We start from the raw sequence: 57,671 nt of genomic DNA on the forward strand, positions 1-57,671 counted from the left end.
CGCAGGGCGGTCATCCGCTCCTCGACGTCGTCGTCGGACACCGCGACGTCGTCGACGGTGACGGCGATGCCGGTGAGCTCGGGGAGCTCGATGGTCGGGCGCACGTCGGTCTCGACGGTGAAGGTGAAGTCCTGGCCGTCCTCGAGCGGCACGGCGGTGACGTCGACCTCGGGCTGGCCGATGGCGCGCACCTCCTCGGCCTCGGCGGCCTCGGCGAAGAACTTCGGCAGGGCCTCGTTGACGGCCTCCTGGATGACGGCGCCGCGGCCGACGCGCTGGTCGATGATCCGCGACGGGACCTTGCCCTTGCGGAAGCCGGGGACCTGGATCTGCGAGCCGATGGTCTTGTAGGCGTCGTCGAGCATGGGCTTCAGCTCGTCGAACGGGACCTCGACGGTCAGCTTGACCCGGGTCGGGCTGAGGGTCTCGACGGCACTCTTCACTTCGGGCACTCCACCTGGGGTGTCGGGTTCACGGTCTCGCGTCGTCGGGCCGGTGGGCCGGCCGCTCCGGGGTGCGCGCCGGGGCGCGGCGCCCGGGACGACGCCAAAGGCCCATGCTAGCGGCCCGGCGCGGGGGCTCCGAATCGACACCGGGTGCGGTGCCGACGCGACCGCTGCCCGCTCGGGCAGACTGGCGCGGTGCTGTCGCTGCGCGTCACCGTCCCCACCTCGCTGAGCGAGGAGGTGCTCGCCGTCCTCGAGGCCGACGACTACGTCACCGGCCTCGCCGTGCTGCGCGGCGCCTCCCTCAAGCCCCCGGGCGACGTCGTCACCGCCGACATCGCGCGCGAGGGTGCCAACCCCGTGCTCGAGGCGCTGCGCGCGCTCGGCGTGCACGAGGAGGGGACCATCCGGGTCGAGCCGGTGACGACGTGGGTCTCGCGCTCGGGCCTCGACGCCGAACGGCGGGCCCCGGGCGCCAGCGCCGACGCGGTCGTCTGGACCGAGGTCGGCAACCGCGCCTACGAGGACTCCGAGCTCAACTGGACGTACCTGTCCTTCATGGTCCTCGCGACCCTCATCGCCGGCGTCGCCATCGTCCTCGACTCCCCCATCCTCGTCATCGGCGCGATGGTCCTCGGCCCCGAGTTCGGGCCCGTGGCCGCGATCGGGCTGGCGCTCGTGCGCCGCAAGGGGCACCTGCTGGGCCTCGCGGTGCGCACGCTGCTGCTCGGCTTCGTCGTCGGGATGGCGGCGACGTTCCTCGCGGGCCTCGTCGGGCGCTGGCTCGGCTGGGTCACCTACGCCGACATCGTCGGCGACCGCCCGGCGACGGCGTTCATCTACACGCCCGACCGGTGGAGCTTCGTCGTCGCGGTCATCGCCGCGGCGGCCGGGGTGCTGTCGCTGACCTCGGCCCGCACCGGCGGGCTGTCGGGGGTGTTCATCTCGGTGACGACGGTGCCCGCGGCGGGCAACGTGGCGCTCGGGGCGGCCTTCGGGGCGTGGCACGAGGTGGCCGGGTCGCTGGCCCAGCTCGGGCTCAACCTCACGGGGATGGCCGTCGCCGGCTGGCTGACGCTGTCGCTGCAGCAGGCGGTGTGGTCGCGGGTGCCCGCCCGACGGCGGACGCTCGTGCGGGGGCGGCCGGTGCTCGGCCGGCCCGAGGACTGACCGGGCCGGCCCGGGTGTCCGAGCCGGCTCGGCCGGGTGGAGCGGGCGACGGGAATCGAACCCGCGTAGCCAGTTTGGAAGACTGGGGCTCTACCATTGAGCTACGCCCGCGCACCTCGTCGGCGTGCACCGCGAGGGCAGCGATAGCCTAGGGCCCGCGCTCGCGGGATCCGAAATCACACGACATCTGCTCGGTGGGTCCGGCGTGCCGCGGGGTATGGCGCAGGTTGGTAGCGCGTCCGCTTTGGGAGCGGAAGGCCGCCGGTTCAAATCCGGCTACCCCGACACGACGACAGGCCGATGCGCTCCGCGCTTCGGCCTGTGGCGTGTCGGGGGCCGGATGCCGGGAGCCGGAGGGGGCACCGCGACGGAGGAGCGGAGGCCCCGACGGCGGCGTCCGGCTACCCCCACGACCGGGGATCGAGCCTCCTCGCGCGGGTCGAGCCTCCTCCAGGGGGCTCGACGAGCGGGAGGCGGCTCGGATGCGACGCCGGCGGGCGTCAGCCGCGCAGCGTGCAGCGGAACTCGGAGACCGAGCGCCCGTGCCGCAGCCCCTTGGCCTCGAAGCCGTCGTCCGGGCGCCAGGCCGGCCGCTCCCCCTCGACGACGTCGAAGCCGCCGAAGGCCGCCAGCTGCTCGCGGCAGTGCTGCGCGTACGCGTCGATGTCGGTGGCGACGAGCAGCACGCCGCCGGGCGCCAGCCGCGACGCGACGAGCGAGAGCGTGTGCTGCTGGACGAACCGCCGCTTGGCGTGCTTCGTCTTGGGCCAGGGGTCGGGGAAGAAGAGGTGCACCGCCGCCAGCGACCCGGGCGCGACCCGCTCGGTGAGCAGCGGCAGCGCGTCGCCGGGGTGCACCCAGAGGTTCGCGACGCCCGCCGCGTCGGCGGCGGCGAGCATCCGCGCGATCCCCGGCACGTGGACGTCGACGGCGACGACGTCGGCCTCGGGGTGCGCCGCGGCGTAGGCGATGGCCGCGGCGCCGTGGCCGGAGCCGATCTCGACGACGACCGGGCCGCTGCGCCCGAACGCCTCGGCCGGCACGAGCGGACCCTCCGGGAGTGCCCGCCCGGGCAGGAGCGTCGCCATCCGCTCGTCGGTCAGCGGGCTGTTCCGCCAGCGCGGCGTGAAGGTGCGGACGCCCTCGCGGGGCGTGTGGTCGAGGACCGGGCCGGGTGCCACGGGTGCTGCCTTTCGGGTCGGGGTGCTCAGGCGCGCCGGACGGCGAGGGCGGCCCGGTCGTCATCCTCCCCCGAACGGGCCGACTGGCACACATCGCGCGCCACGTCGCCGTCCCGGAGCACCGACATCGCGGCGACGCCGAGCATCCGGTCGATGCCGTCGGTGAGGTCGCGGTCGCGGGCCTCGACGACGCCGTCGGAGTAGACGAGCAGCGCGTCGCCCCGCTCGAGCCGCCCGGACTGGCGCGGGAAGCTGACGCCCGGGACGACACCGAGGATGGGGCCGCGGCCGCCGTCGAGCAGGCTCCAGCGGGCCCGCCCCGAGGTGTAGACCGCCGGCGCGGGGTGGCCGGCGCTCGCCACGGAGTACAGCCCCGAGCGCAGGTCGAGCTCGACGTGGACGGCGGTCGCGAAGCCCTCGGCCCAGCCCTGGCGCACGAGGTAGTCGTTGGCCGCCCGGAGGAAGTCGACCGGTGGCACCGCCCCGAGCAGGCCGCCGAGGGCCCCGGAGAGCAGCAGCGACCGGGTGCCGGCCGCGGTGCCCTTGCCGCTGACGTCGACGAGGGCGACCTCGAGGCGCTCGCCGCCGTCCTCGAGGTGCGCGAGGACGAAGTCGCCGGAGAAGCGGTCGCCGTGCGCCGAGAGGATGCACGAGGTCGCCGTCCAGCCGGCCGGCATCGGCGGGACGCGGCCGGACTCGACGATCCGGTCGCGCAGCTCGGCGAACATCCGGTCACCGCCGAGGCCCCGCGTGCCGATCTGGGCGCGGGAGCGGGCGATGAGCACCGCCTGCCACATCACGAGGAGGACGGCGACGAACACCCCGACCACGCGCTGCGGCGAGATCATCGAGACCGGGCCCCACGCGAGGACGACGGCCGCCGTCGCCCCGAGGACGATCGCCAGCCGGCGCGGCTCGAGGACGAGGCCGGAGACGACGAGGAGCGGGAAGACGAGGGAGATCGGGACGATGTCGGACCAGATCACGACCCCCGCGCCGAGGACGACGACCCCGACGACGAGCACGACGACGAGGTAGCGGCCCTGGTCGGCACCGGCGTAGCGGCTGGGGAGCACGCGGCGGCGGGTGCCGCCGGAGCCGGCGCGGTCCGCCCCGGACCACCCGGCGCCTGATGCCATGCCCAGCCTCCTGCGACGTCGTCGGCGGTCGTCACAGTAGTGGCAACGGATCGTGCGCCGCCAGAGATCCGTCGAGCCCGCGGCCCGGCCCGGGCGGGCGCCCTCCGGGGGTCCGCCGGGCGGGTGTCAGGGAGCGGCGGGCAGGGTGCCGTCGGCCTCGTAGGCCTCGATCATCCGGAGCCGCCGGACGTGCCGCTCCTCGCCCGAGAACGGCGTCGCGAGGAAGGCCCGCACCATCGAGCGCGCGACCTCGGGGTCGGTGACCCGGCCGCCGATCGAGAGGACACGGGCGTCGTTGTGCTCGCGGGCCAACCGGGCCAGCTCGTCGGTCCAGCAGAGCGCGGCCCGCACGCCGCGGACCTTGTTCGCGGCCATCTGCTCGCCGTTGCCCGAGCCACCGAGCACGACCCCCAGCGACGCCGGGTCGGCGGCGACGGCCTCGGCCGCGCGCAGGACGAACACGGGGTAGTCGTCCTGGGCGTCGTACGCGTGCGGACCGTGGTTGGTCACGTCGTGCCCCTCGGCCTCGAGGAAGGCGACGAGGTCGGTGAGCATCTCGAAGGCGGCGTGGTCGGCGCCGACGTGCACGCGGGTCATCTCAGCCCTCGGTGTCGAAGATCGGGCCCTGGGTCCGCGAGCGCTTCAGCTCGTAGAAGCCGGGGGTGCGGGCGAGCAGGAGGCAGCCGTCCCAGAGCAGCCCCGCCGCCTCGCCCTTCGGCGCGGGCGTGACCACGGGACCGAAGAACGCGACGCCGTCGACGGCGACCACGGGCGTGCCGACGTCGTCGCCGACGAGGTCGATGGCCCGCTGGTGGCTGGCGCGCAGCTCGTCGTCGTGCTCGTCCGAGCGGGCGGCCTCGGCGAGCTCGGCCGGGAGGTCGAGGTCGGCCAGCGCACCGGCGATCGCGGTGTCGTAGTCCTCCTCGCGGTGGTGGATGTGCTTGCCGAGCGCGTCGTAGAGCGGCTTGACGATGTCGTCGCCGAGCGTGTGCCGGGCGGCGACGACGACGCGCACCGGGCCCCAGCCGGCGTCCATCAGCTCGCGGTACTTCTCCGGGAGGTCCTCGCGGCCCTCGTTGAGGACCGACAGGCTCATGACCGACCAGGTGACGTCGACGTCGCGGACCTGCTGCACGTGGCCCATCCAGCGGGAGGTCATCCAGGCCCAGGGGCAGAGGGGGTCGAACCAGAACTCGGCGGCGGCGCGGCCGGTGGCGGGGGTGGTCTCGGTGCTCACCCGCGCCATCCTGCCACCGCCCCCCGGGCCCCGGGCGCGGGGCCGCCCGCGTGACAGGATGGACCGGTGCGCCCGACCGGCGCCCACCCCTCGCACCGCACCGTCAGGAGACCCTGTGCCCGGCACGAACCTCACCCGCGACGAGGCCGCGGCGCGCGCCGCCCTCGTCACCGTCGACACCCACGACGTCGTCCTCGACGTGACGCGCGGCCCGGAGACGTTCGCGACGACGAGCACCATCCGCTTCACCTGCAGCACGCCCGGCGCCGAGACCTTCCTCGACTTCGTCGGCGCCTCGGTCGAGCAGGTCACGGTCAACGGCACCGACCTCGACGCCGCGGCGTCGTTCTCCGACAGCCGGATCCGGCTCACCGGCCTGGCGGCCGACAACGAGGTCGTCGTGCGCGCCACCGGTCGGTTCACCAACACCGGCGAGGGCCTGCACCGCTTCGTCGACCCCGTCGACGACGAGGTCTACCTCTACACGCAGTTCGAGGTGCCGGACAGCCGCCGGATGTACCCGGTCTTCGAGCAGCCCGACCTCAAGGCCGCGTTCGCGTTCACGGTCACCGCCCCCGCCCACTGGCAGGTGGTGTCGAACTCCCCCACGCCCGAGCCGTCGCCGGCCGGCGAGGGCAGCGCGACGTGGGCCTTCGAGCGCACCCCGCGCATCTCGAGCTACATCACCGCGATGGTCGCCGGGCCCTACGACGTCGTCCGCGACTCGGTGTCGACGCGCGGGGGCGAGGTCCCCCTCGGCATCTTCTGCCGGAAGTCGCTCACGCCGTACCTCGACGCCGACAACCTCTTCGCGCTGACGAAGAAGGGCTTCGCGTTCTTCGAGGAGGAGTTCGACTGCGCGTACCCCTTCGCGAAGTACGACCAGCTGTTCACGCCGGAGTACAACGCCGGCGCGATGGAGAACGCCGGCTGCGTCACCATCGCCGAGATCTACGTCTTCCGGTCCAAGGTCACCGAGGCCCTCGTCGAGCGGCGCGCGCTCACCGTGCTCCACGAGCTCGCCCACATGTGGTTCGGCGACCTCGTGACGATGCGCTGGTGGAACGACCTGTGGCTCAACGAGTCCTTCGCCGAGTGGGCCTCCACCACGTGCCAGGCCGAGGCCACCGAGTGGACCGACGCGTGGACCACGTTCGGCACCTACGAGAAGGACTGGGCCTACCGCCAGGACCAGCTCTCGACGACGCACCCGATCGTCGCCGAGATCGCCGACCTGCGCGACGTCGAGGTCAACTTCGACGGCATCACCTACGCCAAGGGCGCCTCGGTGCTCAAGCAGCTCGTCGCCTACGTCGGTCGCGACGCCTTCCGCGAGGGCCTGCGCACGTACTTCCGCAAGCACAAGTGGGGCAACACGACCCTCGACGACCTGCTCGTCGAGCTCGAGGCCACCTCCGGGCGCGACCTGCGCACCTGGTCGCAACTCTGGCTCGAGACCGCCGGCGTCAACACGCTGCGCCCGGTCGTCGAGGTCGACGACCGCGGCCTCGTCACCTCGGCGGTCATCGAGCAGACCCACGCCGAGGGGTACGCCACGCTGCGTCCGCACCGGCTCGGGGTCGGCCTCTACGAGGTCCGCGACGGCGCGCTGCACCGCACCGACCTGCTCGAGGTCGACGTCGACGGCGAGCGCACCGAGGTGCCCGCCCTCGTCGGCCGCGAGCAGCCGGACCTGCTGCTCGTCAACGACGACGACCTCGCCTACGCCAAGATCCGCCTCGACGAGCGCTCGCTCGCGACCGCGCTGGCCCACCCGCGGGGCTTCACCTCCTCGCTCCCCCGTGCCCTCGTCCTCGCCTCCGCCTGGGACATGACGCGTGACGCCGAGATGGGCGCCCGCTCGTTCGCCCACCTCGTGCTCGCCAGCCTGCCGGGCGAGTCCGACTCCACCCTGCTGCGCACGCTCATCCTCCAGCTGCGCACGGCTGTGCTCGCGTACACCGCTCCGGCACATCGCGACTCGACCCGCGCCGCCACCCGAGACCGCCTCTGGGAGATCGCCCGCGACGCCGAGCCGGGCAGCGACGCCCAGCTGCAGCTCGTCACCGCCGCCGCCGGGATGACGACCGCCGGCGACGACCCGTCGACGCTGCGCGGCCTGCTCGACGGCACCGAGGTGCTCGAGGGCCTCGACGTCGACTTCGAGATGCGCTGGACCCTGCTGACGGCGCTGGCCGCCGCGGGCGCGGCCACCGAGGACGAGATCGACGCCGAGCGGGCCCGGGAGGACACCGCCACCGGCCGCGAGCGCGCGGCGAAGGCGCTCGCCTCCGTCCCGACCGCCGAGGCCAAGGAGCGGGCGTGGCGCGAGGCGGTCGAGGAGACCGGCAAGCCGAACGCCGTCGTCGACGCCATCGGGCTCGGGTTCGCCCGTGGCGCAACGCCTCCCGAGCTGCTGCGCCCCTTCGTCGAGCGCTACGTCACGATGCTCGACACGGTCGAGGACAAGGGCTCGCACGCCCTCGTCGAGGGCATCGTCCTCGGCTTCTACCCCTTCCCCGTCGTCGATGCCGGCCTGCTCGAGGCCACCCAGGCCTGGCTCGACGCCAACCCCGACCGCCCTGCCGCGCTGCGCCGCCTCGTCGCCGAGAACCGCGACCCGGTGGCGCGCGCGCTCGCCGCCCAGGAGCGCGATGCCCGTGACTGACGCCCTCCCCGCCCTCGACCTCTCGCTGCTCGACGCCGACGTCCTCGGTGACTACTGGACGCAGGCGCAGAAGTGGCTCCTGACGAGCGGGGTCAAGGTCCTCGTCGTCCTCCTGCTCGGGGCGCTCGCCCGGTGGGCGCTGCACCGGTTCATCGGCCGGGTCGTCACGACGATGACCTCGCGCACGGCGGCCCGCATCGCGACGAGCGGCGGCGCCGGCCGGGTGCTGGCCACCGCCACGGGCCTGGCCAACGAGCGGCACCGCCAGCGGGTCGAGACGATGGGTTCGCTGCTGCGGAGCATCTCGACCTTCGTCGTCGGCCTCGTCACGGTCCTCACGGTGATGGCCGCCGTCGGGCTGCCGCTCGGGCCGCTGCTCGCCTCGGCCGGCGTCGGGGGCGTGGCCCTCGGCTTCGGCGCCCAGAGCCTCGTCAAGGACTTCCTCTCGGGCATCTTCATGATCTTCGAGGACCAGTACGGTGTCGGTGACGTCATCGACACCGGCGAGGCGATCGGCACCGTCGAGGAGGTCACCCTCCGGGTCACGCGGCTGCGTGACGCCGACGGCATCACCTGGTACGTCCGGAACGGCGAGGTGGTCCGCATCGGGAACCGGTCCCAGGGCTACTCCGCGGCCTGGGTGGACATGCCGGTCTCCTACCGCGAGCCGGTCGACCGCGTGCTGGCCGTCGTCCGCGAGACCGCCGAGGCCTTCGGCACCGACCCGGAGTGGGAGCCCAAGATCGTCGAGCCGCCGACCGTGCTCGGCGTCGACGCCATCACGGGGCAGACCGTCACCGTGCGGGTGCTCGTCAAGTGCCTGCCCGGCGAGAACTTCGGCGTCCAGCGCGAGCTGCGGCTGCGGCTCAAGGACGCCCTCGACGCGGCGGGCATCCAGGGGCCGCCGCTGCCGCCGTTCGCCGGAGGGACGCACCCGTGAGCCTGTACGAGGAGGTCGGTGGCGCACCGACGTTCGAGCGGCTCGTCGCCGCGTTCTACGAGGGCGTCGCCGCCGACGAGGCGCTGCGGGCGCTCTACCCGGAGGAGGACCTCGCGCCGGCCGAGCGCCGCCTGCGGATGTTCCTCACCCAGTACTTCGGCGGCCCGACCGACTACAGCCAGGAGCGCGGACACCCCCGGCTGCGGATGCGCCACGCGCCGTTCCCGGTGACGCTCGACATGCGCGACCGGTGGATGCGGCACATGCTCGACGCCGTCGAGCGGGCCGGCATCCCCGAGCCGCAGGCCGAGCAGATGCGCGACTACTTCCTGCGTGCCGCGCACATGCTCGTCAACACCGACGACGGGCACGGGCACCCCCCGCTCACCCCGTGAACTCGCCCCGCGTCTGATTTCGCCGCGGCCACCCGATGCGGAAGCATGGGTCGGGTGACCCAGGACACCACGCCGACCCCGACCGCACCCGGCACCACCGTCCACCCCGCCGACTCCCCCGGCGCCCCGTGGTGGCACGACGCCGTCATCTACCAGGTGTACCCCCGCTCGTGGGCCGACGCCGACGGCGACGGCATCGGCGACCTCCCGGGCATCACCGCGCGCCTGCCCTACCTGCGCGACCTCGGCGTGGATGCGTTGTGGCTCAGCCCGTTCTACGTCTCCCCGATGAACGACGCGGGCTACGACGTCGCCGACTACCGCGACGTCGACCCGCGCTTCGGCACCCTCGCGGACGCCGACACCCTCATCACGACCGCCCACGACCTCGGGCTCAAGGTCGTCGTCGACCTCGTGCCCAACCACACGAGCAGCGAGCACGCGTGGTTCCGGGCCGCCCTCGCCGCGGGCCCCGGCAGCCCCGAGCGCGACCGCTACGTCTTCCGGGACGGCAAGGGCCCGGACGGCGACGAGCCGCCGAACAACTGGCCCTCGGTCTTCGGCGGGCGCGGCTGGTCGCGGGTCACCGAGGCCGACGGCACCCCCGGCCAGTGGTACCTCCACATCTTCGACGTCACCCAGCCCGACCTGAACTGGGACAACCCCGAGGTCCGCGAGGAGCTCGAGTCGGTCCTGCGCTTCTGGTGCGACCGGGGGGTCGACGGCTTCCGCGTCGACGTCGCCCACGGCCTCGTCAAGAAGGAGGGCCTGCCCGACTGGCACGGCCGGATGGGCGTCTTCGACGAGGTCGACGCCGACGGAGGCCCGCTCGGCGTCGGTCACGACGCGCCCACGCTCGAGGGGCACGACGGCGCGCCCGTCCTCGACCACAACGCCACCGGCAACGCCCCGATGTGGGACCAGGACGGCGTCCACGAGATCTACCGGGCGTGGCGCAAGGTCCTCGACTCCTACGGCGAGCCCGACCGCATCCTCTGCGCCGAGGCGTGGGTCAAGCCCGAGACCCGGCTGGCCCGATACGTGCGCGGCGACGAGATGCACCAGGCCTTCAACTTCGACTTCCTCGACACGCACTGGGACGCCGCCGCCCTCACGGCGGTCGTCGAGTCCTCGCTGCGCTCCAACGATGCGGTCGGCGCCCCGACGACCTGGGTGCTCTCCAACCACGACGTCGTGCGGCACGCCACCCGGTTCGGGCTCGACCAGGACCAGCCGCGCACCAACGGCATCCGCGCCACCGACCCGCAGCCCGACGCCGCCCTCGGGCTGCGCCGCGCCCGCGCCGCCACCGCGCTGATGCTCGCCCTGCCCGGCGGGGCCTACCTCTACCAGGGCGAGGAGCTCGGCCTGCCCGAGCACACGACGATGCCCGACGACGTCCGCCAGGACCCCACGTACCTGCGCACCGACGGCGAGATCGCCGGGCGCGACGGCTGCCGCGTGCCGGTGCCGTGGGTCAAGGACGCGCCGAGCCTCGGCTTCGGCCCCGGCGACTCGCCGTGGCTGCCGCAGCCGGAGGCCTACGCCGACCTCGCCGTCGACCAGCAGGAGGGGGTCGAGGGCTCGACCCTCGAGCTCTACCGCACGCTGCTCTCGCTGCGCCGCTCGCTGCGCCTCGGCGCCCGGGCGCTGGCGTGGGACGCCCTCGCCGGTCCGCAGGTCGTCGCCTTCCGGGCGACCGCGGACGACGGTGACGAGCTCCTCGTCGTCACCAACACCGGCGGCGAGCCGGTCACCCTGCCCGCGGGCGAGGTGCTCGTCTCGTCGGCGCCGCTCGACGGCGGCCTGCTCCCCGGCGACACGACGGCCTGGGTGCGCCCCTCGGCGTCCTGACCGTGCGCGCCGCCGACTTCGCGTACCTCTCGGCGCCGGGCCCGCTCGCGCTCGCCCACCGCGGCGGGGCCAAGCTCGCCGAGAACGTCGGGCTCGAGAACACGCTCGTCGCCTTCGGTCGGGCCGTCGCGATGGGCTACCGGTACCTCGAGACCGACGTCCACGCGACGAGCGACGGGCAGGTCGTCGCCTTCCACGACGTCGCCCTCGACCGCGTCACCGACGGCACCGGGCACATCGCCCGGCTGCCGTGGGCGCGGGTGCGTGAGGCCCGCGTCGGCGGCGTCGAGCCCGTCCCGCTGCTCGCCGACCTGCTCGAGGCGTTCCCGACGGCCCGGGTGAACATCGACGTCAAGGCCGACGACGCGCTGGCGCCGACGCTCGAGGTGATCCGCGCGCACGGGGCCACCGGGCGCGTGTGCATCGGGTCCTTCTCGCCGCGCCGGGTGCGGGCGGCCCGCCGGGCCCTCGGACCCGGCGTCGCGACGGCGGCCGGGCAGGTGGGGACCGCCCTGCTGCGCGTCTCCCCCGCGCTCGTGTCGCGCCTGCTGCACACCCCGGCGCCGGTCCTCCAGATCCCCGCCGAGCACCGCGTCGGCGGCCGCACCGTGACGCTCGTGACGCCCGGCCTCGTCCGGCGCGCGCACGGCCTCGGCAAGCAGGTCCACGTGTGGTTCCACGACTGGTCGCGCGAGGACGCCGACGAGTTCCACCGGCTGCTCGACCTCGGGGTCGACGGCCTCGTCGCCGACCGCATCGACGTCCTGCGCGACGTGCTCGCCGAGCGGGGCCACCCCCTCACGCCCGGGTCGGAGGGCTAGGGTGGCGGCGATGCGGACCGACGCGACGGAGACGGCCGAGGGGCCCCTGAGCAGGCCGTACCTCGAGGTCACCCTCGCGGTCCTCGCGCTCGTGACGATCGTCGCCTTCGAGTCGATGGCCGTCTCCACCGCGATGCCCGCCGTGGCCCGCGAGCTCGACGCCGTCCGCTCCTACGGCTTCGCCTTCTCGGTGATGCTCACCGCCCAGCTGCTCGGCATCGTCCTCGCCGGCGTGTGGTCCGACCGCTCGGGCCCGCTGCCCGGCGCGGTCGTCGGGCAGGTCCTCCTCGCGGCCGGAGCGGCGACCTGCGGCTCGGCGACCCGCCTCGACGTCTTCCTCGTCGGGCGCGCCCTCACCGGGCTCGGCGGCGGGCTGCTCGTCGTCATGCTCTACGTCATCGCCGGCCGCGTGTACCCGGAGGGGATGCGACCCCGCCTCTTCACGTACATCTCCGCGGCGTGGGTCGTCCCCTCGCTCGCCGGGCCGCCGCTGTCGGCCTGGCTCACCGAGAACCTCTCGTGGCGCTGGGTGTTCTGGGGGGTCGTGGCGCCCGTCGTCGTCACGGTCTTCGCGCTCTCGCACGCGCAGCGGCGGGTCGACACCTCCGGGCTGCGCGAGGCGGTGTCCGGGCGTGACCACCGCGCCCACGTGCGGGCCGCCTGGGCCGGGCTCGGTGTCGCGCTCGCGGCCGGGGCGCTCCAGTACGGCACCCACGAGCTCGTCTTCGCGTGGTCGCCCAAGACGGTCGTCGCGCTCGTCGGCCTCGCCGGGGTGGTGGCGGTGGCGCCGGTGCTCCTGCCGCGGGCGACCTGGGTCATGGGGGCCGGGCTGCCGAGCGTCATCCTCTCCCGGGCGCTGCTCTGCGCGGCGTTCTACGGCGGCATCACCTACGTCCCGCTCTTCCTCGCCGGCCAGCGCGGCGCGAGCCTCCAGGTGGCCGGTCTGGCGCTGGCCGTCGGCGCCGTGGGGTGGGCGGTCGGTGCCTGGTACCAGGGCCACGACGCGCTGCACCTGCCGCGGTACCGGCTCGTCGAGGTCGGCGGGCTGGTCCTGACCTTCGGGCTCATCTGGCTCTCGGTCGTCGCCTGGGCCAACCTGCCGGCCTGGCTGAGCGTGCTCGCGCTCCTGCTCGCCGGGCTGTCGATGGGCGCGGGGGTCACGACGACGACCATCCTCGCCCTCGAGCTGAGCCCGCTCGAGGAGCACGGCGAGGCGTCCTCGTCGATCCAGCTCGCCGACGTGCTCGGCAGCGTCCTCGGCATCGCCGGCGCCACCGCGGCCTTCGCGGCCGCGCACGACCCGGGGCAGGACAACGCCCTCTTCGGGGCGATCTTCCTCGGGCTGGCCCTCGTGGCCGCCGTCGTCGTCCCGGCGGGTCAGCGCATCAGGACGTGACCGCCGGCGCAGGTGAGGCGGGTCCAGCGGTTCGCGCGGAACACCCGCACGGTGCTGCCCGGCGCGAGGAACCCGAGCGAGAACGCGGCGAAGGCCCCGCCGGCCCGGACGCCGCCGGCCGCCTCGCGGGCCCACACCCGGTCGCGGACGAACCCGGCCGCGGCACCGCGCTCGCGCACCGCCGCCCCGACCTCGACGAGGCCCGTGCGGGCCGAGTCGGCGAGCCCGTCGGCGGCGACCTCGCCGGCCGGCTCCCAGCCGGAGCGCGGCGGCGTGACCGCCGACCACGGCGCGAGCGCGCGGGTCGGCGGCAGCGAGAGGTCGCCGGTGCCGCCGTGGCGGGCGGTGCGGTCGGTGACCGCCCCGAGCGGGACGACGACGTCGCACGCGGCCGGCTCGGCGAGGGCGAAGGTCCGCAGCCCGAGGACCGTGCCCTCGGCGAGGATGCCGCTGCCCGGGAGCACGCCGACCCAGGCCGCGAGGACCTCCCCGGACGCCTGGAGGCGGATCGCCCCCTGCTCGTCGAGGGCGCGGGCGCGGGCGGCGTAGCGGCCGAGGTCGCCGAGCGCGGCGGCGTCGACGAGCCGGAGGACCTCGCTCACCGGCCGGCCCGGCGGAAGGTGACGGGCTCGCCGACGTGGGCGGCGAGCGCCTCACGGGCCGCGGGCTCGAGGCGTCGCGGTCGGGCGCCGGCGAAGTCGTAGAGGGCCAGGCCGGTCTCGGCGACGGCGTAGGTGGCGTCGCCGACCGACGCCGGGTCGCGGACGACGTAGCCGAGGTCGAACCCCGCACCGTGCACCCGCGTGACCCACATGTCGACCTCGACCGGCTCGGGCCGGTAGGTGAGCGGGGCCCGGTACTCGATGACGTGCCGCGTGACGACGATGCCCTCGTCGAGCAGGGCCGGGCGGTCGGGGAACCACTCGCGGAAGCCGATGACGCGGGCGTCCTCGAGGAGCCGGAGGTACTGCACGTTGTTGACGTGCCCGTAGGCGTCCATGTCGGACCAGCGCAGCGGGACGTCGACGACGTAGGGGTCGGCCATGGGGCCATCCTCGCAGCCGCCACAGCGGACGCGCAGCGGGCGGTCCTAGGGTGACCCGGTGACGATCGCCGACCGCACCCGCACCCTGCTCGACCACGCCCTCGCCGGCGCCCAGCGCGAGGGGCGGGTGCCGTCGGTCGCCGCCGGCCTCGTCCGCGGCGGGGAGCTCGTCTGGTCCGGGGCGGTCGGCACGCTCGACGGGCGCGCCGGCGGTCCCGCGGCCGACGACGACACGCAGTACCGGATGGGGTCGATCACGAAGACCTTCGTCGGCGTCTGCGTGCTGCGGCTGCGCGACGCCGGCCGCCTCGACCTCGCCGACCGTTTCGACGCGCACGTGCCGGGGTCCTCGCTCGGCGCCGTGACGGTCGAGCAGCTGCTGTCGCACTCCGGCGGGGTGCAGGCCGAGACCCACGGGCCGTGGTGGGAACGCACGCCGGGTGACGGCTGGGACGCGCTCGCCGGCGCCGGGGTCGCCACACCGGCCGGGCAGCGGTTCCGGGCCGGGCGCCGCTTCCACTACTCGAACGTCGGCTTCGCGGCCCTCGGGCGGCTGCTCGAGGTGGCGCACGGGACGGGATGGGCCGACGTCGTGCGCACCGAGCTGCTCGAGCCGCTGGGCATGACGCGGACGACGACGCGGCCGTCCGGGCGGGCCGCGCCGGGCCTGGCCGTCCACCCCTTCGCCGACGTGCTGCTGCCCGAGCCCGAGCACGACGGCGGGGCGATGGCGCCGGCCGGGCAGCTGTGGACCACCGTCCGCGACCTGTCGCGGTGGGCGGCCTTCCTCGGGGGTGACACGGCGGGGCTGCTGTCGACGGAGACCCTCGAGGAGATGTGCGAGCCGCACCACGTCGTCGACGAGGTCGGCCAGCCGTGGACCGGGGCGCACGGTCTCGGCTGGCAGGTGTGGAACGTCGACGGGGTCCGCTACGCCGGGCACGGCGGGTCGATGCCGGGCTTCCTCGCCGGGCTGCGGGTGCGCCTCGACGGGGGTGACGGGGTCGTCACGCTCGCCAACACGACCTCGACGACGGTGATGCGCGGGCTCGCCGACCGGCTGCTCGGGGTGCTGCACGACGAGGAGCCGGCGCCCGTCGAGCCGTGGGTGGCATCCGGGACCGCCGACCTGCTCGAGCTCGTCGGGACGTGGCACTGGGGTCCGTCGGTGACGACGGCCCGCTCGGTCGGCGAGCACCTCGTGCTCGGGGAGCCGGGGACGGCGCGCGGCTCGCGGTTCGCCCGGGTCGGGGAGGACGAGTGGGTCGGGCTCGACGGGTACAACACCGGGGAGCCGCTGCGGGTGGTGCGGCGGGCCGACGGGACGGTGTCGCACCTCGACCTCGCCTCGTTCCGGTTCACGCGCACGCCCTACGACCCCGCGGCCGACGTCCCCGGCGGCGTCGACGACCTCGGCTGGACCTGAGCCGCGCCCCTCGCCGCCCTCCCCTCCGACCGGCCGTCGCCCCAACTTTCTCTCCGGCCTGCCGGAACCTTCAGTGACCTGCCGGTTGCAACCGGCACGTGGGTGAACTTTTCGGCATCCGGAGAGAAAGCTCTGCAGCGGCAGTGGGTGCCGGCCCCGTGGACGGCGGACGACGCGGTGTCGGGCGCAGCGCCTACGGTGGAGCGACCATGACGACACCCGCCGCGGCCCCCGCCCCCGCTCCGCCGACGCCCGCCCTCACCGAGCGCGCCCGCGAGGCGCTGCGCCGGCTGGTCGGCCGGCCGGACGCCGACTTCCGCGACGGCCAGCTCGAGGCGGTCTCGGCCCTCGTCGCCGACCGCTCGCGCGTCCTCGTCGTCCAGCGCACCGGGTGGGGCAAGTCGGCCGTCTACTTCGTCGCCACCGCGCTGCGCCGCGCCGAGGGCGCCGGGCCGACGGTCATCATCAGCCCCCTCCTCGCCCTGATGCGCGACCAGATCGCCGCGGCCGGTCGGGCCGGCATCCGCGCCGTGACGATGAACTCCGCCAACGCCCAGGACTGGGACGAGGTCCGCACGGCCCTGGCCGAGGACGCCGTCGACGTCCTCCTCGTCAGCCCGGAACGGCTCAACAACCCGCGCTTCCGCGACGAGCAGCTCCCCGACCTCGCCCGCCGCTGCGGCCTGCTCGTCGTCGACGAGGCGCACTGCGTCAGCGACTGGGGCCACGACTTCCGGCCCGACTACCGCCGCATCCGCGACCTGCTCGCCACCCTGCCGCCCGACGTCCCCGTGCTCGCCACGACGGCCACCGCCAACGCCCGGGTCGTCCACGACGTCGAGGAGCAGCTGGCCGTCGGGGGCCGGCCCGTGCTCACCGTGCGCGGCGGCCTCGCCCGCGACTCGCTGCGCCTCGGGGTGCTCCGCTCGATGTCCCCGGAGCAGCGGCTCGGCTGGCTGCTCGCCCACCTCGGTGAGCTGCCCGGCAGCGGCATCGTCTACGCGCTCACCGTCTCGGCCGCCGAGGACGTCGCCACCGCCCTGCGCGAGGCCGGCCACGCGGTCGCCTCCTACACCGGCCGCACCGACCCCGCCGACCGCGAACGGCTCGAGGAGGCGTTGCGGCACAACGAGGTCAAGGCCCTGGTGGCCACGTCGGCCCTCGGGATGGGCTTCGACAAGCCCGACCTCGGGTTCGTCGTCCACCTCGGCGCGCCGAACAGCCCGGTCGCGTACTACCAGCAGGTCGGGCGTGCCGGTCGCGCCACCGAGCGGGCCGACGTGCTCCTCCTCCCGGGCCCCGAGGACAGGGACATCTGGCAGTACTTCGCGAGCGTGTCGATGCCCCGCGAGGACCAGGCCGACGCCGTGCTCCGGGCCCTCGCCGAGGCCGGGCGGCCGCTGTCGACGGCCGCCCTCGAGACCGCGGTCGACGTCCGCCGCACCCGCCTCGAGCTGCTCCTCAAGGTCCTCGACGTCGACGGCGCCGTCCAGCGGGTCTCCGGCGGATGGACCGCCACCGGCGTGCCCTGGGACTACGACGCCGAGCGCTACGAACGGGTCGCCGCGGCCCGGCGCGACGAGCAGCAGCTGATGCTCGACTACGAACGCACCGACGCCTGCCGGATGGCCTTCCTCCAGGAGACCCTCGACGACGACACCGCCGTCCCCTGCGGTCGCTGCGACGGGTGCGCCGGGCCCTGGTACGCCACCGACGTCCCGGACACCGTCGTCGGTGCCGCGCGCGAGCGGCTCACCCGCGTCGGGGTCGACCTCGACCCGCGCGCCCAGTGGCCCACCGGGATGGAGCGCATCGGGGTGCCGGTCAAGGGGAAGATCCCGCCGGAGGAGGGACTGCTGCCCGGGCGGGCCCTGGCCCGCCTCTCGGACCTCGGGTGGGGGCAGCGGCTGCGCGAGGTGCTCCGTGAGGACGCGCCCGCTTCTCCTGAGCTGCTCCGCGCCTGCGTCCCGGTCCTCGCCGAGTGGGGCTGGGCCGAGCGACCCGTGGGCGTGGTCGCGGTGCCCTCGCGCCACCGCCCGCAGCTCGTCGGCTCGCTGGCGGCCGGGCTCGCCGAGATCGGGCGGCTGCGCCTCCTCGGCAGCCTCGACCTCGCCCACGACGGCCCCACCGGCGAGATGGGCGGCAACAGCGCCTACCGGCTCGCGGGGGTCTGGGAGCGGCTCGTCGTCGGACCCGACCTCGCCGCCGCGCTCGACGGCTGCCCCGGGCCGGTGCTCCTCGTCGACGACGTCGTCTCCTCCCGCTGGACCCTCACCGTCGCCGGGCGCGCCCTGCGGCAGGCCGGCGCACCCGGGGTGCTGCCCTTCGCGCTCGCCGTCGACGGCTGAGCGGTCGTCCGGTCGGGCACCGGGCTTCCTCCCGTCACCGGTCGGTGTCGTGGGCGCGGGTCGGGCCGTGCGGCCCGAGGGGTCACCGTGGTGTGCGACCGCTCTCGGTTGCTCCGGATCGTGAAGCAGCCGAGAGTCTGCGCACCCCCTTCCACCCGCCGCCCCTCTCGGTTGCCCCCGGATACGACTCAACCGAGAGTCCCCGCAGCACCCCACCCTGAACAGCGCCGGGCCATCCCGCCCCTCCGACACCGCCCGGCCACCGCACCACCTAGCGTGGCCGGGTGAGCCAGGAGATTGAGGAACGCGCCGACACCACCCGCGACGACGCTCCCGACCCCCGGCGCTGGCGCATCCTCGGCGTCACCCTGACCGTCGGCTTCATGGTGCTGCTCGACGTGACGATCGTGAACGTCGCGATCCCCTCGATGCGCACCGGCCTCGACACGAGCGCGGGCAGCATCCAGTGGGTCGTCTCCGGGTACGCCCTGGCCCTCGGGCTGGTCCTCGTCAGCGGCGGCCGGCTCGGCGACGCGCACGGGCGGCGGAGGATGATGCTCATCGGCCTCACCGGCTTCGTGCTCGCTTCCGCTGCAGCCGGACTCGCGCCGCACGTCGCCGTCCTCGTCGGCGCCCGCCTCGTCCAGGGCGTGGCCGCGGGCCTGCTGACCCCGCAGAGCTCGGGGCTCATCCAGTCCCTGTTCCGCGGGCCGGAGCGGGGCATCGCGTTCGGGCTGTTCGGCTTCACCGTGTCCGTGTCGTCGGCGATCGGGCCGGTGCTCGGCGGGCTGCTCATCGCGGCGTTCGGCGAGGAGAGCGGCTGGCGCTGGATCTTCCTCGTCAACGTGCCCATCGGCGCGGTGCTCCTCGTCGCCATCGCCCGCCTCGTGCCCGGCCGGGTCGACGACGACACCCCGCCGGACACCCGTCTCGACGGGCGGGGCGCCGTGCTCCTCGGCGGCGCCGTGCTCGCCCTGCTCTACCCCGTCGTCAGCCTCGAGACGGGCCAGCGCTGGCCGCTGCTGCTCCTGCTGCTCGTCGCACCCCTCGGGGTCGCCTTCGTCCGGCACGAGCGGGCGGTCGTCGGTGCCGGGGGGTCGCCCCTGCTCGACCTCGGCCTGCTGCGGACCACGCCCGGCTACGCCAGCGGCATCGCCGTCGGCAGCCTCTACTTCACCGGCTTCACCGGCGTCTTCCTCGTCCTCAGCGTCTACCTCCAGGACGGCCTCGGCTACACGCCGCTGCACGCCGGCCTGTTGCTCACCCCCTTCGCGGTCGGGTCCGCCGTCGCGGCGCCGCTCGCCGGCCGGGTCGTCAGCCGGGTGGGGCGACCGCTCACCGTCATCGCGCTCAGCGTGATGATGGCCGGCCTCGTCGCCCTCGCGCTCGTCGCGCCGGGCGAGGCGCCGGTGGCCTGGCTCGTCCTCGCCCTCCCGCTCCTCGTCGCGGGGCTCGGCGGGGGGGCCGTCGTCTCGCCGAACATCACCCTCTCCCTCGCCGAGGTCCCCCCGCGGATGGGCGGAGCCGCCGGCGGCGCGCTGCAGACCGGCCAGCGCATCGGGGCCGCCATCGGGGCGGCGGTGCTCATGACCACCTACCAGGTCGCGGTGTCCCGCACCGACGACCCGGGCTCGGCGCTGCGCTGGGCGCTCGGCGCCTCGCTCGTCCTCCTCGCCTGTGCCTGGGCCGCGGCGGTGTGGTCCTGGCGGGCCGAGCCGGCAGCTCGTCCCTGACCTAGGGTGGACGCCATGGCTGACGAGTACTCCTTCGTCGAGGACCACCGTCGGCGCTGGCTCGACGCCGGCGTGGTCGGCACCGCCCTGGCCGTGCTCGCCGCGACGGTGCTCCTGAGGTCCGGTGGCGACGGCCTCGACCTGACGCCCGACGGCGGGTGGGACTGGGCGGTCACCGCGCTCGCCCTCGCCGCGGTCCCGGCCTGGCTCGTCCTCGGGGACGGCGCGTTCGACGGGTGGTCGCAGGGCCGGGGGCTCGCCGTGTCCGGCGATCGGCTCGTCGTCGACGAGGTCGTCTTCGTCTTCCACGAGCTGGCGGCGGGGACCGCGCAGCTCGTGGCCCCTCCGTCCGGCGACGGGGCGGTCTCGGTGCCCCTCGACGACGGCGGGTCGGTGCGGGTGCGTCCGCGCGACCCCGAGGCGTTCAGCGCCGCGCTGCGGGACGCGTACGTGCGGTGGGCCGTGGGGCCGGAGCCTCGAGCCGCACGGTGAGCAGCGGCAGGAAGAACTGGACGACCGGGCCGATGAGCAGGGCATAGAGCACGGTCCCCACGCCGACGATCCCGCCGAGCAGCCAGCCGAGCGTCACGACGGTGACCTCGAGGCAGGTGCGCACCAACCGGATCGAGCGGCCGGTGCGGCGAGCCAGGCCGGTCATCAGGCCGTCGCGCGGCCCGGGGCCGAGCTGGCTGCCGATGTACATCGCCCCCGCGGCGCCGTTGCCGACGACCCCGACGACCATCGCGACGACCCGCCAGCCGAGCGACTCGATCGGCGGCACGACCGAGAGCGTCGCGTCGGTCGCCAGGCCGATGACGACGGCGTTGAGCACGGTTCCGAGCCCCGGCCACTGCCGCAACGGGATCCACAGCAGCAGGACGACGAAGCTGCTCGCGATGACCATCTGACCGTAGGTCATCGGGACGTGCAGCGTCAGCCCGTAGGTGAGGACGCCCCACGGCTCGAGCCCGAGCGTCGCCCGCAGCATGAGCGCCATCGTCACGCCGAACAGCCCGAGCCCGACGAGGAGCTGGACGACACGACGCGGCAGGTGGCCGGCGCGCAGCTGCTCGAGCGGGGTCATCGGCACGAGCTCGACGCGTCGGCCGACCGAGCGGCGGGCCAGCTGGAGCGGGGTCATGGGGTCCATCGTGGGGTGAATTGGCACTGGATTCGAGGGCCAATCGTGCCACAGTGGCCTCGTGACCGCGCCCGCTCCCGCCACCCCCACCGTCAGCGCCGCCCGCACGGCCCGCCTCGTCGGTGACGTCGCGGCGAGCCGGCCGGCCTACCGGGCCCTCGCCGACGCCCTGCGCCTGGCCGTCGCCGACGGGCGCATCCCGGTGGGCACCCGCCTGCCGAGCGAGCGCGACCTCACCGGGCCGCTCGGCGTCAGCCGGACGACGGTGACCCGCGCCTACGACGTCCTCCGCGAGTCCGGGTACCTCACCTCGCGGCGCGGCTCGGGGTCGGTCGCCACCCTCCCATCGGCACCCCTGCGCCGGGGCACCGGCGGCCTGTACCCGGCCGACGTCGCCGAGGGCGTCATCGACCTCACCTGCGCGGCGACGCGGGCCCCCGCCGGCGTCGTCGAGGCCTACGAGCGGGCCGTCGAGCGCCTCCCCTCCTACCTCTCCGGCGCCGGCTACCTGACCCACGGTGTGCCCGACCTGCGCGAGGCGATCGCCCAGCGCTACCGCGACCGCGGGCTGCCGACCTCGGCCGACGACGTGCTCGTCACCTCCGGCGCGGTCGCCGGGCTGGGAGTCGTGGCCCGTGCGCTGATGCGCCCCGGCGACCGGGTCGTCGTCGAGGACCCGACCTACCCGAACACCGTCGACGCCCTCCGGGCCGCCGGCGCCCGGCTGCGCCCGCTCGTCGTCGACCCCGACGGCTGGGACCTCGACGAGGCGGAGCGGACGGTCGAGGCGGCGGCGGGCCGGGCGGCCGTCCTCATCCCCGACTTCCACAACCCGACCGGCGCCCTGATGCCCGACGAGCAGCGCGCCCGGCTGGCCCGGGCCCTGACGGCCGCCGGCACGACACCGGTCGTCGACGAGACGATCGCCGAGATCGACCTCGACGGCGGACCGCCGGTGCTCCCGTTCGCCGCCCACGCCGCGGCGGCGGTGACCATCGGCAGCGCGTCGAAGTCGCACTGGGGCGGCCTGCGCACCGGCTGGGTCCGGGCGCCGCGCGGGGCCCTGCGCCCGCTCGTCGAGGCCCGCGTCTCGGGCGACCTCGGCGCCCCGGTCCTCGAGCAGCTGGTGCTCGCCGAGCTGATGCAGCGCTCCCCCGGCCTGACCCCCGAGCGCCGTGACGACCTCGTCGCCGCCCGGGCGGCCCTCGTCGCGGCCCTGGCCGACACGCTCCCCGAGGTGCGGTGCCTCGTGCCGCGCGGTGGGCTCTCGCTCTGGTGCGAGCTGCCCGCCGACCTGTCCTCGACCGCCCTCGCGGCGGCCGCGGAGGACGAGGGGCTGCTCGTCGCGGCCGGCCCGCGGTTCGCCGTTGACGGCGGCCTCGACCGGTGGCTGCGGCTGCCGCACGTCCTGCCCCCGGCGTCGATGGTCGAGGCCGTGCACCGGCTGGCCCGCGCCGCCGGGCGGGTGCGCTCCGGCCGGACGGTCGCCCGTCGCGGCACGCGTGCCCGTCCGCGTCGCCCCCTCGTCGCCTGAGGAGGATCGGCGTTCGGCCAGCGGGCGGCCGCTGGATATCGTGGCGCGCGTGACCAGCGAGCACCCGGACCCCCTCGTCGACCTCCTCGAGACCCTCGACCTCGAGGAGCTCGGCTCGGCGCAGGTCAGCGTCCAGCCGCGCGACGCCTCGCTGCCGGAGGGCCTGACCCTGCCCGAGACCTTCGCCGAGGACATCACCCTCTTCCGTGGGCGCAGCCAAAAGCAGCCGCACGGGCGGGTGTTCGGCGGCCAGGTGCTGGCTCAGGGCGTCGTCGCCTCCGGCCGCACGGTCGTCGGGGTCGGCGACGTGCCCCGGCGCCTGCACTCCATCCACGCCTACTTCATGCGCCCCGGCGACGACACCCGGCCGATCACCTTCAGCGTCGAGCGGATGCGCGACGGCCGGTCGTTCTCGACCCGCAGGGTGCACGCCATCCAGCACGGCAAGCCGATCCTCTCGATGAGCGCGTCCTTCCAGGAGCCCGACGGCGGCCTCGACCACCAGGACCCGGCCCCGGACGTCCCCGGCCCCGAGACCCTCCCCTCGCTCGCCGACCTGTTCGCCGGCGTCGACGACCCCCGCGCCCGGCACCTGTCGCGCCGCGCCATCGAGCTGCGCCACGTCGAGGGCAACCTCTTCGCCGCTCCGGCCGCCGAGCAGGTCGCGGCCCAGCACGTGTGGATGCGCGCGGTCGGCCGGCTGCCCGACGAACCGCTCGTCCACGACGCCGTGCTCGCCTACGCCTCCGACTACAGCCTCCTCGAGCCGGTGCTCCGACGCCACGGACTGCCCTGGAGCACACCGGGACTCAAGATGGCCAGCCTCGACCACGCGATGTGGTTCCACCGCCCGGCGCGAGCCGACGAGTGGGTCCTCTACGCGCAGCAGTCGCCGTCGGCCCAGGGTGGTCGCGGCCTCGGCGTCGGCCGGATGTTCGCCGCCGACGGCACGCTCGTCGCGTCCGTCGCCCAGGAGGGGATGGTCCGCGTCCCCGACTGACCGCGTCTGGTCAGGTGGCGGTGACGAGGTGGCCGTCGGCGATCTCCAGCACCCGGTCGGCGGTCGAGAGCAGCGCCGGGTCGTGGGTGGTGACGAGGGTGGTCATCGTCCGCTCCTTGGCGAGCCGGGCGATGAGCTCCATGATCTCCCGGCCGGTCTCGGAGTCGAGCTGCCCCGTCGGCTCGTCGGCGAGGAGCAGCCCGGGTTCGGCGACGAGGGCCCGGGCCAGCCCGACCCGCTGCTGCTGGCCTCCGGACAGCTCGTCCGGCCGGTGCTCGCCGTGGCTGCCGAGCCCGACGTGCTCGAGCGCCTCGCTGACCCGGCGCTCACGCTCCGCGCCGTCGACCGCCCTGAGCCGCAAAGGGACCCCGACGTTCTCACGCGCGCTGAGGATGGGCACGAGCCCGAAGGACTGGAACACGTAGGAGACCGGTCCGCGGCGCAGCGCCAGGAGGTCGGCGTCCGACATCCCGGTGACCTCGCGGTCCCCGAGGTGCACCGTGCCCGCGTCCGGCCGGTCGAGGCCGCCGATGACGTTGAGCAGGCTCGTCTTCCCCGACCCCGACCGTCCGCGCACGGCGACCAGTTCGCCCGGCGCGACCTCGAGCGAGACCCCGCGCAGGGCGTGCACCGCGGTCGGGCCGGAGCCGAAGGTCCGGCGCACGTCGTGCACGCGCAGCAGGTCCCCGCTCACCGCTGCTCCTGCCCGTCCTCGTCGGGACGTCCGGTCGGCCACACCCCGATGTGGTCGGGCTCGAGCCCGAGACGCACCCGGTCGCGCATGGCGAGCGAGGTCGTGAACGCCTTCGGCAGCTGGAGGCGACCGGCGCGGTCGAGGACGGCGTACTCCTCGGCCACCCGCCCGACGGCGCCGTCGGCCCCGACCTCGTCCCGGCGCAGCACCTCGGTCGAGGTGCGCCCGTCGCGGATGCCGACCGTCCGGGCCACCTGCTCGCTGACGAGCACGTCGTGCGTGACGACGAGGACGGTGGTGCCGAACTCGGTGTTGGCGCGGCGGATGGCCTCGAAGACCTCGTCGCTGCTGCGGCTGTCGAGCTCGCCGGTCGGCTCGTCGGCGAGGAGCACGCGCGGGCGGTTGGCCACCGCCACGCCGAGCGCCACCCGCTGCTGCTGCCCGCCCGAGAGCTGGCCCGGCCGCCGGTCGGCGCAGTCGGCGATGCCGAGCACCTCGAGGGTCTGCCGCGCGCGCGAGGCCCGCTCGCGCCGCCGCACCCCACCGAGGAGCATCGGCAGCTCGACGTTCTCGGCGGCCGTCAGGTAGGGCAGGAGGTTCGCCGCGGCCTGCTGGAAGAGGAAGCCCACGGTGCGCCGTCGGTACTCGAGGCGCTCGCGGCCGGCCATCGACCCGAGGTCGTGACCGGCCACCGTGGCCAGGCCCGCGCTCGGGGTGTCGAGCCCCGAGAGGATGCCGAGCAGCGTCGACTTGCCCGACCCGGACGCCCCGACGAGGGCGACGAGCTCCCCGCGCCGCACCTCGAGGTCGAGGCCCTGCAGCGCCACGACCTCGAGCCCCTCGGCCCGGAAGATGCGAACGAGGTTGTCGCAGAGGATGTCCGGGCCGTCGGGCCGATCCGTGTCACGGCGGCGCCGGCGGCTGGTGGCGGTGGTGGTGGTCGTGGTCATGCCGTGTCTCCCGTGCGCAGGTGGTCGGCGAGCCGGCCGCGGCGGGCCGCCGCGGCGTCGAGGACGAGGGCCAGGGCCCCGAGGACGATGACGAGCGCGCCGGCGCCGACGGCGGCCGGCGGCACGACGGGCAGCGGCGGACGCGGCGCTCCGCCGGTGAACGGCGCGAGGTCGACGGCCGCGGCGACGAGCGACGGGGCGACGGCGCCGACCACGGCGCCCGCGAGTCCCGCGAGCGCGACGACCGGGAGCACCTCGGTCCAGGCGAGGGCGCGTTCGCCACCGTGGGGCAGACCCATCGTCCGCAGCCGGATGACCAGCGCCGCGCGCTCGGGTCGGGTCGCGACGAGGAGGAGGACGACGGCCAGCAGGGTCAGCACCCCGGCCAGCAGCGCCCCGGCGAGGTAGGTGCCGGCCACGAGGGACGGGAGGGCGCGCCCGGAGACCCGCCGCTCGGCGGCCGCGACCGTGTCGACGCCGGTCACCCGGCCGCTCGGGGTCGCCGCCGCGGGGTCGCGCAGGGTCCGCAGCGCCTCGGCCGCCGAGGTGTCGGCCGCGACGAGGGCGGTGTTCGGCTGCACCGAGGGGACGAGCTCGGTGAGCCGGTCGAGCGGGGCGAGCACCGCCGGGACCTCGCGGCCGGCCCCGAGCCGGACGAGCGCCGGGTCGACGACGACACGGTCCACGGGCACGCGGGACCCGCGCAGTGCGAGCTCGAGGTCGTCCCCGGTCACCGTGCCCGGGCCGACGAGCAGGGTGAGCCCGTCGCCCGTCGACGCGGGCACGGCGGTGTCCATCCGCAGCGGTGTGCCACCCAGGAGCCGCGCATACTCCGCCGGGTCGGCCCCGACGACGACGACGGGGGTGGCCCGGCGCCCGCTGACGAGGGTGGCGCCCGGCGCGACGTACGCCCGGACCACCGACTCGACCCCCGGGCGGGAGGCGAGGGCCTCGGCGTCGTCGGCGTCGACCCGGACGGCGTCGACCCGCACCTCGGCACCGACGGCGCGGAACGCGGAGACCTCACGCTGGTCGCCGATGGTCACGGTCAGGGCGGCGAACAGCGCGAGGACCGCCGCCCCGACGACGACGGCGAGCACGGGCAGGGCCGCGGTGGCCCCGGTGCGCGCCGCCCGGGCGAGCCCGAGGAAGGCGACGAGCCCGCGCCGCCGCGACGCCACGCGCGCCGCGGCCCGCACCGGCACGGGCAGCACCCGGAGCACGACGAGCGCGGCCGCGACCGCGACGAGCACCGGGGTCAGCGCGGCGTACCAGTCGGTGCGCCCCGCGGCGATCTCGCCGCCCCGGGCCCGCACGGTGCCGACGGCCGCGGCCGCGACGGCGAGCACGGCGAGCTCGGCGACGACCCGGCGCGCCGTGCGCACCAGCCGCGCTCGGCGGACCGCCTCCTTCCCGGAGTCGTCGTGCTCGAGCGAGCGCACGCGCACGAGGACGGCGACGGCCGCCGCGAGGGCGGGGACGACGGCGACGAGCGCGACCTGCACCCACGTCCCGCTGCCCTGCGACCCGCGCACGAGGAGGACCACGGGCACGACGGCGAGGAGGGCCAGCGGTAGCGCCGGGAGCGCGGTGCCGCCGACGACCTGGCCGAGCAGCTGCACCAGCGAGGCACCCCGGGCCCGCACGAGGCGCACCTCGGCGCGCCGTCGGGCCACGGCGACGACGGCGGTAAGCGCGAGGACGAGCGCCGCGAGCGCCGTGAGCCCGGCCGTCGCGAAGGAGGTCATGACCCGCACGCTGGCCACCGACGCCTCGTAGCCGTCGAGGACGCTCGCCAGCCCGGTCGTCACGTCGAGCGGCGTGGAGGTGGCGGACGACAGGCGGGTGTCGGTGTCGAGCCGGACGAGGACGCGGCGCAGGCGCGGCACGTCGGCGGCCACCAGGCGGCCGGCCTCGAGCGGGTAGCGCCAGGTGGAGGTGAGCACGGGCGACTCGCCGGCCTGCTGCCCGGTCGAGGGGTCGGGGCGCGAGAGTCCGTCCGAGACGGCGCCGTACGACGCGGCGTCGGCGACCACGGCCCCCTCCTTGATGACGCCGCCCTGGGAGGCCTCGATGGCGGCGAGGCCGGTCATCCGCGGCTCGGCCTTCCAGAACCCGTCGCTCGGGTCGGTGGCGACGAAGGTGCCGCTGACCACGAGGGCGAGCGGCGTCAGCCGGCCCTGCGGCACGAGGGTCAGCGCGTCGCCGACCTCGACGTGCCACGCCCGCGCGGTCGACTCCGCGAGCGCCACGGGGACGACGGCGGTGACGTGCCCGCGGGCCACCGGCGCGAGGGATCGCGTCGTCGTCGGGGCGGTGGGCGCCCCGCCGGCCGCCCACCGCACGTGCGACGACAGGCCGCTCTGGACGCGGACGACGGCCAGCGAGCCGTCCTGGTTGAGCGGCGTGCCGTCCGGGTGGGCGATCGTCGCCGAGTCGCTCTGGGCCGCCCAGCTCGGGGTCCCGAGCAGTCGCTGCACCTCCGGGCCGACGACGTCCCGGAAGGTCGCGTCGACCCGCTCGAACGGGGGCTGGGGCCCCGGCCCGGGGGTGGTCGAGGGGACGGGGACGTCGAGGAGCGAGGCGGGCACCGCGCGCAGCCCGATCTCGCGGGCCTCGGCCGGGGCCGCGGCCACGGCGTCGCCCACGGCCTCGTCGACCGCGACGGACTCGACCCGGGGCGTGACGACGAGGTAGGCGGCCGTCACCGCGGCGAGGACGGCGAGCACGACGGCCGGGGCCCGACCGGCGAGCAGCCCGCGCCAGGCGAGCGCCCGGGCCCCGAGCCCGGGGGACGCCCCGCCGGGGTCGTGCCGCGAGGCGACGTGGCGCCCGGGCTCGTGGCGCCCGGACTCGTGGCGACCGGGCTCGTGGCGCGTGGTCATCCGCCCTCCCCCTCGCGCAGCTCGCCGGCGAGGTCGCGACTCGTGCGCCGCAGGACCACCGCCCCGACGAGCGAGAGGGCGAGCAGGAGCAGCGCCGCGTAGCCGGCGAGCTCGCCGACCGGCAGCCGCACGAGCACGCCCGGGACCTGGGGGTGCCCGTCCCCGCCGACGAGCAGCGGGACGACCGTGACCGCCGCGACGACCCCGAGCACCACGCCGACGAGCACCGTGACGACGACGACGAGCACCCGCTCGAGGACGAGGACGGTGCGGATGCGGCCGGGCGGCATGCCGAGGGCGAGGAGTACGGCGTTCTCGTGCCGACGGGCCCGGCCCAGCGCCGCCGTGCTCGCGGCGAACCCGACGCCCGCGAGCAGCACCGACGCCAGCGTGACGAGGAGCATCGCCGAGCGCATCCCCGCGTTGACGGGGTCGCCGCGGCGTTGGGCCGCCTCCTCGTCGGCGACGAGCACCGTCGTCCCGTAGGGCGCCTCGGCGCGGACCGCCCGCGCGGCGGCCTCGGGGTCGGCCGGCGCCGCCCACCACTCCTGCGGCTCGAAGACGCTGCGGCTGCGGACGTCGGAGCCCCCGCCCACCCGCTCGGGCGTGGCCTCGACGGTCGGGAGGTCGAGGAGGATGCCGCGGCCCGGCACCTGCGCGGTCGGCAGGGAGTCGACGACCGACACGACGGTGACCGGCAGGTCGCGCACGCCGAGGGGCAGCGTCACCTGCCGTCCGGCCCCGACCCGCAGCGCGTCGGCGACCTCGCGGGTGACGACGGCGGGGACCGGCCGGGAGGCTCCCGGCGCGGCGGCGAGCCACAGGCCCGAGCGGTCGGAGGAGGCCCGCAGCCCCCGACCGACCTCGACCGGGGTGCCGTCGGCGGCCAGCGCCCTGACGACGAGGTCGAACGACGGCTCGGGCAGGAAGTAGTAGGCGTAGTCGGGCAGCGGCACCGAGACCCCGACGACGGCCAGCGGCGGCACGAGCCCGAGCCCGCGCAGGTCGGCGACGAGGGGGCGCGGCGTCGTCGAGACCGCCCCGAGGGGCACCGAGGAGACGAGCCCGCGGGCGTCGCGGACCCGCACCGAGGCGGCGAAGCCGTCCGGGCCCAACGGGGAGTCGGTGACGACCTCGGCGGTGACGGTCAGCCGCTCGGGCGCGCCGGGGAGGGCCACACCGCCCCCGAGGTCGCGTCCGGCCGCGAGCCGGCCGGCGACGTCGGTCCACGGGTCGTCGAGGGTGTCCGGGCGCGGCGAGAGGACCCGGCGGGCGGCCTCGGCGTCGACGCCGAGCACGGTGACCCCCGAGACGCCCCCGAGCTCGACCGCGCCCCGCCACACCGGCGTGACCCGGTCGGCGCCTCCCGCCGCACGGTCGACGAGGGTGCCGATGCCCGCGCTGCCGGGCCCGGCGACCTCGCGCACGACCCGCAGCGGCGCCCCGGTGTCGAACGCCGACTGGTCGGCGATCGCCCCCTCGACCGTGGACCGGTGACCGAGCGCGATGGTGCCCATCCCCACCGAGAGCAGGACGAGGAGGAGGGTGCCGCCCTGACCGGCCGCACGCCGGGCGAACTGCCACCCGCCCCAGGCCGCGTCGAGACCGGGGCCCCGGGCGCCCCAGGTGGCCGCCGCCCGGGCCAGCACGGGGAGCAGGCGCAGGCAGATCACGGAGAGGCCGGCGACGACGAGGGCGGGGGCCGCCGCCGTCAGCGGGTCGACCGTCGTCCCCGCGAGGGTGTCGTAGCGCCGCAGCTGGACGGCGGCGAGCGCCCCGAGCACGACGAGCACGAGGTCGAGCCCGGAGCCGGCGGCCAGCCGCAGGCCGGCGCGGGTGCGGCCACCACCGCGCGTGCGCCCGACCCACAGGGTCGTCACCACGGTCACGGTCACCGCGAGGACGGCCAGCGGGAGCGCGCTGCGCCAGAGCACCGGGTCGCGCAGCGACGTCGTCGACCACAGGGGTCGCTCGCCCGAGACGAGCCGGACGACCACCGGGGCCGCCAGCACGGTGCCCGCGACGCCGAGCGCGGCGACGACCGCCGCGTCCCCGAGCGCGAAGGCGGCGAGCCGGGCGGTCGAGGCCCCCCGGGTCCGGAGCAGGCGGGTCTCGGTGTCCCGCACCGTGGCGAGCAGCGCAGCCGCCCCGACGAGGGCCACCGTCCCGAGCAGGACGAGGAGGATCGTCGGGGTGAGCAGGGAGACCCGCACCCGTTCGGCGACCTGCCCTGCCCCCGCGTACAGCGGCGGCAGCGTCGTGAGCACGCGCGGGCTCGCGGCCGGCACCGACGGGGTGGGCGCACTCGCCGGGTCCCCCTCGACGAGCGGCAGGCCCACCGCGCGGCGCAGGCCCTCGACGAGGTCGTCGGTGCGCGTGGAGAGGGCCGGGAGGTCGGCGACGCGGACCCCGGCGAGGTCCGGGACCGCCCGCCAGGTGACCGTCGACGGACCGACGAGCGGCCCGTCGAAGGTGCCCGGGCCGACGACGAACGGCCCGTAGGTGGTGAACTCGGACTCGGTGACGCCCTCGAGCCCGAGCGGCAGGTCCTCCCAGATGCCGTCCCGGGGCGAGCGCGGGAGGAAGGTCCCGACGACCTCGACGGTGACGACCGGCGCCTCGGCGTCCACGAGGTCGGCGAGCCGCAGCGTGTCGCCGACCCCGACGCCCAGGCCGGTGGCGGCCGCCTCGGGCAGGGCGACCTCGACCCGTCCGGTGCCGGTGGCCGCGGCGTCGGACGGGCGCTCGGGCCACCGTCCGGCGGTGAGCCGGGCGGCGGTGTCGATGCCCTCGACGTCAGCGAGCAGGGCCCGGTCGGTGGCCGCGCGCCCCGGCAGCGAGCGGGTCGTCGCGGTGCCGACGCGCGTGACGGCCGCCCGGGGCAGCCCGGCCGCGGCCCGGGCGAACACGGCGTCGACGGCGTCGAGGTCGCCGGGCCGCACCGACGCGGAGAGGACGAGCGAGCGCTCGGTGGCGGGGACGTCGAGGGCCGAGCGGACCCCGGCCTCGGTGATGGCGGCGGACAGCAGCTGGAGCGCGGTGACGACGACGAGCGCGGCGAGCACCGACACGGCGATCGCGGCGACGGCCACGGGGTGCGCCCCCAGCCGGCGGCGCAGCAGCCGCGCACCGCCCACGTCGCCCCGCTCCTCACCGGGCGGCCGCTCCGCCCCCCGGGCAGGCTAGCCGCCGGTCAGGGGCGCTCCGCGGCGAGCACGGACACGGATCGGCAACGATGTGTGATGGTCCCGCCGTCCGGTGCCGCGCCGTCGGGATCCCACGCGAGGAGCACCTCGCCGGCCCCGTCGACCGGCACCGACCCGCCGGACCCCGCGAGCGTCACGACGACCGCGTACGCCGGCCGGCCGGCCGGTGCGTGCCGCAGCACGAGCCACCGCGCGGCCTCGTCGACGTCGACCTCGACGTCGGCGAACCGGGTGGGTCCGGTGCCGAGGAGCCGGCGTCGCAGCGCGGTGAGGTCGGTGTACCACCGGAGCATCCGGGCGTGCGCGGGCGCGGCGACCTCGGACCAGTCGAGGACCGAGCGGTCGCGCGTCGCGGGCTCCTGGGGGTCCGGGACGTCGTCGGCCGACCAGCCGTGCGAGCCGAACTCCGCGCGCCGGCCCTCGCGCACCGCGTCGGCCAGCCAGTCCTCGGCGAAGCTCGTGAAGAACTGCCACGGGGTCGAGGCCGCCCACTCCTCGCCCATGAAGAGCATCGGGGTCGTCGGCGCCAGGAGGTAGAGGGCAGCGCCGGCGGCCTGGAGCGCCGGGTCGTCGACGAGCGCCGAGATGCGTTCTCCCGTGGCCCGGTTGCCGACCTGGTCGTGGGTCTGGAGGTAGCCGAGGAGGCGGCGGGCGTCGAGTCCGTCGCGGTCGACCGGCGCACCCCAGGCGCGTCCGCGGAAGGAGGAGTGCGTGCCGTCGTGGAGGAAGCCCCGGGTGAGGACCTTGGCGAGCACCGCGAGCGGCCCGCGCTCGGCGCCGTCCGGGCTCCCGGCGAAGTCCGCGTAGTAGCCCTGCGCCTCGCCCGTCAGCGTCACGTGGAGGGCGTGGTGGACGTCGTCGTCCCACTGCGCCGTCATCCCCCGGCCACCGTCGGCGGTGGGCGTGACCATCACCGGGTCGTTGAGGTCGGACTCGGCGACGAGGTCGAGCGGCCGGCCGAGGTCGAGGGCCAGGGCGGCCACCTCGTCGGACAGCTCGGCGAGGTAGTGGCGCGGCGAGTCGTCCTTGAGCTCGTGGACGGCGTCGAGGCGCAGGGCGTCGACGTGGAAGTCGCGGAACCACCGCAGCGTGCTCTCGACGAGGAAGCGGCGCACCGTGGCCGACCCGTCGTCGTCGAGGTTGACGGCGGCACCCCACGGGGTGTGGTGGCCCTCGGTGAAGTACGGGCCGAAGCGCGAGAGGTAGTTGCCGCTCGCGCCGAGATGGTTGTGGACGACGTCGAGGCACACCCCGAGGCCGCGGGCGTGGCAGCCGTCGACGAAGCGCGCGAAGGCCTCCGGGCCGCCGTAGGCGTCGTGCACCGCATAGAGCCCCACGCCGTCGTAGCCCCAGCCGCGGTCGGTGGGGAAGGCGGCGACGGGCATCACCTCGACGACGTCGACGCCGAGCGCGACGAGGTGGTCGAGGTGGGTGAGGGCGGCGTCGAAGGTGCCCTCCGGGGTGAAGGTGCCGACGTGCAGCTCGTAGAAGACCGCGCCGAGGCCGCCGGCGCCGTCGCGCGGGCCGCGCCATCCGGTGTCGGTCCACGGGAAGGCGGCGGTGTCGACGGTGCGGCTCGGGCCGTGGACGGTGCCCGGCTGCCAGGCACTGCGGGGGTCGGGCAGGGCCGGCTCGTCACCGTCGAGGACGAAGGCGTAGTCGACGGCCCCGGTGCCCGCCGGCAGCTCGTGGCGCCACCAGCCGTCGGCGGCCGGCTCCATCGCCTCCCGCCGCGCCCCCGCGCGTCCGTCATTCGACACATTCGTCGATTCGTGGACGTCCCGGCGTCCAGGAAGTGACACATTCGTCGATTCGTGGACGGGAGACCACTCGAGCTCGACGCGCTGCGCGGCCGGCGCCCAGACCTCGACGACCGGCCCGGTCACGAGGGGTCCTGCCGCACGAGGAGGGCGACCGGTCGGTCGGCGAGCAGCTCGGTGAGCGCCGCTGCGCCGGAACCGACCTCGCGCCCCGAGAGCACCTCGACCCACTCCCCCGGCGGGACCTCGACGGATGCCTCGCCGAACCCGCCGGCGTCCGCGAGCCGCCCGGCGGCCCGGGTGACGACGGTGACCGCGCGGGGTCCCTCGGCGTCGCCGCGCGCGAAGGCCAGTGCGTGCGCCGTCCCGGTGGCGACCGGCGCGTACGACGAGTCCGGCCCGACGAACGCCGCCGGGTGGTCGCGCCGCAGCCTCAGCGCGAGCGCGGTGAGCCGCATCTTGTCGTCGTCGAGGTCGAAGCACGGCTCGTCGTCGTCGACGCGGGCCAGCCGCTCGCGGCGGTCGGCCCAGTCGACGGGCCGGCGGTTGTCGGGGTCGACGAGCGAGAGCATCCCGATCTCGCAGCCCTGGTACACGTCGGGGACCCCGGGCATCGTCAGCTGGACGAGCTTCTGCCCGAGGATGTTCGCGCGCACGGCCGCGTCGTGCGGGCCGGTCCAGGCGTCGAGGTGCTCGTGCACGGCGAGGTCGCGGCCGAGCGCGCGGGCGTACGCGACGACCTCCGCCTCGTACGCGTCGTCGCCGTCGACCCAGGCGGTGTGCACCTTGGCCTCGCGGACCGCCTTGAGCAGGTACTCCTCGAGGCGGGCGCCGGAGATCGGCCACGTGCCGACGAGGGTCTGCCACACGAGGTACTCGGTCGGCGCGTCGACCCGCGGGGTGCGGTGCGGTGCCGCGATCTCCCGGGCCGCCTCAAGCCAGCCCGCCCAGCCGGGGGCGTCCTCGGCGAGCACCATGAGCCGGGCCCGGGTGTCCTCCGAGCGCTTCGTGTCGTGCGTCGTCAGGGTCGTCATCGACGTCGGCCACTCGGCCTGCTGCCGGGCGCACCAGTCGTGGAAGGTCTCGACGTCGGAGGCGAGCACCTCCGGGTGGCCGCCGACCTCGTTGGCCCCGGCCAGCCGGAACCACCGGTAGAAGGCGGTGTCCTCGATGCCCTTGGCCATCACCGGGCCGCAGGTCTGCTGGAACCGGACCCGGAACTCGTCGGCGACCCGGCCGGTGTCGGACGCGGCCTCGGGCACCTCGCGGTCGAGGACGAGACGGACGACGAGGTCGAGCGCGTCCTCGTCGCTCGGGGCGAGCACCGCGCGTGCCCGCCCGGCGGCCCCGTCGACGACCGCGGCCTGCTCGGGGTCGACGCCCCGGCCGGGGACGAGGTAGGCGCGGTAGCGGTCCATCGACACGAGGAGGGCCTCGAGCGCCCGGCGCACCGAGGCGGCGTCGGCGTCGGGCACGACTCGGCGCACGAGGCGCATCAGCCGGTCGACCTCGGCGGCCTGGACGTCGTCGACGACCAGCCGCTTGCTCTCGAGCACGACGTCGTCGAGGTCCGCCCGCTCCGGGGCGACCTCGGCCCAGAGCCGGTCGAGGGTGCCGGTGTCGTCGGCAGGGGTCAGCACCTGCTGGACGCGCAGCAGGGCGTCGTAGCCCGTGGTCCCGGAGCAGCGCCACGCCTCGGGCAGCCGCTCCTCCCCCTCGAGGATCTTCTCGACGACCACCCAGGCGTCGCCGGTGGCGGCCGCGAGCCGCTCGAGGTAGCCGCCGGGGTCGGCGAGGCCGTCCGGGTGGTCGATGCGGAAGCCGTCGACCTCGCCGTGCCCGTGCAGCGCGAGGAGCAGCGCGTGGGTGGCGGTGAACACGACGGGGTCCTCGACCCGCACCGCGACGAGCGAGGTGACGTCGAAGAAGCGCCGGTAGTTGAGCGCGTCACCGGCCTCGCGCCAGCTGGAGAGCCGGTAGGCCTGGGCGTCGACCAGCGCGGCGAGCGGCAGGTCCTCGGTGCCCGGCGCGACGGGGAACTCGTGGTCGTAGTAGCGCAGGACGGCCTCGGCCCCGCTGGGCCCGCCGTCGGTCGCCAGCACCAGCTCTTCGCGCTCGAGCACCTGCGCCAGGGTGCCCCCGAGCACCGGCATGAGGAGGCGGTCGTCCTCGACGGCCCAGTCGACGTCGAACCAGCCGGCGTACGGCGAGCGCCGGCCCTCGCGCAGCAGCGACCAGAACGGCGCGTTGAGGTGCTCGGGCGACGGCACGGCCATGTGGTTCGGCACGACGTCGACGACGACCCCGAGCCCGTGCTCGCGGCACGCCGCGACGAGCCGGTCGAAGGCCTCCCGGCCCCCCGCCTCCTCGCTGACCCGGGTGTGGTCGAGGACGTCGTAGCCGTGCGCCGACCCCGGCGCCGCCTGGAGCACCGGCGAGAGGTAGACGTGCGACACCCCGAGCGAGGCGAGGTAGGGCACCTGCTCGGCGGCGGCGTCGAACCCGAAGCCGCCGTGCACCTGGAGGCGGTAGGTGGCCGTCGGGACCACGCGGGCGGGGTCGGGTCGGTGGACCGCCACGGTGTCAGGCCCTCGTCGCGCCGGCCGCCCCGGCCGCCGGGGTCGGGGTCTCGCGGGGCGCGCGGAGCACGATGAGCGCGCGGCCCTCGACCGAGACCTTCGAGGCCGCGTCGTGCCACTCGGGCTCGACGACGGCAGCAGCGGTGTCGACCTCGGTGCACCAGCGCTCGCCGTACTCGCTGCCGGGGAGGACGAAGTCGCGCGCCTCGAGGTCGGCGTTGAAGAGGACGAGGAAGTCGTCGTCGACGACCGGGCGGCCGCGCAGGTCGGGGCTCGGGATGGCCCGGCCGTTGAGGAAGACCGTCATCGTGCGGGCCTGGCCGTCGGACCAGTCGCTCTCGCCCATCGGCTCGCCCTCGGGCTGGAACCAGGCGATGTCGCCCATCTCGGACTGCCCGCCGTGGTCGGCGCTGCCGGCGAAGAACCGGCGCCGGCGGAACACCGGGTGCTCGCGGCGCAGCCGGGCGAGGGCGGCGGTGAAGGCGACGAGGTCGCGCTGGTCCTCCGACAGCTCCCAGTCCATCCACGACAGCTCGTTGTCCTGGCAGTAGACGTTGTTGTTGCCGTCCTGGCTGCGGCCGATCTCGTCGCCGTGGGCGACCATCGGCACCCCCTGGCTGAGCAGGAGGGTCGCGAGGAGGTTGCGCTGCTGGCGGGCGCGCAGCGTGTTGACCCCCTCGTCGTCGGTCGGGCCCTCGGCACCGCAGTTCCAGGAGCGGTTGTGGCTCTCGCCGTCGCGGCCGTCCTCGCCGTTGGCCTCGTTGTGCTTCTCGTTGTAGGACACCAGGTCCCGCAGCGTGAAGCCGTCGTGGGCGGTGACGAAGTTGATGCTCGCGATGGGCTTGCGGCCGCTGTGCTCGTAGAGGTCGGAGGAGCCGGTGATGCGGGACGCGAACTCGCCGAGCGAGCCGGGCTCGCCGCGCCAGAAGTCGCGGACGGTGTCGCGGTACTTGCCGTTCCACTCGGTCCACAGGGGCGGGAACCCGCCGACCTGGTAACCGCCCTCGCCGATGTCCCAGGGCTCGGCGATGAGCTTGACCTGGCTGATGACCGGGTCCTGCTGGATGAGGTCGAAGAACGCCGAGAGCTTGTCGACCTCGTGGAACTGGCGGGCCAGGGTGGCCGCGAGGTCGAAGCGGAAGCCGTCGACGTGCATCTCGGTGACCCAGTAGCGCAGCGAGTCCATGATCAGCTGGAGCACGTGCGGGTTGCGCATGAGGAGGCTGTTGCCCGTGCCGGTCGTGTCGTAGTAGTGCTCCTTGGCGTCGTCGACGAGCCGGTAGTACGCGGCGTTGTCGATGCCCCGGAAGCAGATCGTCGGGCCCATCTCGTTGCCCTCGGCGGTGTGGTTGTAGACGACGTCGAGGATGACCTCGATGTCGGCCTCGTGCAGCGCCTTGACCATCGCCTTGAACTCGGTGACCTGCTCGCCGCGCTGGCCGCGGGCGTAGGCGTTGTGCGGCGCGAGGAACCCGATGGTGTTGTAGCCCCAGTAGTTCGACAGCCCCTTGGCCTGGAGCGAGGTGTCCTGGACGAACTGGTGCACGGGCATCAGCTCGATGGCCGTCACGCCGAGGTCGGTCAGGTGCTCGACGACCGCGGGGTGCCCGATGGCGGCGTAGGTGCCGCGGATCTCCTCGGGGATCTCGGGGTGGGTCATCGTCAGGCCGCGCACGTGCGCCTCGTAGATGACGGTGTCGTGGTACTCGTGGCGTGGCGGGCGGTCGTGACCCCAGTCGAAGTACGGGTTGGTGACGACGCCGAGCATCGTCTTGCCGAGGCTGTCCTCGGTGTTGCGGACGGTGGGGTCCTCGAAGTCGTACGAGAAGAGCGCCTGGTCGTTGGCGACCTGGCCCTCGACGGCCTTGGCATAGGGGTCGAGGAGCAGCTTGCTGGGGTCGCAGCGGTGCCCGTTCTCGGGGTCGTAGGGGCCGTGGACGCGGTAGCCGTAGCGCTGCCCCGGCTGGACGGCCGGCAGGTAGCCGTGCCAGACGAAGCCGTCGACCTCGGGCAGGTCGAGGCGCGTCTCGGTGCCGTCGTCGTCGACGAGGCAGAGCTCGACGCGCTCGGCCACCTCGCTGAACAGGGCGAAGTTCACGCCGCTGCCGTCGTACGTGGCGCCGAGGGGGTACGCCGTGCCGGGCCAGATCTCCACAGGTGGTGCCTTTCGTGGGGTGTCGCTGCAGGCCAGCGACGCTGCCGGCGGCGCGCGGCCGTCCGGCGGCGCGAGGGTCCCAACCTACCCGCCGCGAGCCGTGCGCCGGTCCCCGCCGTCGAACCCGGACGCCGGTCGCTCGGTTAGGGTCGGCGCGGACCCACCCGCGACCCGAGGAGCACCCCCATGACCGAGCAGCGCGTCGCCGTCGTCACCGGAGCCGCCCGCGGCATCGGGGCCGCCACCGCCGAGCGACTGGCCCGCGACGGGTTCGCCGTCGCCGTGCTCGACCTCGACGAGGCGGCGTGCGAGGAGGTCGCGGGGCGCATCCGCGACGGCGGCGGGTCGGCCGTGGGCGTCGGGGTCGACGTAGCCGACGCCGCGGCCGTCGCCGCCGGGGTGGCCCGGGTCGCCGACGAGCTCGGGCCGCCGGTCGTCCTCGTCAACAACGCCGGCATCATCCGCGACAACCTGCTCTTCAAGATGACCGAGGACGACTGGGACGCCGTCATGGGCGTGCACCTCAAGGGCTCGTTCCTCATGACCAAGGCCTGCCAGGCGCACATGACCGAGCAGCGCTACGGCCGCATCGTCAACCTGTCCTCGTCCTCGGCGCAGGGCAACCGCGGGCAGGCCAACTACTCCGCCGCCAAGGCCGGGCTCCAGGGGTTCACCAAGACCCTGGCCATCGAGCTCGGCAAGTTCGGCGTCACCGCCAACGCCGTCGCCCCGGGTTTCATCCAGACCGACATGACCCGGGCCACCGCCGAGCGCCTCAAGGTCTCGTTCGAGGACTTCATCACCCACACGGCCGCCCAGATCCCCGTGGCGCGGGTCGGGCAGCCCGAGGACATCGCGGCGACCATCTCCTTCCTCGTCTCCGAGGAGGCCGGCTTCGTGAGCGGCCAGGTCGTCTACGTCGCCGGCGGCCCGCTCGACTGACGCCCGGCTCGCGCCCGCGCCGGGGTGCGCTCGCCCCGCCGGCGCCACCTCGCCCCGCCGGGGTGCTGTGGCACCCCGGCGCCGCAGGATCACCCCGGCGAGGCCCGCGGCGCCGTCCAGGTCGATTCTCGACGAAGCCACGCTGTCCATGGCGTGGCTGACCTACGGTGTCACCGTGACGGGCTGGGGTGGCGACGTGCTGTACGAGCACAGGTACGTGGTCGACCGGGCCTTCCAGCGAGCGGCGCTGCACCTCGCTCCGAGCATGATCGTGACGTTGGCCGTCGCCGCCGGGAGCGTGCTCGCGGCGCTCCTGCACTGGTCGACCACCCTCCCCTGGGGTCCCGCCCTCGTCGCGGGAGCGGTCGGCGCACCATTGTCCGTGGCAGCCGTGATGCTCCTGCGCTCGATGGATACCCGGCGCCGTCTCCCTGTGGGCATCCCGCTCGTCTTCCGCGTCAGGGAGTCCGGGGTCCAGTTCGGCCTCGACGGTCGGGAGCGGAGCCGCCCGTGGAGCGAGGTCACTCGGATACTCGTGTTCGATGGCTCGGTGGTCGTGCGGTCCGTGCACGGCGACGACATAGTCATCCCCGCCGAGGCGGTGGGCCCGGAGGGCGCCGAACGTCTCTGCGCCGTCGCGCGAAGCATCAGCGCCCAAGAGCCACGGCAGGCGACGGCCCGATCGGGCACAGACGAGGAGACCGCGGGAACGGCGGAGGTCGATGAGACCAATCGGCCGAGCGTGCGTCTCGACCCCGCCCTCGCCGACTCGCTGGCCGCGGCAGCCGCGGAGGTCATCGTGCGCCCGATCGTCGCCACGGCCATCGTCCTGATGCTGCTGTCGCCCGTCGCCGCCGTCCTCCTCGGCCGCGGCGCGCCCGTTCCGCACCTCGTAGGCGCTACCTTCCTCGGCGCGGTGCTCGTCCGCTGGCTGCTCCCGGCCGCCGTGCGACGCAGCGTGCGCAAGAGGCTGCTCCCAGTGGGGCGCACTGCGATGGACGTGGAGGTTTCCTCGACGCCCGGAGGCTTCCGGCTCCGGATCGACAACCGAGCCGAACTCGTGGGGTGGGCACAGTTGCGACGCATCCAGCGGCACCGGGACGCGGTCGTCCTCGTCTCCCGGGACGGGTCTCCCCGCCTGGTCCTCCCTGTCGAGGCCTTTCCGGCACCTCTTCTGGCGGAGGGCCGACGGGCGGTCGCGACGGCCCGCGTCGCCTGACTCGGCTCTCGAGCCGACCCACCGACGACGACGCCCTCGGACCGCGCGGTCCGAGGGCGTCGTGGTGTCCGGGGCGTCAGAGGCCGAGGTCGCGGCCGATGAGCTCCTTCATGATCTCGTTCGAGCCGGCCCAGATCTTCGAGACGCGGGCGTCGCGCCAGGCACGGGCCACGCGGTACTCGTTCATGAACCCGTAGCCGCCGTGCAGCTGGACGCACTCGTCGAGCACCTCGTTCTGCACCTGCGCCGAGAACCACTTCGCCTTCGCGGCGTCGACCGGGGTGAGCTTGCCCTCGGCGTGCGCCGCGATGCAGTCGTCGACGTAGGCCTGGGTGACCTCGAGCTTGGTCAGCAGCTCGGCCATCTTGAACTTGTTGTGCTGGAACGCCCCCACCGGCTGGCCGAAGGCCTTGCGCTCCTTCGTGTACTCGACCGTCTCGCGGAAGATCTGGAACGCGTGCGCGGTGTTGGCGACGGCCGCCCCGATGCGCTCCTGCGGGAGGCGCTGCATCATCGCGACGAAGCCCATGCCCTCCTCGCCGAGCCGGTTGGCGTCGGGGACGCGGACGTCCTCGAAGAACAGCTCGGAGGTGTCGGCCTCCTCCTGCCCGACCTTGTCGAGCTTGCGGCCGCGGGTGAAGCCCTCCATGCCCTCCTCGACCATGAGCAGGGTGATGCCCTTGGCGCCCTTGGACGGGTCGGTGCGGGCGGCGACGATGACGAGGTCGGCCTGGTAGCCGTTCGTGATGAAGGTCTTGCTGCCGTTGAGCACCCAGTGGTCGCCGTCGCGGACGGCGGTGGTCTTGAGGGCCGCGAGGTCGGAGCCGCCGGACGGCTCGGTCATGGCGATGGCGGCGATGAGCTCGCCGTTGGCCATGCCGGGGAGCCAGCGCTCCTTCTGCTCCTGGGTGCCGAGGTCGACGATGTACGGCGGGCAGACGTCGGAGTGGATGCCGAAGCAGGACGACACCGCGAAGTTGAAGCCGGCGATGACCTCGGCGGCGATCGCGTTGAAGCGGTAGTCCTCGGCGCCCATGCCCCCGAACTCCTCGGGGATGTCGAGGCCGAAGAGCCCCTGCTTGCCGGCCTCCTTCCAGATGTCGCGCTCGACCGACTTGACCTCGAGCATCTGCTCGGCGCGCGGCTTCAGGGTGCGCTCGACGAACTCGGCGACGGAGGCGCGGAAGTCCTCGTGCTCGGCGGCGTAGACGTTGCGGGGCATGGGGCTCCTCGTGGCGGCGGGCGGGGTGGCGTGCGGCACGCCACCATTGACTAAGCGCTTGCTTAGTGTGACCCGGGTGCGGCATGCTGTCAACCGTGCCCAGCACCCCGCCGCTCACCGAGACCGCCGTCCTCGCCGCGCTCGCGCCCGAGGGCGGGCGCCCCGGCGGGGCCACCGACGTCTCCGACACGGCGGTCCGGATCATGCTCGCCGCGGCCGACGCCTTCGCCGAGCACGGCTTCCCCGCGACGACCACGCGCGACATCGCCTCGCGTGCCGGCCTCTCGCCCGCCGGCGTCTACGTGCACTTCGCCTCCAAGGAGGTGCTCCTCTTCGAGATCAGCCGGCGCGGCCACGCCCGTGCCCGCGACCTGCTCGTCGAGGCCGCCCGGGACGCCGCCTCCCCCACCGAGGCGCTGCGGGCCATCGTCGGCGGCTTCTCGCGCTGGCACGCCGAGCACCACCAGCTCGGACGCATCGTCCAGTTCGAGTTCCGCCACCTCTCCCCCGAGCACCGGGCCGAGGTCATCGAGCTGCGCAAGGACATCGACGGCGTCGTCGCCGACGTGCTGCGCGCCGGCGTCGAGAGCGGCGAGCTCGACGTCGACGACGTCCCCGCCACCGCGCTGGCCCTGCTGTCGATGGCCATCGACGTCGCCCGCTGGTACGTGCCGGGCGGGCGCCGCACCCCCGAGGCCATCGAGCGGACCTACGGAGACCTCGCGGTCCGCCTCGCGCACGGCCGCGGGTAGGGGACACTGGGGCGCGTGAGCACCACGCCGCGCGCGCCCGGGGTCACGGCCGGGGTGGGGTCCCCCGCCGCCGACGCCGACCTCCCCGCGTCCCGGCAGCCCACCCGGCTCGCCGAGCTGCTCCTCGGTGCCGTCGTCCTCTACGCCTGGGCGCCACCGGGCGTCCCGGGCTTCCTGTCCCTCGGCCTCGTCGCCGTCGCCGCCCTCCTCGGCCTCGCCCTGCTGCGCCCCGGTGCGACCCGGCTCGGCGGGCCCGGCGGCGCGCTCGGCTGGCTGGCGCCGGGGCTGGTCCTGCTCGTCGGCTACCTCGTCCTCGTCTCGATCTCCTCGCCGGACGACTCGATCTCCGGCTGGCCGCGGCGGGCCGTCCGGCTGACGATGGTCCTCGCCCTCCTCGTCGCGGTCGTCTCCGGGCGGGTGCACTGGCCCTCCCTCGTGCGCGGGGCCGCCCTCGGGCTCGTCGCGAACGCCGTGCTCTTCGTCGCCGGCGTCGCCCCCGCGCCCTACGGCGAGTACCTGTCCGGCTTCCTCCTCGACAAGAACCAGGCCGGCCTGGCCTACGCGGTCGTCACGTTGCTGATGCTCGGCCTCGTCGACGAGCGACGGCGGCAGGTGGCCGTCGTGCTCGTCGGGGCCTCCCTCGTCTGGCTCACCGGGTCCCGCACCTCGATCGCCGCCCTGGCGTGCGGGCTCGCCTGGATCGTGCTGCGCCCGCGGCTGGCCCCCGCGGGGCGGGTGGCGCTCGTCGTCGCGCTCGGGGTCGCGGTGCAGGTGGTCGAGAACAACTTCGCCCGGGCCGGCGTGTTCGCCAGCCGCGACGGCTCCGACGCGTTCCGTGCGCGGATCGACGAGGCCTCGCAGGCCAAGCTCGCGGGCAGCCCGTTCCAGGGCCTCGGGCTCGGCGAGTCCTGGGTGGCCATCGGCGACCGGCAGTACCTCTTCCACAACTCGTACTGGGCGGCGCTCGTCGAGGGCGGATGGGTCCTCCTCGGCGCCTACCTGCTGCTCGTCGCCGCGGCCGTCGGGCTCTGGCGCCGCAGCCCGGCCGAGCACGTCTGGGTCGCCGCCGAGGGGGCCAACCTCGCCGTCCTCGTCTGTGCGCTGCGCCTCGGCGAGGTCTTCGGCGCGACGGCGGCGACCCTCGCGCTCGCCGGCGGGCTGCTCGGCCTCCTCGCGGCCCGGGAGGCCCGGGGCGCCCCCGGGCCCGCGCCCGGCGCTCGGTAGCCTGACCCGGTGACTGCGCTCGGCCACGGCGGCTCCCCCTCGATCGCGGCGCCGGACTACTGGTGGTACCGGGCCCGCGCCGACCTCCTCGAGTCCGCGCTGCGTGATCTCGTCGAGGGCGTGGGCACCGCCCTCGACCTCGGCAGCGCCGACGGCCCGAGCGCGGCCTGGTTCCGCGAGGCGGCCGGGCGCGTGGCCTCCCTCGACATCGACCCCCGCGGCCTCGGCAGCGACGGGGTGTGCGGGTCGGCCCTCCAGCTGCCCTTCGCCGACGGGACGTTCGACGCGGTCGCCGCCTTCGACGTCATCGAGCACTGCGCCCCCGAGGCCGACGCCCTCACCGAGGTCCACCGCGTGCTGCGCCCCGGCGGGCGCTTCCTCATGTCCGTCCCGGCCTACACCTGGGCCTGGACCGACTTCGACGTCGCGAACGGCCACCACCGGCGCTACACCCGCCGCCGCGCGGTCGCGGCCGTCGAGGCGGCCGGCTTCCGCGTCGAGCGGGCCACCTACGGGTTCACGACCGTCTTCCCGCTCTTCGCCGCCGAGCGGGCGGTGCGCAAGCTGACCCGCCGCCGCACCGACGGCCCGCACGACATCGTCGAGGTGCCGCAGGTGCCCCCGGCGCTCAACTCGGCGCTGCGCTCGCTCTGCGGGGTCGACCGGGCCGCGCTGCGGCGCACCGACCTCCCCTTCGGCTCGTCGGTCTTCCTCGGCGCCACCCGCACCGGCTGACCCGCTGCGGCGCGGCGCCCGGGGGGATCAGGCGTCGAGTGGGCCGCCGGCGACCACCCGGGCGCGCACGTCGGCCGCCGTCGCGGCGAGGCCGGCCGCCAGCGGGGTCGCGGCGAGGGCGTCGACCTCCGGCCAGCGCACCGAGGCGAGGCGCAGGTCGAGCACCTGCCCGTCGCCGCCCGGGGCGATGGCTGTGCGCAGCGGGCGGTGGAAGACGCGCCGGGCCTCCGACACGAGGTGCCCGACGGTGACCGGCCGCCCGGACGCGACGACCTTGACGACGCTCGTGCCGCGGGGCTCCTCGCGGGCCAGCTCGGCGCAGCGCACGAGCATCCGGGCGAGGTCGACGACGTAGACGTAGTCACGGATGGTGTCGAGCGAGACGAAGAGCGGCAGGGGGCTCAGGGTGGCGTCCGACAGGCACAGCCGGGACAGCAACCCCTGCGGCTTGCCGAGCGTCTGGCCCGGCCCGTAGACGTTCGCCGCCCGGGCGAGGACCGCGCGCAGGCCGGTGCGGGCGACGACCCCGGTGAGCGCCTCCTCCATCGCGAGCTTGGTCCGCCCGTAGGCGACGAGCGGGACCGGCGGGGTGTCCTCGGTGAAGGGAGGGTCGGCCGAGCCGGCGTACAGCCCGCCCGCCGAGGAGGCGAGGAGCACGACGCCGTCCTCGTCCTCGCCCGTGCTGTCGCCGAGCAGCGCGGTGAACCGCTCGAAGACCCGGCGCTCGGCCGCGAGCGCCTCCTCCCCCGTGGCGACGACCCCGGCTCCGGCGCACCAGGCGAGCAGCCAGGTCCGCCCGGTCCGGCGCCCGGCGAAGCGCGCGAGGTCGGCGGCGAGCACCTCGACGGTGGCCTGCTCGTCGGACCAGGGGACGCGCGAGGTGAGCACCTCCCACCCGGCCTCGCGCAGGGTCGCGACGAGGTGGCGCCCGACGAGCCCACCGGCACCGACGACCCACGCGACGGGAGCGTCGGTGGCGGTGCTCACGCGTCGTCCCGCCCGAGCGGTCCGTCGCGCCGGTCTCGGACCGGGAGGTAGAGCGGCTTGCCCATCGCCATGTTGACCGCCATGCCGACGTACTCGGCGATGACGCCGAGGGCGAAGAGGATGGCGCCGGTGGCCGCCATGAGCAGGACCATCGTCGAGGTCCAGCCCGGCGCCTCCCACCAGCGGGCCGCCTTGCCGAGGACGAGCACCACGCCGATGAGGGGCGCGAGGACGATCGAGGCCGCACCGGTGAAGCTCACCCAGCGCAGCGGGGTCGTGCCGCTCGAGAGGACGAGGCGCCAGAAGTGCGAGACGAGGCGGTGCACGTCGTAGCCGGACGGGCGGTCGCCCTCGGCCCGCATCGGCAGCGGCACCGTGGCGACGCGACGGGCGACCCACGAGATGGCGACGTCGAGGTAGATGCCCGGGCCGGCGTAGGCCGCCACCGAGCGGGCGACCTCGCCGAGGACGAGGCGGTAGCTGTTGAAGTCGGAGGCGCGGGCGCCGCGGGCCAGCCGGGCCACGAGCCACTTCGCCGAGCGGCTCGCGAGGTTGCGGGCGGCCCCGTGCGGCGGCTCGTTGGACGGTCGGGCGTAGACGACGTCGGCCTGCTCGTCCATCGCGGTGTCGACGAGCACGCCGATGTGCGCGGGGTCGTGCTGGCCGTCCTCGTCCATCGTGACGACCCACTCGCCGCCCGACGCCGAGATGCCGGCCAGGGTCGCCGCGTGCTGGCCGAAGTTGCGGCTCAACCAGACCGGACGCACCCAGTCGTGCGCGGCGGCCAGCTCGCGGACGACGACGTCGGACCCGTCCGGGCCGCAGTCGTCGACGAGCACGACCTCCTCGACGACGAACCGTCGCCCGCCCGGGGTCGTGCCGACCCGGGTGAGGGGCGCGATCTCGGCGACGAGCGCGGGCAGCGTGCTGCGGCCCTGGTACACCGGGACGACGACCGACACCCGGTGGGGTGGGGGGCCGGCGCTCTCGGGATCCACGCCGGTCACCCTAGTGGCGGACACCGCCGCTCAGTCGCGGGTCAGCTTGCGGTAGGTGACGCGGTGCGGACGGGCCGCCTCCTCGCCGAGGCGCTCGACCTTGTTCTTCTCGTAGGACTCGAAGTTGCCCTCGAACCAGTACCAGCGCGACGGGTCCTCGTCGGTGCCCTCGTAGGCGAGGATGTGCGTCGCGACGCGGTCGAGGAACCACCGGTCGTGGCTGATGACGACGGCGCAGCCCGGGAAGTCGAGGAGCGCGTTCTCGAGGGAGCCGAGGGTCTCGACGTCGAGGTCGTTGGTCGGCTCGTCGAGGAGGAGCAGGTTGCCCCCCTCCTTGAGGGTGAGCGCGAGGTTGAGGCGGTTGCGCTCGCCACCGGAGAGGACGCCGGCCTTCTTCTGCTGGTCCGGGCCCTTGAAGCCGAACTGGCTGACGTAGGCCCGGCTCGGGATCTCGACCTGGCCGACGTTGATGTAGTCGTGCCCGCCGGAGACGGTCTCCCAGAGGTTCTTGCTCGGGTCGAGGCCGCCGCGGCTCTGGTCGACGTAGGAGACCTTGACGGTCTCGCCGACGTCGACGGTGCCGGCGTCGGCGTCCTCGAGCCCGACGATCGTCTTGAAGAGGGTCGTCTTGCCGACACCGTTCGGGCCGATGACGCCGACGATCCCGTTGCGCGGCAACGTGAACGACAGGTCGTCGATGAGGACGCGGTCGCCGAAGCCCTTGCGCAGGCCGGTGACCTCGATGACCTTGCTGCCGAGGCGCGGGCCCGGCGGGATCTGGATCTCCTCGAAGTCGAGCTTGCGCGTGCGCTCGGCCTCGGCGGCCATCTCCTCGTAGCGCTGGAGGCGCGCCTTGGACTTGGTCTGCTTGGCCTTGGCGTTCGAGCGGACCCACTCGAGCTCGTCGGCGAGGCGCTTGGCGAGCTTGGCGTCCTTCTTGCCCTGGATCGCGAGACGGGCCTGCTTCTTCTCGAGGTAGGTCGAGTAGTTGCCCTCGTAGGGGTAGGCGCGGCCGCGGTCGAGCTCGAGGATCCACTGGGCCACGTTGTCCATGAAGTACCGGTCGTGGGTGACCGCGACGACGGCGCCGTGGTAGGCCGCGAGGTGCTGCTCGAGCCAGAGGACCGACTCGGCGTCGAGGTGGTTGGTCGGCTCGTCGAGGAGCAGCAGGTCCGGCTTCTGGAGCAGCAGCTTGCAGAGCGCGACGCGGCGGCGCTCACCACCGGAGAGGACCGTGACGTCGGCGTCCGGCGGCGGGCAGCGCAGCGCGTCCATCGCCTGCTCGAGCTGGGAGTCGAGGTCCCAGGCGTCGGCGGCGTCGATGGCCTCCTGGAGCTGGCCCATCTCGGCCATCAGCGCGTCGAAGTCGGCGTCCGGCTCGGCCATGAGGGCCGAGATCTCGTTGTACCGGTCGAGCTTGGCCTTGATCTCGCCGGCGCCCTCCTCGACGTTGCCGAGGACGGTCTTCTCCTCGTTGAGCTCGGGCTCCTGCATGAGGATCCCCACCGAGTAGCCCGGCGACAGGCGCGCCTCGCCGTTCGACGGCTGGTCGAGACCGGCCATGATCTTGAGGACGGACGACTTGCCGGCCCCGTTCGGGCCGACGACGCCGATCTTGGCGCCGGGCAGGAACGAGAGCGTGACGTCGTCGAGGATGACCTTGTCGCCGTGCGCCTTGCGGGCGCGCGACATCACGTAGATGAACTCGGGCATGGGCTCAGGGTATCGAGCCCCCGGCCCCGGCCCGAATCGCCGCCTCAGGCCGCCCGCTCGTCGTCGGGGCGCACGAGGGGTCCGCTGTCGAGCGCGGGCTGTTCGGCGACCGCGGCCGCCGCGGCCCCCGGCACCCCGACACCCGGCTCGTCGCGGACGACGTAGGCGTCGTGCTCGGGGTCGCCGAACCCGTCCGGTCCCGGCCCGCCCGGCAGCGCCGGCGCGAGGTCGCCGTTGCGGGTGTAGTGCGTGACGCCCCAGCGCAGGTCGTGACCGAGGGAGTCGGCGAACAGCTCGACGGTGGCCCCCATCGACCCGTCGTCGCGCCGGAACTGCCGGATCCGCTGCTTCCCCGTGACGACGACCGGGTGGCCCTTGCGCAGCGAGCGCGCCGCGTTCTCGCCCATCCCCCGGAAGACCGACACGTCGTAGAAGCTCGGCTCGGAGTCGGTCCAGCGACCGGGCTCGCTGCGGTCGGGGTGCCGCTCGGACTGGGCGACCCGGAAGACGGTGAACGCCCCGGACCGCCCCTGCTTGACCACGGGGTCGGCGACGAGCCGGCCCTGGACGGTCACGTACGTCTCGTACATCGTGTGCTCCCTCCGGCGGCACCGCCCGTCGGTGCGCCGTGACCACCATCACGGGCGACGCCGCTGTGGGACAACGGGTCCCGAGGGGCCTGTGGACAACGGGCCGACGCGGGCTCCCTGTGGACGACGCGACCGCCCGGCCTCGTCGGGACCGACCCGAGCACCGGCCGTCGCACGCACCGTTGACAGCGCACCTCACGAGGGTGCAGATTCCCGACGCATCGAGGGCCTCGTGGCCGTCGTGGAGTCCTGAGGAGAGCCCATGGACCGTCGTGGCACCGTCGCCGCCGTCGCCGCCGCACTCACCGCCGGCACCCTCGCCCTCACCCCCACCGCCTCGCAGGCCGCGGGCCACCCGAGACCACATCCGCCGTCAGCGCCGAACCGCGTCCTCATCGTCCTGTTCGACCAGATGGTCCCGCAGTACGCGGACCAGTTCGCGATGCCCAACTTCCGCGCGCTGCGCGACAGCGGCACGACCTTCGACAAGGCCCACCTCGGGTACATGGCCTCCGAGACGGTGATGGCCCACAACGTCATCACCTCCGGGCTCGAGCCCCGGCACATGGGCTGGACCGACGAGGCCTACCGCGACCACGCGAACGTCTTCGGCAAGGGCGCCGACCAGATGCACATCACCGGCGACCTCAGCCTCGCCGACTTCGCCCTCATCGAGAAGAACGACGGGGTGGCCTACCCGAAGCTCGCCGACTACCTCCACGCGCGCTACCCCGGCACGAGCTTCATCACCGTCGGCGAGAAGTCCTACGCGGTCGAGTCCGCGACCGGAGCGAGCGGGGACATCGCGGTCCGGATGTCGAGCCGGCGCAGCAACGTCACCGACAACGCCCCGACCGGGTGCCGCAACCTCTCGATCCCCGGCGTCCCCGGCAACGGGCAGTGGCGCTCCCCCGCCGGCAAGAACGTCCCGGCGTACCTCAACCGCCCCGACCCGACCGACCCCACCCTCTGCGGCCGGTACTTCGTCAACGCCGACAAGGCCAACGACTACGGCACCAGGGCCGCCTTCCCGTCCTGGCTCTACCCGGGCGAGGGCAACCGGTTCGTCCCGGGCAACGACCCGGCCCACCTCGGTGGCGACACCTGGGTCGCCGACGCGGCGATCGAGATGATGCAGCGCGAGACCTGGTCGGGCATGTTCGTCACGCTCGGCGGCATCGACAAGGCCGCGCACATGTGGGGCGCCCAGGCCGACACCGCCCCCCAGGACTGCACCACCCTCGCCGGGATGACGCACACGCGCTGCGCGGCCGAGAACGCCGACGTCCAGCTCGGCAAGCTCCGGGCGGCCGTCGAGGCGGTGGACCGCGAGAAGGGCGGGCGCACCCTCGTCGTCCTCACCGCCGACCACGGCGCCACGTACGGCGAGACCTTCCTCGGCTCGCGGGCGGCCGACGCGGGCAACAGCAACTGGTACTACGCCCCGCCGGAGCTCGGCGTGTGGGACGCCGGCACCACCGGCGTGCTCGACACGACCACCTACTCCAACCCCTCACCGGCGATCGCGGCGCTGAACTCCGACGGCAACGTGCAGTTCTCCTACCAGTCGACGGCGATCGAGACCTGGCTCCTCGACCGGTCGACGCGCGCCAAGAAGGCGACGGCCACCCGGATGCTCGGCCTTCCGGGGGTCATCGCCACGTACCGCAAGAACGCCGCCGGCAACCACTTCGTCCTCCAGGGCACCAACCGGATGACCCGCTCGGAGCGGTCGTGGTGGGCGGCCCACGCGCAGTCCATCGTCGACACCATGGCGGCCCCCGACGGGCCCGACGTGGTCGGCCTGCTCCACGACCGCACGAGCTACGGCGTGTACGGCGACCACGGCGGGGCGCAGGAGTCGGTGCAGCGCGTCCCGATGGTGTTCTGGACGCCCGGCGCCCGCGGGCACTCGACCGGCGAGTCCTTCCGCACCCCCGACCTGCTGCCCACGGTCCTCGCCGCGATGGGCATCCGGCCGACGGCGCCGATGGACGGGCGGGCGCACTCGCTGCGGCACTGAGCGCCGCGGCGGGAGGCCTCAGACGTCGGCGGCGTGGCGCAGCGCCTCGCGGGTCGCCGCGTGCCGCTCGAGCACGCGGCGCACCGGGCCGAGCACCTGCCCGTCGGCGACGCCGGCGATCGAGGCGCGCAGCCGCTCGTCCATCACCGCGCCGCGGCGCCGGGCCCCGATGCGGGCCAGCCACGCCGCGAGGGCCGCGAGGACGAACCCGAGCAGCAGCCCGCCGACGAGCAGCACGAAGGGCACGGGGAGCACGCCGAGGGTCGGCACGTCGGGGACGAGCGAGTCGAGCTGCAGCCATCCCGCGACGACGTAGGCCGCCAGCCAGAGCAGGCCCACGACCGCGGCCGCGGTGAGCGCGAGCTGGACGCCACCGACGACCCGCCACCAGACCGGTGCCCGCGCGAGGAGCGAGGTGCCGACGACGGCCTGGTCGAGGGCGTCGCCGAGCTCCGGGCCGGGCGGGGTCGCGGCCCGCTCGACGGCCTCGCCCCACGGGGTCGGCAGCTCGGCCCCCGCCCGGTCGGCGACCCGCCGCGTGGCCAGCGCGACCGCGGCCCGGGCGGCGGGCGAGGGCGGCGGGAGCGAGGAGCGCCCGAGCACCGACCGGACGTCGGACTCGGTGACCCGCACGTCGCGCCCGTCGAGGCGCAGGCGGCGCAGCGGCCGGGCCCGCAGCCGGTGCACCCAGCGGGTCAGCGGCCAGCCGGTGTGGGTCGCGGCCTCCATCCGGTAGTCGCGGGCGACGGCGTCGACGACGGTCGGCACGCCGGCGGCCCGGGCCAGGGCGTCGAGGAGCTCGGCGCGGGTCGCGGCGTCGACCTGCGGCTCGGCGGCGGCGACGTGGGCGGAGAGCTCGCCGGCCGCGGTGCGGACGTCGGCGGCGAGGCGGGCCCGCGCCGCCGCCCGGCTCGCGACGGCGTTCGCGAGGCGCTGGCGCAGCTCGTCGACCCCGGCCCCGGTGCGCGCGGAGGTCGCGAGGACGGTGGCGCCGGGCAGCCCGTCGCGCTCCATGAGCCGGCCGAGGTCGGTGCGGCACCGGGCGAGGTCGTCGGCGGTGAGCCGGTCGGCCTGGTTGAGGACGACGATGGTCACCGCCTCGTGCGCGGACAGGGCGGCGACGTGGTCGTCGTGGAGGCGGGCGTCGGCGTACTTCTGCGGGTCGGTGACCCAGACGAAGAGGTCGACGAGCTCGAGGACGCGCTCGGCCTCGGCGCGGTTGCCGGTCTCGCGGGAGTCGACGTCGGGCAGGTCGAGGAGGACGAGGCCGTCGAGCGTGCCGAGCTGGCCGCCGGGCCCCTCGCCCTCGACGAGGTGCCGCGACCCGACCCCTAGCCAGTCGAGGAGCTCCCCCGACGGCTCCGCGCCCCAGACCGCCGCCGTGGGGGTCGAGGTCGTGGGCCGGCGGACCCCGACCGTCGCGACGTCCGTGCCGACGAGCGCGTTGAAGAGCGAGGACTTGCCGCTGCCGGTGGCCCCGGCGAGCGCGACGACCGTGTGGCCGCCGACGAGGGCCGTGCGCTTCCCCACCTTCGTGACGACCTGCGTGGCCCGGGCCGACCCACCCCGCGGCAGCTCGGCGCCGCCCGCCTCGACGGCGGCCGAGAGCGCACCGGAGGCCGCCGCCAGGCGCTCGGGCGACACGACGGCACCGCGGGCACCGCCCATGACGAGGGGGCTCACACCGACACCGTCCTCAGGCCGGCCGCGGCGGCCCCGAGCCGCTGGGCCTGGTCCTCGGGGGCCGTGTGCTCCGCGAGGGCCTCGAGGAAGCGGGCGCGCTCGGCCGCGTAGAGGTCGTCGGCGAGCTCGAGGAGACGGGCCCGGGCCTTGGCGGCCATGTCGCGGACCGCCTGGTCGCCGAAGATCGCCTCGAGGACCCGCTGCGCGAGCACGGAGGTGCCGCCGGCGATGCCGATCTCGGCGCCGACCAGCCCCCCGGTCTGGGCGAAGGCCACGAGCATGAGGAGCAGCCCGATGGCGTTGACGCCGTAGGCCGCGATGCGCGCGTTCGTGCGCCGGCCCTGGCCCTCGGTGCGGACGAGCTCGAGGACATCGCCCTGCCAGTCGCGCACGAGGCGCTCGACGTCGGTCCCGGGGTGGGACCCCTCCCGCGCCGGCACACCGGCGAGGACGGCCGGCCCGCCGGGCAACCGGCGCCACGAGCGCGCGGTGTCGGAACCGGCCGACTCGAGGTTGGCGAGCAGGAGCGCGGCCACCCCGGTGTGCAGCGCCTCGCCGAGCCCCTCGGCGGGCGGTGGCGTGCCCTTGACGGCGGCGGCGATGCGGTCGCGCCAGCGCCCGATCGTCGACTCGACCTGCCGGAAGAACTCGCCCGTGCCGACGAACTCCTGCCAGCGCGCGAGGACCTCCCCGCGCAGCAGCGTGCCGTTGGTCATCCCGTCGGCGACCCGGCGGTGGGCGTCCTCGAAGGCGGCGGTGGCCGCGCCGGCCAGCTCGTCGCGGGCGTCCTGCTGCTCGTGGCTCGCGGCGACGAGCTCGGCCGCGCGTCCGGTGAGCGAGGCGACGGCCCCGCGCAGCGTCTGCGAGACGACGATGTCGCGGGCGCGGGCGTCGCCGGCGAGCGCCTCGAGCCAGGACCGCAGCCGCGCGAAGGACTCGGCCGGCAGCCGGCCGTCGCCGTCGAGGGCGGTCTCGGGCACGGTGAAGATGGGCGCCGTCGGCAGCCCCTGCTCGCGGAGCATCGAGGCGAGGTGCGGGCGGATCTCGTCGACGGCCTCGGGCGGGACGCGGTCGAGGACGATGGCGACGGCGGTGCCCCGGTCGGCGGCGGTGCGCAGCAGGTCCCACGGCACGGCGTCGGCGTACCGGGCGGCGGTCGTCACGAAGAGCCAGAGGTCGGCGGCCGACAGGAGCTGGGTCGCGAGCTCGCGGTTGGCCGAGACGACCGAGTCGATGTCCGGGGCGTCGAGCAGCGCCATCCCCGCCGGGAGGGTGTCGGAGGGGGCGAGGCGCACGGTGCCGGGCTGGTCCTCGCCGGTGTCGGCGCCGGTGACCCGGGCCAGACCGGGGAGGATGCGCTCGCCCTCGAACCAGTGCCGGTCCTCGGGGTGGTGCACGAGGACGGGCGAGGTCGTCGTGGGGCGCAGGACCCCCGCGCGGCTCACGCTGCCGCCGACGACCGAGTTGACGAGGGTCGACTTCCCGGCGCCCGTGGACCCGCCGACGACGGCGAGCAGCGGGGCGTCGAGGGAGCGCAGACGGGGCAGGACGTAGTCGTCGAGCTGGTCGAGGAGGCGTCGCCGCGCGGTCTCGGCGGCCGGGCGTCCGGGGACGTCGAGGGGCAGCCTCGCCCGCTCGACCTCCTCCCGCAGCACCTCGACGGCGGAGACCACGGCCTCCACGTCACGGTCCGCACCCACGGGGGAAAGCCTAACGACCGCACCGTGTCCCGCCGGACATTCCGCGGGCGCCGGGCCGATGATGTCGTCCGTGAGGCTCTTCGTCGCGCTCCAGCCGCCGGTCGACGTGGTCGAGGACCTCGGGGAGTTCCTCGAGCCGCGGCGCGACGTCGAGGGGCCGCGGTGGTCCTCGCCGGACGGGTGGCACGTGACGCTCGCCTTCGCCGGCGCGGTGCCCGAGCGGGTCGTCGAGCCGTTGCTCGACGGGGTCGCGGCCGTCGCGGCGGGTCGGGCTCCGGTGGGGCTCACCGTGACCGGCGGCGGCTGCTTCCCGGACGTCGCGCGGGCCAAGGTGCTCTGGGCCGGGGTGTCGGACGGTGGGGCGCTGGCGCCGCTGGCCGCTGCGGTGCGCTCGGCCGTGGCGGTGGTCGGCGGGGCTCCGGACGGCGGGCCCTTCGTGCCGCACGTGACGCTGGGCCGCTTCGGGCGGGCCGTCGACGCGACGCGCTGGGTGCGGGTCCTCGACACCTATCGCGGTCCGTCGTGGGTGGCCGACGAGGTCGTCGTCGTCCAGTCGCACCTGCCGCGCGAGCGGGGGCACCGGCCGCGGCACGAGGTCCTGGCCCGCTGCCCGCTCGGCGGATGACGCGGGTGGTGCTCCCTAGACTGTGCGGCGGCGCCCCCGGGCGCCGGGCCCCCGTAGCTCAGCCGGATAGAGCAAGAGCCTTCTAATCTCGAGGTCGCAGGTTCGAGTCCTGCCGGGGGCGCGCGACGGAATGCGCGGAGCGCATTGCGTGCGCGCCCCGGCAGGACGACGGGAGCGGACGCGGGTCCCGCGAGGAACGAGCGGGTGCCGCGACCGCGGATCCTGCCGGGGGCGCGCAGAGCCAGGTCGTTCGAGGTGTCCGGCCACCGAATCCGCGCGCCCGGATACCTCGAACCAGCCGACCACGCCGCGAGTCGAGGTGAAACCCGACCACGAGCAGGTCTTCTTACACCTCGACCCACCAGCCGACCACGCCGCGAGTCGAGGTGAACCCGACCGGATCCAGGTCCTCTTTCACCTCGACCCAGCAGGGTGCAGCAGACGGCGGCCTCAGCCGCCGGCGAGCATCCGCGTCCGCCGCAGCGCCAGCTCCGCCAGCGCCCCCGCGACGTCGGGCACGACCGAGTCGTCGAAGGCCGCCCGCGGCGAGTGGTTGTCCTCGGCGAGCGTGTGGTCCTCGAGCGCGCAGGCCGAGACGTTGAGGTACGCGCCCGGCACCTCCTCGAGGACGAAGGCCATGTCCTCCGACCCGGCCTCGGGGTTGACCATGTCGGCCCAGCGGTCGGCCCCGAACAGGTCGACGACGACGCCCCGCGCGAAGGCGAACTCGTCGGCGTCGTTGACGGTCACCGGGTACCCGTTGCCGATCGTCACCTCGGCCGTCAGCCCGTGGGCCGACGCGATGCCCTGCGCCACCTCCGTGACGACCCGGTGCGCCAGCTCGCGGTGCTCGCGCGAGAACGTCCGCAGCGTCGCCTCGATGACCGCGTCGTCCGGGATGATGTTGTCCTTCGTGCCCGCCGCGACCTTGCCGACGGTGAGCACCACGGGGTCCCACACCGAGAAGCGGCGCGTCACCGCCGTGTGGAACGCGAGCACCACCTCGCAGGCCACCGGCACCGGGTCCTTGGCCCGCTCTGGCGCCGATCCGTGCCCGCCGACCCCGCGCACGGTCACGTGCACCTCGTCGGCGGCGGCCATCAGCGGACCCGGCCGGCCGAACCACACCCCCCGCGGGTGGTCGGCCGAGTAGACGTGCACCGCGTAGGCGGCGTCGACCCGCCGCCCGGCCGCCTCGAGCAGCCCCTCGCGGATCATCGGCTCGGCGCCACCGGGGCCCTCCTCGGCGGGCTGGAACATGAGGACGACGTCGCCGACGAGCTCGTCGCGGAGCTCGGAGAGCACCCGCGCCGCCCCGACGAGCCCCGCGACGTGCAGGTCGTGCCCGCACGCGTGCATGAGCCCCGGCCGCTCCGACCGGTAGTCGACGTCGACCTCCTCGGCGACGGGTAGCCCGTCCATGTCGCCCCGGAGCAGCACGACCGGCCGCTCCCCCGCGTGGGGCGCCCGCCCGCGCAGCACCGCCACGACCGACGACAGCCCCTCGCCGGTCGACACCTCGAGGTCGAGGCCCTCGAGCGCGGCGAGCACCGTGGCCTGCGTCTCCGGCAGGTGCAGCCCGAGCTCGGGGGCGCGGTGCAGGCGGCGCCGGAGCTCGACGAGCTCCGGGCCGATGCGGCGGGCGGCGACGAGGGCGTCGGACACGGAGGCTCCCGGTGGGGTCGAGGGGTGAGGCGGGACGGGACGACGGTCAGACGACGTGCATCCCGACGAACTCGGTGCGGCGGGCGGCGAGGGTCGCGAGCAGCCGGCGCTCCTCGTCGAGGGCGGCCGCGTCGGCGGCGTCGTGGTGCATGCGCCGGCGGAGCAGGGCGATCTCGCTCGCGGTGTCCTGGAAGGCCCGCATCGCCGCGAGCCCGCGCGGCCCGGAGTTGGCCCGGGCCCAGACGCGGGCCTCGCGCCGGCGGGCCATCGACGAGAGCATCGACACCTCGCCGCGCGAGAGCCATCCGGCGTCGACGTAGGGCCGGAGGAACTGCCCGATGAGCCGCCCCTCCCGACTGCGGGCCCACGCGACGAACCCGAGGAAGGCGAGGAAGACGGGGACCTCGACGAGCAGGTAGACGGTGACCAGCCCGTTGCCGCCGGAGACCGCGGCGAGGTTCCACAGCCCGTGCGCCACGACGGCGAGGAGGTAGCCCGCCACCGGCGCGACGACCCGCGGCAGCCACGTGCGGCTCGTCGCGGCCACCCCGACCCCGACCCCGGTGAGCACGGTGAACATCGGGTGGGCGAAGGGCGAGAGGAGGCAGCGCATGACGAAGGTCGCGGTGAGGGACTCGCGGCCGCCCTCGGTGTAGGCCTGGGCGAGGTACTGGATGTTCTCGGTGAACGCGAACCCCGCGGCGCAGACGCCGGCGTAGACCATCCCGTCGGTGACGCCGTCGAACTCGCGCCGGAGGAACCACCACACGAGGAGCACGAGGACGCCCTTGAGCGCCTCCTCGACGAAGGGCGCGACGAGGACCGCGGTCGTCGACAGGGCGGCGTCGGGGTCGGTGGCGCTCTGGAGGACGAGGATCGCCCCGGTGTTGAAGACGGCCGCGACGAGCGTGGCGACGAGCGCACCCCAGAGGAAGGCGACGACGAGGTAGCGCGTCGGCTCGGACTCGTACCGGTCGAGCCAGAGGAAGGTCGGGATGACGATGCCGAGCGGGACGAGCGCGACGACGAGCGACAGCAGCACGGTCTGCACGCCGAAGGTGGCCCCGAGGTAGGCCGAGACGACGAGCGCCGCGAGGAGGAAACCCACCCCGCCCACACCCACGACGACCCACGAGCGGATGGCCGAGCGGCTCGTGCGGACGACGGGCAGCGTGCCCGGCGTCACCGTGCCCAGGTCCCCGCTCATGGCCCGCACCCTAGCCGGACGGGACCGTTCACCGCCCGGTCCGACGCCGCGGCGGCCTAGCATGGCCCGCATGTCCACGCCCACCGACCGCGCGCACACCGACCGCATCGTCTGGATCGACTGCGAGATGACCGGTCTCTCGCTCGAGGCCGACGCCCTGGTCGAGGTCGCCGCGCTCGTCACCGACTTCGAGCTGACGGTCCTCGGGGACGGGGTCGACGTCGTCATCCGCCCGCCCGACGCGGCCCTCGAGCAGATGAACGACTTCGTCCGCGGGATGCACACCACCTCGGGGCTGCTCGAGGAGCTCGCCGGCGGCACGACCCTCGAGGAGGCCCAGCAGCGCGTCCTCGACTACGTGCGCGAGTGGGTGCCCGAGCCCGGCAAGGCGCCGCTCGGCGGCAACACGGTCGCCACCGACCGCGCCTTCCTCGCGCGCGACATGGCCGACCTCGAGGCCCACCTGCACTACCGCATCATCGACGTCTCCTCGATCAAGGAGCTCTCCCGCCGCTGGTTCCCCCGCGCCTACTTCGCGGCACCGACGAAGACCGGCGGCCACCGGGCGCTGGCCGACATCCGCGAGTCCATCGCCGAGCTCCGCTACTACCGCGGGGCGGTCTTCGTCGACCCGCCCGGTCGCTCGAGCGACGACCTGCGGACCCTCGCGGCGCAGCACGTCG

At 75.1% G+C, this 57,671-nt stretch carries 45 protein-coding genes and 3 tRNA genes (2 of these 48 running past the window's edge); 23 read left to right on the forward strand and 25 right to left on the reverse strand.

Going from position 1 to position 57,671, the window contains the following annotated elements:
• Positions 1–443, reverse strand: partial view of a trigger factor gene (gene tig / locus JQN70_RS01555; protein ID WP_204129554.1) — the 5' end (the start) only. 910 nt of this gene lie to the left of the window's left edge; 443 of the gene's 1,353 nt are visible here — the first part of the coding sequence; it begins with the start codon at positions 441–443; the stop codon falls past the left edge of the window.
• 198 nt (positions 444–641) lie between these two features.
• Between tig and JQN70_RS01560 the strand changes: the two genes are divergently transcribed.
• The gene (locus JQN70_RS01560) at positions 642–1,616 is read left to right on the forward strand and encodes a DUF389 domain-containing protein (RefSeq protein WP_204129555.1); all 975 of its coding nucleotides are present in this window, start codon (positions 642–644) and stop codon (positions 1,614–1,616) included.
• 37 nt (positions 1,617–1,653) lie between these two features.
• On the opposite strand, the gene JQN70_RS01565 is transcribed toward JQN70_RS01560, so the two are convergent.
• Positions 1,654–1,727, reverse strand: a tRNA-Gly gene (locus JQN70_RS01565).
• Positions 1,728–1,827: 100 nt separating this feature from the next.
• Here JQN70_RS01565 and JQN70_RS01570 point away from each other — a divergent pair.
• Positions 1,828–1,901, forward strand: a tRNA-Pro gene (locus tag JQN70_RS01570).
• Positions 1,902–2,116: 215 nt separating this feature from the next.
• Here the strand turns inward: JQN70_RS01570 and trmB are convergent.
• The 4 genes from trmB to JQN70_RS01590 all read right to left on the reverse strand — a co-directional run bounded on the left by trmB (position 2,117) and on the right by JQN70_RS01590 (position 5,173).
• Entirely contained in the window at positions 2,117–2,797 is a 681-nt protein-coding gene (trmB, locus tag JQN70_RS01575) for a tRNA (guanosine(46)-N7)-methyltransferase TrmB (protein WP_307835753.1), read from the reverse strand.
• 26 nt (positions 2,798–2,823) lie between these two features.
• Positions 2,824–3,936: a PP2C family protein-serine/threonine phosphatase gene (locus JQN70_RS01580; protein WP_204129556.1), complete on the reverse strand. Its 1,113-nt coding sequence runs from the start codon at positions 3,934–3,936 to the stop codon at positions 2,824–2,826.
• A gap of 126 nt (positions 3,937–4,062) precedes the next feature.
• Positions 4,063–4,533 carry a ribose-5-phosphate isomerase gene (locus JQN70_RS01585; protein WP_204129557.1) on the reverse strand — a complete coding sequence of 157 codons (471 nt, stop codon included), beginning with the start codon at positions 4,531–4,533 and terminating at the stop codon, positions 4,063–4,065.
• Between the two features lies 1 nt (position 4,534).
• Positions 4,535–5,173: a mycothiol-dependent nitroreductase Rv2466c family protein gene (locus JQN70_RS01590; protein ID WP_434063737.1), complete on the reverse strand. Its 639-nt coding sequence runs from the start codon at positions 5,171–5,173 to the stop codon at positions 4,535–4,537.
• Between the two features lie 115 nt (positions 5,174–5,288).
• Here JQN70_RS01590 and pepN point away from each other — a divergent pair, with 115 nt between their 5' ends.
• Genes pepN through JQN70_RS01620 form a run of 6 tightly spaced genes read left to right on the forward strand, consistent with a single transcriptional unit; the run spans position 5,289 to position 13,247 of the window.
• Positions 5,289–7,841: an aminopeptidase N gene (pepN, locus tag JQN70_RS01595; RefSeq protein ID WP_204129559.1), complete on the forward strand. Its 2,553-nt coding sequence runs from the start codon at positions 5,289–5,291 to the stop codon at positions 7,839–7,841.
• Entirely contained in the window at positions 7,828–8,781 is a 954-nt protein-coding gene (locus JQN70_RS01600) for a mechanosensitive ion channel family protein (protein ID WP_204129560.1), read from the forward strand. Before pepN ends, JQN70_RS01600 begins: the two co-directional genes overlap by 14 nt.
• Positions 8,778–9,176: a globin gene (locus JQN70_RS01605; RefSeq protein ID WP_204129561.1), complete on the forward strand. Its 399-nt coding sequence runs from the start codon at positions 8,778–8,780 to the stop codon at positions 9,174–9,176. The genes JQN70_RS01600 and JQN70_RS01605 overlap by 4 nt, the downstream gene beginning before the upstream one ends.
• 45 nt (positions 9,177–9,221) lie before the next feature.
• Positions 9,222–11,030 (forward strand): glycoside hydrolase family 13 protein, encoded by a 1,809-nt coding sequence (locus tag JQN70_RS01610; protein WP_204129562.1) that lies wholly within the window; start codon positions 9,222–9,224, stop codon positions 11,028–11,030.
• A 2-nt stretch (positions 11,031–11,032) separates the two neighbouring features.
• The gene (locus JQN70_RS01615) at positions 11,033–11,851 is read left to right on the forward strand and encodes a glycerophosphodiester phosphodiesterase family protein (RefSeq protein ID WP_204129563.1); all 819 of its coding nucleotides are present in this window, start codon (positions 11,033–11,035) and stop codon (positions 11,849–11,851) included.
• 10 nt (positions 11,852–11,861) lie between these two features.
• Positions 11,862–13,247, forward strand: a complete 1,386-nt coding sequence (locus tag JQN70_RS01620) for an MFS transporter (protein ID WP_204129564.1) — start codon at positions 11,862–11,864, stop codon at positions 13,245–13,247.
• Here the strand turns inward: JQN70_RS01620 and JQN70_RS01625 are convergent.
• Both JQN70_RS01625 and JQN70_RS01630 read right to left on the reverse strand, forming a co-directional pair.
• Positions 13,229–13,849 (reverse strand): DUF8185 domain-containing protein, encoded by a 621-nt coding sequence (locus JQN70_RS01625; protein ID WP_204129565.1) that lies wholly within the window; start codon positions 13,847–13,849, stop codon positions 13,229–13,231. The two genes, JQN70_RS01620 and JQN70_RS01625, sit on opposite strands and share 19 nt — an antisense overlap.
• On the reverse strand, positions 13,846–14,292 hold the full coding sequence (locus tag JQN70_RS01630) for an acyl-CoA thioesterase (protein ID WP_204129566.1): 447 nt from the start codon (positions 14,290–14,292) through the stop codon (positions 13,846–13,848). The genes JQN70_RS01625 and JQN70_RS01630 overlap by 4 nt, the downstream gene beginning before the upstream one ends.
• Positions 14,293–14,350: 58 nt before the next feature.
• On the opposite strand from JQN70_RS01630, the gene JQN70_RS01635 reads away from it, so the two are divergent.
• The 4 genes from JQN70_RS01635 to JQN70_RS01650 all read left to right on the forward strand — a co-directional run bounded on the left by JQN70_RS01635 (position 14,351) and on the right by JQN70_RS01650 (position 20,291).
• Positions 14,351–15,718, forward strand: coding sequence for a serine hydrolase domain-containing protein (locus tag JQN70_RS01635; protein ID WP_204129567.1), 1,368 nt, complete (start codon positions 14,351–14,353; stop codon positions 15,716–15,718).
• Positions 15,719–15,927: 209 nt separating this feature from the next.
• A complete protein-coding gene (locus tag JQN70_RS01640) occupies positions 15,928–18,066 on the forward strand; it encodes a RecQ family ATP-dependent DNA helicase (RefSeq protein ID WP_204129568.1) in 2,139 nt (712 codons plus the stop codon).
• Positions 18,067–18,350: 284 nt separating this feature from the next.
• Positions 18,351–19,799: an MFS transporter gene (locus tag JQN70_RS01645; RefSeq protein WP_307835755.1), complete on the forward strand. Its 1,449-nt coding sequence runs from the start codon at positions 18,351–18,353 to the stop codon at positions 19,797–19,799.
• A 15-nt stretch (positions 19,800–19,814) separates the two neighbouring features.
• Positions 19,815–20,291, forward strand: a complete 477-nt coding sequence (locus JQN70_RS01650; protein ID WP_204129569.1) for a hypothetical protein — start codon at positions 19,815–19,817, stop codon at positions 20,289–20,291.
• On the opposite strand, the gene yczE is transcribed toward JQN70_RS01650, so the two are convergent.
• Positions 20,224–20,940, reverse strand: a complete 717-nt coding sequence (gene yczE / locus JQN70_RS01655; RefSeq protein ID WP_239110396.1) for a membrane protein YczE — start codon at positions 20,938–20,940, stop codon at positions 20,224–20,226. The genes JQN70_RS01650 and yczE overlap by 68 nt on opposite strands.
• Before the next feature lie 61 nt (positions 20,941–21,001).
• On the opposite strand from yczE, the gene yczR reads away from it, so the two are divergent.
• Positions 21,002–22,474 (forward strand): MocR-like transcription factor YczR, encoded by a 1,473-nt coding sequence (yczR, locus tag JQN70_RS01660; protein ID WP_307835756.1) that lies wholly within the window; start codon positions 21,002–21,004, stop codon positions 22,472–22,474.
• Positions 22,475–22,523: 49 nt separating this feature from the next.
• Positions 22,524–23,474: an acyl-CoA thioesterase gene (locus JQN70_RS01665; protein ID WP_307835757.1), complete on the forward strand. Its 951-nt coding sequence runs from the start codon at positions 22,524–22,526 to the stop codon at positions 23,472–23,474.
• Positions 23,475–23,484: 10 nt separating this feature from the next.
• Here JQN70_RS01665 and JQN70_RS01670 read toward each other — a convergent pair whose 3' ends face one another.
• From JQN70_RS01670 to glgX, 7 genes are read right to left on the reverse strand one after another with little or no spacing between them, the layout of a single operon-like run.
• Positions 23,485–24,168 (reverse strand): ABC transporter ATP-binding protein, encoded by a 684-nt coding sequence (locus JQN70_RS01670; protein ID WP_307835758.1) that lies wholly within the window; start codon positions 24,166–24,168, stop codon positions 23,485–23,487.
• The gene (locus JQN70_RS01675) at positions 24,165–25,118 is read right to left on the reverse strand and encodes an ABC transporter ATP-binding protein (RefSeq protein WP_204129571.1); all 954 of its coding nucleotides are present in this window, start codon (positions 25,116–25,118) and stop codon (positions 24,165–24,167) included. The genes JQN70_RS01670 and JQN70_RS01675 overlap by 4 nt, the downstream gene beginning before the upstream one ends.
• Positions 25,115–28,003 carry a hypothetical protein gene (locus tag JQN70_RS01680; protein WP_204129572.1) on the reverse strand — a complete coding sequence of 963 codons (2,889 nt, stop codon included), beginning with the start codon at positions 28,001–28,003 and terminating at the stop codon, positions 25,115–25,117. The genes JQN70_RS01675 and JQN70_RS01680 overlap by 4 nt, the downstream gene beginning before the upstream one ends.
• Complete coding sequence (locus JQN70_RS20755) at positions 28,000–31,140, reverse strand: FtsX-like permease family protein (protein ID WP_204129573.1); 3,141 nt, start codon at positions 31,138–31,140, stop codon at positions 28,000–28,002. The genes JQN70_RS01680 and JQN70_RS20755 overlap by 4 nt, the downstream gene beginning before the upstream one ends.
• 56 nt (positions 31,141–31,196) lie before the next feature.
• Positions 31,197–33,095: a malto-oligosyltrehalose trehalohydrolase gene (gene treZ / locus JQN70_RS01690; protein ID WP_204129574.1), complete on the reverse strand. Its 1,899-nt coding sequence runs from the start codon at positions 33,093–33,095 to the stop codon at positions 31,197–31,199.
• Positions 33,092–35,548, reverse strand: coding sequence for a malto-oligosyltrehalose synthase (gene treY / locus JQN70_RS01695; RefSeq protein WP_204129575.1), 2,457 nt, complete (start codon positions 35,546–35,548; stop codon positions 33,092–33,094). The genes treZ and treY overlap by 4 nt, the downstream gene beginning before the upstream one ends.
• A 4-nt stretch (positions 35,549–35,552) precedes the next feature.
• A complete protein-coding gene (glgX, locus tag JQN70_RS01700) occupies positions 35,553–37,703 on the reverse strand; it encodes a glycogen debranching protein GlgX (RefSeq protein ID WP_204129576.1) in 2,151 nt (716 codons plus the stop codon).
• A 186-nt stretch (positions 37,704–37,889) separates the two neighbouring features.
• Between glgX and fabG the strand changes: the two genes are divergently transcribed.
• Entirely contained in the window at positions 37,890–38,645 is a 756-nt protein-coding gene (gene fabG / locus JQN70_RS01705) for a 3-oxoacyl-ACP reductase FabG (protein WP_204129577.1), read from the forward strand.
• A 148-nt stretch (positions 38,646–38,793) separates the two neighbouring features.
• Positions 38,794–39,864, forward strand: a complete 1,071-nt coding sequence (locus JQN70_RS01710) for a hypothetical protein (RefSeq protein ID WP_204129578.1) — start codon at positions 38,794–38,796, stop codon at positions 39,862–39,864.
• 76 nt (positions 39,865–39,940) lie between these two features.
• Here the strand turns inward: JQN70_RS01710 and JQN70_RS01715 are convergent, their stop codons facing one another.
• A complete protein-coding gene (locus tag JQN70_RS01715) occupies positions 39,941–41,086 on the reverse strand; it encodes an acyl-CoA dehydrogenase family protein (RefSeq protein ID WP_204129579.1) in 1,146 nt (381 codons plus the stop codon).
• 95 nt (positions 41,087–41,181) lie between these two features.
• Here JQN70_RS01715 and JQN70_RS01720 point away from each other — a divergent pair, with 95 nt between their 5' ends.
• Genes JQN70_RS01720 through JQN70_RS01730 form a run of 3 tightly spaced genes read left to right on the forward strand, consistent with a single transcriptional unit; the run spans position 41,182 to position 43,797 of the window.
• Positions 41,182–41,838, forward strand: a complete 657-nt coding sequence (locus tag JQN70_RS01720) for a TetR/AcrR family transcriptional regulator (RefSeq protein ID WP_307835759.1) — start codon at positions 41,182–41,184, stop codon at positions 41,836–41,838.
• Between the two features lie 15 nt (positions 41,839–41,853).
• Positions 41,854–43,062, forward strand: coding sequence for an O-antigen ligase family protein (locus JQN70_RS01725; RefSeq protein WP_204129581.1), 1,209 nt, complete (start codon positions 41,854–41,856; stop codon positions 43,060–43,062).
• Between the two features lie 9 nt (positions 43,063–43,071).
• Positions 43,072–43,797, forward strand: a complete 726-nt coding sequence (locus tag JQN70_RS01730) for a class I SAM-dependent methyltransferase (RefSeq protein ID WP_204129582.1) — start codon at positions 43,072–43,074, stop codon at positions 43,795–43,797.
• A gap of 27 nt (positions 43,798–43,824) precedes the next feature.
• On the opposite strand, the gene JQN70_RS01735 is transcribed toward JQN70_RS01730, so the two are convergent.
• The 4 genes from JQN70_RS01735 to JQN70_RS01750 are packed head-to-tail and all read right to left on the reverse strand — an operon-like array spanning position 43,825 to position 48,085.
• Positions 43,825–44,784: an NAD-dependent epimerase/dehydratase family protein gene (locus JQN70_RS01735; RefSeq protein ID WP_204129583.1), complete on the reverse strand. Its 960-nt coding sequence runs from the start codon at positions 44,782–44,784 to the stop codon at positions 43,825–43,827.
• Positions 44,781–45,782: a glycosyltransferase gene (locus tag JQN70_RS20760; protein ID WP_307835760.1), complete on the reverse strand. Its 1,002-nt coding sequence runs from the start codon at positions 45,780–45,782 to the stop codon at positions 44,781–44,783. Before JQN70_RS20760 ends, JQN70_RS01735 begins: the two co-directional genes overlap by 4 nt.
• Before the next feature lie 30 nt (positions 45,783–45,812).
• Positions 45,813–47,495 (reverse strand): energy-dependent translational throttle protein EttA, encoded by a 1,683-nt coding sequence (ettA, locus tag JQN70_RS01745; protein WP_204129585.1) that lies wholly within the window; start codon positions 47,493–47,495, stop codon positions 45,813–45,815.
• 44 nt (positions 47,496–47,539) lie between these two features.
• Positions 47,540–48,085 (reverse strand): single-stranded DNA-binding protein, encoded by a 546-nt coding sequence (locus tag JQN70_RS01750; RefSeq protein ID WP_204129586.1) that lies wholly within the window; start codon positions 48,083–48,085, stop codon positions 47,540–47,542.
• Between the two features lie 262 nt (positions 48,086–48,347).
• Between JQN70_RS01750 and JQN70_RS01755 the strand changes: the two genes are divergently transcribed.
• Positions 48,348–50,108, forward strand: coding sequence for an alkaline phosphatase family protein (locus tag JQN70_RS01755; protein WP_204129587.1), 1,761 nt, complete (start codon positions 48,348–48,350; stop codon positions 50,106–50,108).
• A gap of 18 nt (positions 50,109–50,126) precedes the next feature.
• On the opposite strand, the gene JQN70_RS01760 is transcribed toward JQN70_RS01755, so the two are convergent.
• Positions 50,127–51,791, reverse strand: a complete 1,665-nt coding sequence (locus JQN70_RS01760; protein WP_307835761.1) for a YfjP family GTPase — start codon at positions 51,789–51,791, stop codon at positions 50,127–50,129.
• On the reverse strand, positions 51,788–53,491 hold the full coding sequence (locus JQN70_RS01765; RefSeq protein ID WP_204129588.1) for a GTPase domain-containing protein: 1,704 nt from the start codon (positions 53,489–53,491) through the stop codon (positions 51,788–51,790). Before JQN70_RS01765 ends, JQN70_RS01760 begins: the two co-directional genes overlap by 4 nt.
• A gap of 70 nt (positions 53,492–53,561) precedes the next feature.
• On the opposite strand from JQN70_RS01765, the gene thpR reads away from it, so the two are divergent.
• Positions 53,562–54,116: an RNA 2',3'-cyclic phosphodiesterase gene (gene thpR / locus JQN70_RS01770; protein WP_204129589.1), complete on the forward strand. Its 555-nt coding sequence runs from the start codon at positions 53,562–53,564 to the stop codon at positions 54,114–54,116.
• A gap of 47 nt (positions 54,117–54,163) precedes the next feature.
• A tRNA-Arg gene (locus JQN70_RS01775) sits at positions 54,164–54,237 on the forward strand.
• A gap of 329 nt (positions 54,238–54,566) precedes the next feature.
• Here the strand turns inward: JQN70_RS01775 and JQN70_RS01780 are convergent.
• Positions 54,567–55,781: a M20 metallopeptidase family protein gene (locus JQN70_RS01780; RefSeq protein ID WP_204129590.1), complete on the reverse strand. Its 1,215-nt coding sequence runs from the start codon at positions 55,779–55,781 to the stop codon at positions 54,567–54,569.
• 46 nt (positions 55,782–55,827) lie between these two features.
• Complete coding sequence (locus JQN70_RS01785) at positions 55,828–56,988, reverse strand: PrsW family intramembrane metalloprotease (RefSeq protein ID WP_204129591.1); 1,161 nt, start codon at positions 56,986–56,988, stop codon at positions 55,828–55,830.
• Between the two features lie 61 nt (positions 56,989–57,049).
• On the opposite strand from JQN70_RS01785, the gene orn reads away from it, so the two are divergent.
• Positions 57,050–57,671, forward strand: partial view of an oligoribonuclease gene (gene orn / locus JQN70_RS01790; protein ID WP_204129592.1) — the 5' portion only. It continues 26 nt past the right edge of the window; only the first 622 of its 648 coding nucleotides appear in the window; the start codon lies at positions 57,050–57,052; its stop codon lies beyond the right edge, outside the window.

The organism is Phycicoccus sonneratiae, assembly GCF_016887965.1.
Lineage (GTDB): Bacteria > Actinomycetota > Actinomycetes > Actinomycetales > Dermatophilaceae > Phycicoccus > Phycicoccus sonneratiae.

What these genes read in the sequence shown, in the direction of transcription:
- JQN70_RS01580 (WP_204129556.1), bottom strand. Translation starts at nt 3,936, where the DNA reads ATGGCATCAGGCGCCGGGTGGTCCGGGGCGGACCGCGCCGGCTCCGGC.
- JQN70_RS01585 (WP_204129557.1), bottom strand. Translation starts at nt 4,533, where the DNA reads ATGACCCGCGTGCACGTCGGCGCCGACCACGCCGCCTTCGAGATGCTC.
- JQN70_RS01600 (WP_204129560.1), top strand. Translation starts at nt 7,828, where the DNA reads ATGCCCGTGACTGACGCCCTCCCCGCCCTCGACCTCTCGCTGCTCGAC.
- JQN70_RS01610 (WP_204129562.1), top strand. Translation starts at nt 9,222, where the DNA reads ATGGGTCGGGTGACCCAGGACACCACGCCGACCCCGACCGCACCCGGC.
- JQN70_RS01620 (WP_204129564.1), top strand. Translation starts at nt 11,862, where the DNA reads ATGCGGACCGACGCGACGGAGACGGCCGAGGGGCCCCTGAGCAGGCCG.
- JQN70_RS01630 (WP_204129566.1), bottom strand. Translation starts at nt 14,292, where the DNA reads ATGGCCGACCCCTACGTCGTCGACGTCCCGCTGCGCTGGTCCGACATG.
- JQN70_RS01640 (WP_204129568.1), top strand. Translation starts at nt 15,928, where the DNA reads ATGACGACACCCGCCGCGGCCCCCGCCCCCGCTCCGCCGACGCCCGCC.
- JQN70_RS01650 (WP_204129569.1), top strand. Translation starts at nt 19,815, where the DNA reads ATGGCTGACGAGTACTCCTTCGTCGAGGACCACCGTCGGCGCTGGCTC.
- yczE (WP_239110396.1), bottom strand. Translation starts at nt 20,940, where the DNA reads ATGACCCCGCTCCAGCTGGCCCGCCGCTCGGTCGGCCGACGCGTCGAG.
- JQN70_RS01675 (WP_204129571.1), bottom strand. Translation starts at nt 25,118, where the DNA reads ATGACCACGACCACCACCACCGCCACCAGCCGCCGGCGCCGCCGTGAC.
- JQN70_RS01680 (WP_204129572.1), bottom strand. Translation starts at nt 28,003, where the DNA reads ATGACCACGCGCCACGAGCCCGGTCGCCACGAGTCCGGGCGCCACGAG.
- fabG (WP_204129577.1), top strand. Translation starts at nt 37,890, where the DNA reads ATGACCGAGCAGCGCGTCGCCGTCGTCACCGGAGCCGCCCGCGGCATC.
- JQN70_RS01710 (WP_204129578.1), top strand. Translation starts at nt 38,794, where the DNA reads ATGGCGTGGCTGACCTACGGTGTCACCGTGACGGGCTGGGGTGGCGAC.
- JQN70_RS01715 (WP_204129579.1), bottom strand. Translation starts at nt 41,086, where the DNA reads ATGCCCCGCAACGTCTACGCCGCCGAGCACGAGGACTTCCGCGCCTCC.
- ettA (WP_204129585.1), bottom strand. Translation starts at nt 47,495, where the DNA reads ATGCCCGAGTTCATCTACGTGATGTCGCGCGCCCGCAAGGCGCACGGC.
- JQN70_RS01750 (WP_204129586.1), bottom strand. Translation starts at nt 48,085, where the DNA reads ATGTACGAGACGTACGTGACCGTCCAGGGCCGGCTCGTCGCCGACCCC.
- JQN70_RS01755 (WP_204129587.1), top strand. Translation starts at nt 48,348, where the DNA reads ATGGACCGTCGTGGCACCGTCGCCGCCGTCGCCGCCGCACTCACCGCC.
- JQN70_RS01785 (WP_204129591.1), bottom strand. Translation starts at nt 56,988, where the DNA reads ATGAGCGGGGACCTGGGCACGGTGACGCCGGGCACGCTGCCCGTCGTC.